Here is a 56974-nt window from a genome sequence, read left to right on the forward strand (position 1 = left end):
GTCGCAGCATCACTTCTCGCGCCGGCTTGCCGCCCGCAGCCTCTTCCCCCAACAGTTGCATCAGCATGGGGAGCCGATGCTCGCCCCGCACCACAACCAGTTCCGGCAGCAGCGAGGCCAGCAACGTGGCGTCGTCGGACTGGAAAACGCAATAGCCGACAAGCGCCCGCATATCGACCAGTCCATTGACGCTGCCGACCCGATAATCACCATCCGGCAGGATGACCGGATCGATCACCATGTCCGCTTCCGCACTCGGCGCATCGCTCAGCATCATGAAGTTTTGCGCCGAGGGAATGAGGATGAAGTCGCCTGCACCCAAGATGACCTCTTCACCATTCTGACCCCTGTAGCGCAGTCTCCCTTGGAGCACGGCCGCATAATAGGGGTTGGGCGATTGGGTCCGCCTCACGCGCCAAGGCCCTGAGCCGGTGACGCATTTGGAAAATGGCGCGCCGGGTTGGAGCAGGCCGACAATCTCAGCCAAGGGATCAGACATTTTGGACTCAGTCGAAAAAACTCTGGACGTCGCGATATAGAACGTCCAGCAGCCCGTGACCATCTTGGTCCTGTCAATCATGACAGGATCATTCCATGACTGAAGAAACACGCATCGCACTTGTTACCGGCGCCAATCAGGGCATCGGACTCCAAATCGCCAAGGACCTCGCCGCTCGCGGGCTCACCGTGCTCCTTGGCTCACGCGATCTCGGCCGTGGCAAGACTGCCGCCCAGTCGGTTACCGGCAATGTGCATGCCATCCAACTGGACGTTACCGATGATGCTTCGATCCGCGCCGCCGTTGCGCAGGTAGAGGAGACGTTCGGCCGTCTCGACATCCTGATCAACAACGCCGCGATCTCACGGGCAAATAGCTTGGAGAGCGAGTCTATGCAGGACTACACGAAGCGCTCGCGTGCCACGCTGATATCCGTGGACGAAGTGCGCACTATCTGGGAAACGAATGTGTTCGGGGTTCTGGCCGTCACCCAGGCCTTCGTCCCACTGCTGCGAAAATCACGGGCGGCCCGTATCGTCAATGTGTCGAGCGGTCTCGGCTCCCTCACCACGATGTCGACGGCCAATCCCTACCGCGCGATCTTCAACCCGGGCTATGCTGCTTCAAAGACCGCGCTCAACGCCATTACGATCGCCTTCGCAATCGATCTCGAAGACGGGGGGATCAAGGTCAACGCGGTAACACCCGGTTTCACCAGTACGGCTCTCAACAATTACGAGGGGACCGAGACCGTCGAACAGGGTGCCGCCGAAGCCGTTCGCGTCGCACTTCTCGGTAGCGAAGGTCCAACGGGCACGTTCACGGCGTCGATCAGCGAAGAGCTGCCCTGGTAACGAAACAAAGATCCGTCGGAGGTGCTCCGGCGGATCGAACCTGCCTGCGCAATGCGGGACCACCAGCCCGGTTCGCGATTAGGCGGCTACGTCATCAGTCGATTCTCCAGGCTTGTCGGATCGGGCTGTGCCAGGGCTGGCGCATTCGTTGCGATCGGCGCGAATGATAACTTCTGCTTCGCGAGATGTTGCGCGAATTTGCGCGTCGGCCTCTGTGGTTCACCCGCACTGATATGGCGATAGTGGTTTTCCCGATCTGGTCGCTAAGCGCTAGCCGCCCCGGCTCGCAGGTGCGGCAAACAGCGCAGTAAAGCTATCAGCTCGTCCTAGGAGCTGACGTTCAGCGCCTCGATCTTGGCGAAGGCATTCGTGATGAAGTCCATGAACACCACTGCTCGCCGGGGCAGAAGGCGGTTTGCGACGTAGAGCATGTGGATGGGAACGGGCGACGCTTCGTAACCGGTAAGGACGCGTTTGAGTTTGCCGGTTTCAATGCCCTTGTCGAACAACCAGGAGGGACCGAGGGCAATGCCGAGACCAGCCTGAACCGCTTCGCGCACCGCTTGCGGTGAGTTCACCCGGATACGGCCGGACACCGGCACCTCCATCTCGGCGAACTGCCAGACAGTGCCCGTCGAAAGCAGGGAATAAACGATGCAGTCGTGTCCGCTCAGATCCTCAGGCGTTTGCGGCGTGCCCCGCTCGGCGAGGTAGCCGGTTTCTGCTACGCAGATGCGCTCAAACAGGCCGACGCGCCGGGCTCGCAACGCGCTGTCGTTCAGGTGGCCTACCCGCAGGGCGAGTTCGGCGCCTTCGTCGATCAGGTTCACGAAGCGATCCGAGATTTGCAGGTCGAGTTCGAGGTCAGGATAGGCATTCAGAAAGGCTGAAACCTGAGGCATGACGAATTCATGGGCCAGCGCAGTGGGACAAGCCACTCGTAACAGGCCGGAGGGTGCGACCTCGCTTTTCAGCGCGGATTCAGCTTCCGCCAAGGCGTCAAGAATTCTCCGAGCCTCAGCATAGTATCGTTCGCCCTCTGGCGTCAGGTGAAGCTTTCGGGTCGAGCGCTGCAAAAGCCGGCGTTGGAGATGGCTCTCCAGCGCAGCCACATACCGGCTGACATTGGGTTGGCTGAGGCCCAGGTCCCGTGCTGCAGCGGAGAAGCTTCCGGTTTCAACAGTCCGCGCAAAGCATTGCATGAGCACGAAGCGATCCACGTTTTTTCCATTCATACCGAAAACGCATGAATATTATGCATTCTCCAAGGCTTAAGGCAATTGCTGCATAGGTCTATCCAGGAGGTCATGGAAGGCGGCAATCGTCGGCCTTCACACCCTCAAGGAGAATTCCATGGCCCGTCTTTCCGGCAAACGTACTCTGATCACCGGCGGCACGAGCGGTATCGGCCTTGCCACCGCCAAACTATTTCTCGAAGAAGGCGCGCGCGTCATCGTCACCGGCGTCAACCCCGACAGCTTGGCCAAAGCCCAGACCGAGCTCGGCTCTAACGTCACCGTGCTCAGCGCGGACTCCGCCAGCGTCGATGCGCAGCGCGATCTCGCTCGGAAAATCGCCGCAGAATATGGTCAACTCGATATAGCGTTTCTCAACGCGGGCGTTTCTGTCTGGCAGTCGATTGAGGAGTGGACCGAGGAGGCGTTTGATCGCTCTTTCGCAATCAACGTCAAGGGTCCCTATTTCCTTATCCAGGCTCTCCTGCCGGTGTTCGCCAACCCAGCCTCCGTGGTACTCAACACCTCGATCAACGCCCATGTCGGGGCGGCGCGCTCGTCGGTCTATGCGGCGACCAAGGCGGCGTTTCTTAACATGGCAAAGACGCTATCGACCGAGATGCTCGACCGTGGCGTTCGCTTCAATGCCGTCAGCCCGGGTCCCATCGAAACGCCGCTCTACGACAAGCTCGGTATCCCTGACGCCTACCGCGCGCAGGTGGACAGCGACATTCGCTCGACCATCCCTGCGGGCCGCTTCGGCACGCCCGAGGAAGTCGCAAATGCCGTCCTCTACCTCGCATCCGAGGAGTCTCGTTGGACGCTCGGGGCCGAGATTGTGGTCGACGGCGGCCGAACGCTGAACGGCTGAGCCGAAAAAATCGCTCGCACTTCAAGAGAAAAGCGATCGTTCCGGATATGAAGCAATCCTCACGGGAGGAAGAGACGCTGGCGAAGCGATCGGCCTCATTCGTGCAGGTCGCGGGCGATGGCCGGGCCGAGCTTGAAGTCGTGGAACGTGACCTCGAAGCCGGGGCGTTGCGGCGAGCAGCACATCATGCCGACGTCGATTGACGATGAGCGAGGCAGATAGGCGAGGCGTGCCATCTTCCAATGGCCGTCCTCGGCATCGAGGTACTGCACGCGAATGGCCTCGCCGTGGCGGGTCATGCGCAGCCGCAACCCATGTGTCGGCGGCACGATCTTGAGCATCGACCAGTCGGATTGGTCATTGGTCACGACCACGGAGAAGTGCAGGGCCCCATCGGTGAATTCGATCCCGGCCTTGATCCAATGTGTCTCGCTCAGGCGCACCATCAGCCCAGCCTGGTCGTACAGCGTGTCGTAGCGTCCGTCGATCGTGACCTTGGCCGTGAAATCGCCTTCGACCGAGCGATGGAAGAAATGGCCGTTATCATGCCAAAAGCCATAGAATGTCCCGCGCCAGAAATCCGTCCGGTCGGCGGTTCGAACAAAGAGATCGCCATCGCGAAATTCGCAGTATTGGGGCGGATTGAGCCATCGATATGCGTCTGCGTCTTGCACGTTTTCCTCCAAGGGAACGTTGGGTGGGTGGCAATTCGAGCGATCAGGCTTGTGCTGAATAGCCACCATCGACAGGGATTGCAGCGCCGGTGATGAAGTCCGAGGCGGCGCTGGCGAGAAACACCGCCGCGCCCACGAGATCCTCGGGCTTGCCCCAGCGTCCGGCCGGCGTTCTGGCGACCACCTTTTCCTGGAGTTCGGGCGTTGCCGTCCTGCCGCGGATCGTCAGATCTGTCTCAATCCAGCCGGGGAGAAGCGCATTCACCTGAATGTCGTAGCGGGCCCAGGCGGACGCGAGCGCCTTGGTCAATTGCACGACGCCCCCTTTGCTGGCGCCATAAGGGGCCGAGAAGGAAGCCCCGAAGATCGACGTCATGGAGCCGATATTGATGATCTTGCCGCCGCTTTTGCGCAGGCTCGGCAGAACGGCCATCGACGAAAGGAATACGCTGGTCAGGTTGATGTCGATCAGCGTCCGCCACTCGTCCAGCGTATAATCTTCCGGCTGTTTGCGGATGTTGGTGCCGGCATTGTTGACCAGAATATCGATCCGGCCGTAACTCGCGAGCGCATGATTTCTATAGCGAGCGCAATCGCCCTCGATGGTGACGTCGGCGCGGACGGCGGTCGCCGGGATGCCCTGGCTCACAAGGGCGTCGAGCGCGCGGGCATTCTTTTCGCCATCCCGGCCGACCACGACGACGGAGGCCCCGGCCGCGCCGAGCCCCTCCGACATCGCATAGCCGATGCCGCCATTGCCGCCGGTGACAATGGCGACCTTTCCCGTGAGATCGAACGAAGCAGCCAAGTTCCAACCTTTTGCTTACGTGAGCGCTTGAGCGGCCGTCTTGTCCGGATCAGGCTGATTCAGGCCGACGCTTACGATTAGGAGCAGCCTGGTTCTCTTCGGCGATCTTGTTCTTGATGATTTCGCGCAGAGTCTGGGCAAGGTTGGGTGTCGCGCTGGAGCAATTGACGAGGATCTTGCTGCCGCCGGGCTCCAGCGAGAGATAGCCATGCTTCATCGTACTGTCCAAATACATAGAGTCACCGGCGGAGAGATCGATTGGCTCATAATATTCGCTGAAGACGCGAATCTTGCCGTGCAGGACAACGAGAAATTCCTCGCCGACATGCGATGTGAGCTCGCCCATTTCGGCTTCCGATGTCGCCCGCACATCGATGTGGATCGGCACGATCCGCTTGTGAGCAACGTCCGAACAAAGATAGGTATAGGTATAATATTCGGTCTGCAGCGGATGGCCTTCGAATTGAAGGCTCACGCTTTTGCGAGCGAGAATGCGCTCGCGATTGTCGACCGGCTCGGGCGGCTCCAGAAGATCGGCGATTTCGACGTTCAGCCCACGGCTCAACTGCAGGATCTTGTCATAGGTCGGCGACAACAGGCCGTTCTCGATCTTCGACAGGGTCGAGACCGATATCCCAGTCATCGAGGCCACGTCGGCGAGCGTCCAGCCATGATGGGCCCTGCGCTCGCGCAGCAACAGGCCGAGAGGCGGATTTTCTTCTGTCATGGATCCCGATCCTAAGCCCGTTCTTTTGCTATGCCGCGCCGGAGCGACAAGGCTCCAAGCGTCGCCAGCACCATGGTTCCGAGCAACACGATCGTCACGAGCGCATTGATCTCGGGCGAGAAGCCGACCCGCATCATAGCCCAGAGCCGCAAGGGCAGTGTCGGATCACTCCCGGCGAGAAAGAATGTCACAAGGGTTTCGTCAAAGCTGATCGTGAAGGCCAGCAGAGCCCCAGTCACCATGGCCGAGGCGAGCTGCGGCACGACGACGAGCCGGAATGTCTGGAATTGCGTTGCGCCGAGATCCGCGGAGGCTTCGAGTTGCGATGTCTCAAGCGCTTCCAGGCGCACCATGACCATGCGGTAGATGATCGCGATCACCACGACGATATGGCCGATGGCGATGGTGGTCAGGCCTCGGTCGACGCCGACTTCCCGAAACGCCACAAGCAGCGAAATGCCTGTGATGATGGCCGGCAGGACGAAGGGCAGGAAGATGATGAATTCGACATAGGCGCGACCGCGTCGCTCACCGGTTCGCATGTAGTAGGCGAGGCCGAGCGCGAGGATCGTGGCAATTGCCACGGACGTGAACGCTACCATCAAGGTGTTGCCGAGCGCTGCGAGAATGGACTTGTTCTCAAGCAGGCTCGCATAATGGGCCAGCGAGAAGCTGCCCCATGCGATCTGGCCTCGGTCCATGTCGAAGAAGGAGAGTGTCGCGACCAGGACCGCCGGCCCATAGAGCAGGACGAAGACGAAGCTGGCGAAAACCCAAAGAACGGCAATCGTGATGCGCTCGCTCCTCGTCATGACGTCCTCCGATACCGGGTGAGAAGCCGCGCTGCGATCAGGATGATGGCGATGGCCAGAAGCAGCATGACAGCAAGCGCAGCGCCAAACGGCCAGTTGAATGCCATCCCGAACTGGCTCCATATGGCCCGGCCAAAGGTGAAGCCCTGGCTGCCGCCAACCATTTGCGGTGTGAGGAAGTCGCCGAGCGACAGCACCATCACGAACAGACCGCCGACGACCGATCCGGGCAGGCTGAGCGGGAGCACGACCCGGCGGAACGTCTGTCCGGGCGGCGCACCGAGGTCTGCTGAAGCCTCGACAAGCGAATGGGGGATCCGCTCAAGCGACAGGAAAATCGGCAGGATCGCAAATGGCAGATAGATGACGGCCATGGCGATCAGCACCGCCGTCTGATTGAACACGAACATCGTGCTGGGCTTGGCAAGAAGGCCACTCCAGACAAGCGCGGAATTGAGCACACCGTTGAAGCCCAATATACCGCGCATCGCGTAGATCTTGACGATGTAGTTCATGGCGAGCGGGATGACGCTGAAGAGCAACAGCATATAGCGGAGCGGCCCGCGTTGCCGCCAGATCAGATAGGCGACGATATAACCGCTGACCAGGCCGAATAGGGCAACGATGCCGGCAAGCTTGATCGTCTGGAGGTAGATGCCCCAATAGCTGGCATTGGCGAAGAAGGCGCGGTAGTTCGCCAGCGTCCAGCTGTGGCTCATCTTGTTGCCCGACATGGACCAAAAGCTCGAGAGCAGAAACAGCCCCATCGGACAAAGGATCAGCAAGGTCGGAATGCCATAGACAGCGAGCCGGACGAGCGACCAGCGGATCATCGCGCCCGGATGACGGCGACGCGGTCGAGCCCCCGGCATTGCCAGTCGGTCGATCTCTGTCGGAACTGATGGAAGGACTGTCATGAGCTCAGTGCAATATCGTGAGGTCGTCGGGGGCCCAGGCGGCAACGACCTGATCGCCAACGGACAGAGACGGAAAATCGTTGGTCGGTAGGCTGACTCTTATGGCGAAATTACCCTGCGGCGCGATTGTCAGCGCGATCTGCGACGTCGCGCCCAGAAAGGTCACGGAGCGAACCTCCGCCGCAACCGACTGAGAAACGGTCGATCCTGCCGGAACCAGCTTGATATGCTCGGGCCGGACCGCCATGACCACCTTGCTTCCCACGGCCAGGGAAGCATCGCGCGGAACGATAACCCGCCCGAGCGCGCTGTCGATGCAGGCCTCTCCAGCAGCGTTTTGCTCGACGATGCCGGGTATCAGGTTGTTCTCGCCGAAGAAGCGGGCGACGAACTCGCTGCCGGGCCGGCGATAGATTTCGCGTGGCGAGCCGATCTGTTCGATCTTGCCATGGTTCATCACCACTATGCGGTCCGCCATCGAAATGGCTTCCTGCTGGTCGTGCGTGATGAAGATGAAGGTCGTCTTGATGCGACGCTGCAGGTCCTTCAGGAAGTCCTGCATCGAGCGCCGCAGTTCGGCATCGAGTGCGGCAAGTGGCTCGTCCAGGAGCACGATCTTCGGCTCGCAGATGATCGCTCGGGCCAGCGCAACGCGCTGGCGCTGGCCGCCGCTCAACGCATTTGGAAAGCGATCAGCCTTGTCGCCGAGATCGACGATCTGCAGGACCTCCGCAACCTTGCGTGCGATTTCCGCCTTTGCAACGCCGCGCACGCGTAGCCCGTAGCCGACATTGTCGACGACGCGCATGTGCGGAAACAGGGCATAGTCCTGGAACACGGTGTTGAACGGCCGCTGGAACGTCGGGACATCGACAATATCCCGGCCCTGAAACAGGATTTGACCGCTTGTCGGCGCTGTGAAACCACCGATCATTCGAAGGATCGTGGTCTTGCCGGAACCCGAGGGGCCGAGAACGGTGATGAATTCACCATCCTCGATCGCCAGGTCGGTCGGCTGCAAAACCTCGACATCCCGATAGGATTTGCTCACTCCCACCAGGTTCAATATCGCGTGTTGCGGCATGCGCGGCTCCTTGTGATGCGATCAGGGGGCGGGCGTTGCTTTGACTTCGTTCCAGAGATCAATGCGCTTGCCCTGGTCTTCCGGAGCCTGCAGGAATACGAGCCGGTCGGCATAATTCAGGCCGATCTTCTCGTTTGCCGCGAGATCGGTGGTATTGCCGTAGCCTGTCTTCTCGCTGATGTAGTTGCCGATGCGCTTGTCGAGCATGAAGTCCACCCACTTATGGGCGAGGGGGACATCGCGCGCACCGGCGCTGATCGTCCAGCAGTCGATCCAACCGATCGCGCCTTCCTTCGGAATCGTCAGGGCCGCGTCAATGCCCTTCTTCTGCAGCATCTGGACCTGTGGCTCGCCCATCGACATCATCACATCGACGCCGCCCTGCGCCATGATCGAGACACCATCGTCAAAGCCGGCATAATAGGTCAGGACATATTTCTTCTGGTCGATAAGTTTGGCCTTCACCGCGGCGAAATCATCTGCGGACATGTTGAAGGGGTCTTTGATGCCGAGCAGAAGCGCGGTGGTGACAATGGCGTTGGTCGCATCATCCATGGCGATCACGCGACCGCTATAGTTCTCGTCCCAGAACACTGACCAGCTCGTAGGCGCCTCCGAAAACACCTTTCGGTCGTAGATGAGCGGAATCGACCCCCATGCGAAGGGAACTGCATAGGTCTTTCCGTCAAAGACGATCGAGCTGACATTGGCGAAGGTTGGTCCGAGATTGGCGCGATTTGGCAGCAAAGTAAGATCGAGCGCCTGCAGCAACTTCTGTTCGACGAGGCGTTTGTAGGATGACGTCTCGATTGCAATCACATCGAAGTCGTCGCCATTGGTCGCGAGCAATTTGGCAAAGATCTCGTCGACGCTGCCGGTGTAACTGATCTTGACGGTCGCGTCGTTCGCCTGCTCGAACTCCTTGACCCATTGTTCGTCGGCATAGCCTTCCCAGGTCAGGACGCGCAGCTCCTTGGTCGCGGCACGGGCGACGCTGGCTGCGATCGAAAGTCCGCCCGTGGCGGCGACAAGGGCCATGCCTGTCGAAGTCAGGAACTCACGTCTGTTCATTGCGATATCCCTCTGGTTCTGGAGTGGCTTTGCGCCAGTCGTTTTTGAAAGGCTGTTCAGGATCGTCGAAGTTCAGCGGCGTCAGATGCCGCTCCGCCTGATGCAATTTCCAATAGAGTTCGCGCAGCTGCATGGTGATCGGGCCGGGTCGATCGTTCGACAGGATGCGGCCGTTGATGCGCGATGCCGGCATGACGCCGCCGGCCGTCGTGGCACAGAACGCCTCGTCGGCTTCCAGGAAATCTTCCGCGCGCAGCGGTGCGACGCGTGCCGGGATGCCGGCAGCCGCGCAGACATCGAGAACGGACTGTCGGGTAATTCCCTCCAGCGCGCCGCGGTCCGGGGTCAGGACTTCTCCGTCGCGGATCATGAAGACGTTGAAGCCGGGTCCTTCCGTGACGAAGCCATCGGCGTCCAGCAGGATTGCCGTATCGGCGCCCGCATCATGCGCCTCGAAGAGGCCCTGGGTCAGATCGCCCCAATGGTAGTTCTTGGCCGTTGGATCGATCGATTGCGGCGGAATGCGCTGCGTGCTGGCGATCCAGATATGCGCGCCTCTCGCCTGGACATCGAGCGGGATCACGTCGATCCACGGGATGGCGTAGGCCAGGAACGTATTGTCACAGTCTGCCGGCCTGCGTGAACCGGCGATCCTCGGCCGTCCGCGGGTGCAGACCATCGCCACGTAAGCGTTGCGCAATCCGCTGAGCACCACGCATTGCGCCGCAATCCGAGCTATTTCGTCACGGCCATAGGGCGGGGCGAGGCGAAAGACCCTCAAGGAACGCTCGAACCGATCGAGATGGTCGGCCAGTCGGAAAAACGCGCCGTCTCGAACATGAACGACGTCATAGGTCACGTCGGAGCGCGTGAAACCCCAGTCCAGCACCGAGATCTTCGCGTCGGATATCGGCACAAAGTGGCCGTCGCAAAAGGCGGCGCCACGGGAAAAGTCGGGAGTTTCGGACATCACTGCTCCAGATCGGTCGAGACCCCAAGCTGGCGCATCAATTTGCCAAATGCAATAGTGATTTTCGTATACGAATATTTTCGTTGACGCGATTTTCGCGATCGGCCAAGGTCGGCGCAATCTCAGGAGTGACAGATGATCTTCGAAAAGCACCGGCTCGGCAGTTCGTCATGCGTTGTCGCGGAATTGGGAATGGGCACCGCGCCCCTGGGCGGGCTCTACACACCCGTTCCCGATGACGTCGCCCTTCAGACCCTTGAAGCGGCCTGGGCGTCCGGCGTGCGTTTTTTCGACACCGCGCCACAATATGGCAATGGACTATCCGAGCGACGGCTCGGCGCATTCCTGAAGACCAAGGCGCGCGAGGACTATGTCCTGGCGACCAAGGTCGGTCGTCTTCTGCGCGTTCCTTCCGAGCCGACCGGCGAGGACGCCTACTACAAGGGGACGCCGCCCGAGCGGCCTGTCTTTGACTTCAGCTATGACGGCGTCATGCGCGCCTTCGAGGAAAGCCTGGTCCGCCTTGATGCTGACCGCATCGACATTCTCCACATTCACGACCCCGACGATCACTACGAAGCCGCTCTGAACGGCGCCTACCGGGCGCTCGACAGCTTGCGGACGCAGGGGCTGATCCGGGCGGTCGGCGCCGGCATGAACCAGAGCGAGATGCTGGCCCGATTTGCGCGGGACGGCGTGTTCGACTGTTTCCTGCTCGCGGGCCGATACACGCTGCTGGATCAGGGCGCGCTCGCCGAATTCCTGCCGCTCTGCGAGGAGCGCGGCATCTCGGTCATCGCCGCGGGGGTCTATAACAGCGGCATCCTGGCCGATCCGCGCGCCAACGCGAAGTTCAACTATGTCGATGCCGACCCGTCGCTGGTTGAACGGGCCCTTCGCATCGAAGAGGTCTGCCAGCGACACGGCGTTCCTCTCAAGGCCGCAGCCATGCAGTTTGCGGCCGCCCATCCGGCCGTCGCCGCGACACTGACCGGCGCCCGCACGCCGGAAGAGATCCGGGAGAATGTCGCCCTCTATTCCGTCGTCATTCCGCCGGACCTCTGGGGGGATCTGCTGGCCGATGGCCTCATCGCCGCGTCCGCGCCGATCCCCGCAGCCGCGGCGCTCGGCTGAGTTCGACGCGCGCTCGACCCTTTCATTGCCAACTGGGCCGAAGACGCCCAGTCCCTTCATTCCATCCGATGGAGCTTCCCGATGTTGATCGGCCTCGATCCTGTCCTGACGCCCGAATTGCTGTCGCATCTGCGTGCCATGGGGCATGGCGATGAAATCGTCATCGCCGATGGCAGCTTCCCGGCGACCACCGTGGCCAAGCGCCTCGTTCGGCTCGATGGCGTCGGCCTCCGCCGGGTGCTGCGCGCCATCCTGGCGGTTTTGCCGATCGACGAGTCCGAGCCGGACCCGGTCCTTGGCATGGAAGTCATCGGCAACCCCGACGAACGCGTTCCCATGCATGCCGAGATCAGCGCCGCAGCAGCGCTTGCGGATGATCGCGTCAAACTACAACTGCTGGAGCGCCACGCTTTCTATCGCCGCGCCAGCGAAGCATTTGCCGTTGTGGCAACCGGCGAAACGGCATTCTATGGCAATGTCATCGTTCGCAAGGGCACGATCGATCGCCCCGTCATTCATGGCTGACGCTTCCAACTGCATGGCAAGCGATACAGGCTGCGTCGCGCCTGTTTCATTTGCACATGGCCTTCATGCGCAATCGAGGCGGCAATGCGAGTATTGATCCTTGGCGGGGGGGTGATCGGCGTAACGTCCGCCTATTATCTCGCGGAAGCCGGACACGAGGTGACCGTGCTCGACCGCCAGGCGGGCCCTGGCCTCGAAACCAGCTTCGCCAACGCCGGCGAAATCTCGCCAGGCTATTCATCGCCCTGGGCGGCACCCGGCATTCCGCAGAAGGCGGTCCGCTGGCTGCTCATGAAGCACGCTCCGCTGGTGCTGCGGCCGAAGCTTGATCCGGCGATGGCGGCCTGGCTGGTGCAGATGTTGCGCAACTGTACGGCGGGCCGCTACGCGGTGAACAAGAGCCGCATGGTCCGCCTCGCCGAATATAGCCGTGACAAGTTGATCGAGCTTCGTGCGGCGACGGGCATCCAATATGACGAGCGGATGCAGGGAACGCTGCAGCTCTTCCGCACGCAGAAGCAACTCGACGGCATCGGCAAGGATGTCGCCGTTCTGCGCGAGGATGGCGTTCCGTTCGAGGTGCTGGATGCCGATGGCTGCATCGCCGCAGAACCGGCGCTCGCCGGCGTCCGGGGCATGATCGCAGGAGGCCTGCGCCTGCCGAATGACGAGACGGGCGATTGCTACAAGTTCACGGTGGCGCTTGCCGCGCTGGCAGAACATCGCGGCGTCCGCTTTCGGTATGGCAGCGATATCCGATCCCTGCGCCAGCAGAACGGCGCCATCCTGGGCGTCGAGACTGACCAAGGGCTAGAGAGCGCAGACGTCTATGTCGCGGCGCTCGGCAGCTATTCATCGCCGCTGCTGAAGCCGCTCGGCCTGTCGGTCCCGGTCTATCCAGTCAAGGGCTACTCGATCACCATTCCGATCATCGATGCCGGCCGGGCGCCGATCTCGACCGTGATGGACGAGACCTACAAGGTCGCAATCACGAGGCTCGGCAACCGGATCCGGGTCGGCGGCATGGCCGAGATATCAGGCTTCAGCAAGGACCTGCCACCAGCCCGGCGCACGACGCTGGAGAAGTCGGTGAGCGACCTCTTCCCCGGCAGCGGCGACCTGCAGGCCGCGACGTTCTGGACGGGCCTTCGCCCGATGACCCCGGACGGCACGCCGGTCATCGGCGCGACCCGCTACCCCAATCTCTATCTGAACACCGGCCACGGTACGCTCGGCTGGACGATGGCCTGCGGATCCGGTCAGGTCCTGGCAGACCTCGTCAGCGGCAAGCCAGCGGCCATCGACACAAGCGATCTGAGCCTCGACCGCTACGCTTGACGAACCAGACAGGTGAGGAACTCGGAGCGGTCCCCCGGCCATTCCGCATTGCCAAAGTCGGCCACGTGGAATACCAAGGAAGTACCATAGGCATTCCGCGGGATATTCCCTTGCCGCCCATTCGTTCCCACATCCGTTTCTACCTCAACGATCGCCTCGTCACGCTGTCCGAAGTTGCACCGGATCGGACCTTGCTCGACTTCCTGCGCCTCGACAGGGTCATGCGGGGAACGAAGGAAGGGTGCGCAGAGGGTGATTGCGGCGCCTGCACCGTGCTGGTCGGGCGGCTCGATGCGTCCGGATTGATCTATGAGAGCATCAATGCGTGCATCCGTCTGGTCGGCTCGCTGGATGGCTGTCATGTCGTGACCGTCGAGCATCTGGGGCGCACCGACGGGACGCTGCATCCGGTGCAGCAGGCCATGGTCGACTATCATGGGAGCCAGTGCGGCTTTTGCACGCCCGGGTTCGTGATGTCGCTCTATGGGCTCTGGCTGACCAATCCAGAACCTTCATTGCCGGAAATCGAAAAGGCGCTGCAAGGCAATCTCTGCCGCTGCACGGGCTATGCGCCCATCGTGCGGGCAGCTGGCGCGATTTCCAACTATGGCGAAGCCGCTGCCGATGCGCTCGAGGTCGAACGCAAGACCATGCGCGACAGGCTGCAGGCCCTGCGGGACGGGCATCGGGTCACCGTGTCTTCCCCGAGGGGGCCGTTCATCATTCCGGCCGATGTCGATGATCTCGCGACTATCCGGCAGGAAATGCCGGATGCCACGCTCATCGCCGGATCGACGGATGTCGGCTTGTGGGTGACCAAGTTCATGCGCGACATCGCGCCGGTCATTTTCATACAAGGGCTGATGGACGAAATCACGGTCGATGACGGCGTCATCCGCATTGGCGCCGGCGTCAGCTACAGCCGCTCGTTCGCCACGATCGCGGAGCACATCCCGCAACTCGTTCCACTCTGGGATCGCATTGGCGGCGGGCAAGTGCGCAATATGGGCACGATCGGCGGCAATATAGCCAATGGCTCGCCGATCGGCGACACGCCGCCGCCTCTCATCGCGCTCGGCGCAGAACTCACGCTGCGTAGGGGCAGTACGCGGCGAACGATAAGGCTCGAGGACTTCTTCATCGCCTATGGCCGGCAAGATCTGGTGAAAGGCGAGTTCATCGAGAGCATCGCCGTTCCCATTCCGCCGCCCGACGTTTTCTTCGCGGCCTACAAGATCAGCAAACGGCGTGACGAGGACATCACAGCCGTGCTCGGCGCCTTCCAGGTGCATGTCGAGGGCGGTATCGTCCGCGATGCTGTCATCGCTTATGGCGGCATGGCAGCAACGCCCAAACGGGCTCGGGCCGTCGAAGCCGCGCTGATCGGTGCGCCCTGGACAATCACGGCGATCGAGGCTGCCTTGCCTGCCTTTGAAGAGGACTTCCAGCCTCTGTCGGATTGGCGCGCATCGGCTGAATACCGAATGCTGGTCGCGAAGAACCTCCTGTCGCGCTTCTTTCTCGAAATGCACGGTGAGCCCGAAGTCAGCATCCAGCGCCACGAGGTCGCCTGATGGACACGCTCGTCGAACGCAAGTCGATCGTCGGTGGCATGAGCGCGCCTCACCGGCATGATTCCGGCCACAAGCACGTCGCCGGAAGTGCCGACTACATCGACGACATGGTCGAGCCTGCCGGCACGCTGCACGCCTATCTCGGGCTCTCGACCATTGCCCATGGCGATATCGTCGCAATGGATCTCGATGCCGTCCGTAGCGCGCCTGACGTCGTGGGCGTGCTGACCTCCGATGATATTCCGGGCGAGGGGGACATCAGCCCATCGCACAAGGATGACGAGCCGGTCTTTGCCGCGCACAAGGTCACCTTCTCGGGTCAGCCTCTCTTTGTCGTCATCGGTGAGACCCGTGATGCCGCCCGTCGCGCTGCCCGGCTCGCCAAGGTCACCTATCGCGAATTGCCTCCAGCGCTCGACGTCGCTGCGGCCCGCAATGCTGGCGGTAAACTGGTCACGCCCGGCCTGACGCTGGAGCGAGGCGATGTCGCCTCATCCTTGGCCGATTCGCCGCGCCGCGTCTCCGGTTCGATCACGATCGGCGGACAGGAGCATTTCTACCTCGAAGGCCAGATCGCGCTCGCCATTCCCGGCGAGGACCACGACATGATCGTGCATTCGAGCGCGCAGCATCCCGATGAAGTTCAGCGCATGGTGGCGCGCGTGCTCGGCGTGCCGGCCCATGCTGTCACTGTCATGGTGCGGCGCATGGGCGGCGGCTTTGGCGGCAAGGAATCGCAGAGCAATCTCTTCGCCTGCGTCGTCGCCATCGCGGCACGGACGTTCAAGCGCGCGGTGAAGCTGCGTCCCGATCGCGATGACGACATCAAGATGACGGGCAAGCGACATGATTTCGTCGTCGATTATGATGTCGGCTTCGACGAAGCGGGCCGGATCGAAGCTGTCGACGCCGTCTTTGCGGCGCGCTGCGGCCACTCGGCCGATCTCTCGCGCGGCGTCACCGATCGTGCGCTCACGCATTCCGACAACGCCTATTTCTATCCGGCCGTGCGCGTCCGCTCGCTGCCGCTTCGCACCAACACTGTCTCGAATACAGCGTTTCGTGGCTATGGCGGACCGCAGGGCATGCTGGCCTGCGAACGCTGGATCGAGGACATCGCCTACACGCTTGGCAAGGATCCGCTCGAAATCCGCAAGGCGAATTTCTACGGCGAGACCGAGCGCAACGTCACGCCCTATCACCAGACGATCTCCGACAATATCCTTGGGCGGCTGGTGGGCGAACTCGAGGCGAGCGCGGACTATGCGCGCCGCCGCGCCGAAATCCTCGCCTTTAACGAGAAATCACCGATCCTGAAGCGCGGCATTGCGCTGATACCGCTCAAGTTCGGCATCAGCTTCACCATGCTGGCGCTCAACCAGGCCGGAGCGCTTGTCCATGTCTATCGCGACGGTTCGGTCTATCTGAACCATGGCGGGACGGAGATGGGGCAGGGGCTTCACACTAAGATTGCGCAGGTCGTGGCCGACGTCTTCCAGATCGACCTCGATCATGTGAAGGTTTCGGCGACGTCGACGGACAAGGTCCCGAATGCCTCCTCGACAGCCGCATCCAGCGGCTCTGACCTCAACGGCATGGCGGCCGAAAACGCGGCGCAGCAGATCCGCGACCGGCTCATCGCATTCGCCGCGGAGAAATACGGCGTTGCTCCCGGAACCGTCCTGTTCGAGCCGAATGCAGTGGTCGTTGGCGACAAGCGCTTTTCATGGGCCCAGTTTGCAGAGCAGGCCTATCTCGGCCGTGTCCAGCTCTCGGCCGCCGGCTTCTACAAGACGCCCGGCATCTCCTGGAACCGCGACGCCGGCAAGGGCCATCCGTTCCTCTATTTCGCCTATGGCGCATCGTGCTCGGAAGTCACCGTCGATACGCTGACCGGCGAATACATGGTCGACCGCGTCGATATCCTCCACGACGTCGGCCGCTCGCTCAATCCCGCGATCGATATCGGTCAGATCGAGGGCGGCTTCATCCAGGGCATGGGCTGGCTCACGACCGAGGAACTGTGGTGGGACGCCAAGGGCCAACTGCGCACCCATGCACCGTCGACCTACAAGATCCCCGTCGTTTCCGATGTGCCGAAGGTTTTCAATGTCAGCCTCGCGGAGTGGTCGGAGAACCACGCGCCAACGATCGGGCGCTCGAAGGCCGTCGGCGAACCGCCCTTCATGCTGGCGCTCTCGGTGTTCGAGGCGCTGGGCATGGCAGCCGCGAGCGTCGCCGGCTATCGGATTGCGCCGCGCATGGACGCCCCGGCGACGCCCGAGCGTGTCCTGATGACAATCGAACGCCTGAAGCGGGCTGATCTCGGCGCCTGAAGGCGATTACCAGCCGAGCGGCCGGCCGGCCTCGTCCTGGAGCACGCAGCCCGCCGGCGGCACGTTGGTGTCGCTGATTGTCGCGAGCAGTGCGTTATCAACTGCCGTGGCGTCGTCGATGGCCACGACGAGGCAGTCGATGCCGAGCGGCTGCCATTCGACCGACATCGACTTCCAAAGCGCATGGGCGGCCGCGCGGAACGGCCGCTCCAGATAGCTGCCCGCCGGATCGGGAGCCGTCATCGTTGCGGCGCTGCGGGTCATGAGAACCAGCTTGCCGCGCCCGTCGGAGCCGGCGAGGGCGGATTTGTGCCGATTGGCAAGCCAGAACGGCTTGAAAGCCAGCATGGACAATCCGGCCTCGAACGCGCTCCGCTTGAGCTTAGCCGCGCTGCCGCCAGGAGCGGTGAACGCATCGGCGAAAATCAGGATATCGATGGGTTCCTTGGCAAGGCGTGTGGCCTCCACCTCAAGCTCGCTGTCGATGTTCGAACCGGTCACCCTTGCGCCGGCGTTCCGATAGAGGCCGGCCAGCGCCGCGCCGATCGGCGTCGCGATACCGACGATCACGACATGCAGCGGCGCTCTCACCACGGTACGTCCTTCCCGTCAAAGCCGATGCAACGGCCGGTATCAGCCAGGGCAAGCTGTTCGATGACGCGAACCATGCCGGCGACGCTGACATCGACATCCAGGCCGCGATCATTGTGATCGGTCATGTCAGTCTTCACGAAGCCCGGACGCAGCAGCGCGCAGGTGATCGCGTCGACACGCCATTCATCGGCCAGCGAACGCCACATGGCATTGAGGGCGGTCTTTGAGGCGCGATAGCAATATTGCGTGCCCCAATTGTTGGATGAGATCGAACTCATCAGGCTGGACATGCCGAGTGCGAGCCGCCGCTCGCCCGCGAGGAGGTTAGGCTTCAGCGCCGCGACCAGCAGCACGGCGCCCAGCGTATTGGTGTCCATCACGCGAACCATCTCGGCCCATGTCACGGCCTCCATTGGCATGGACTGATCGCCGGAAATTCCGGCGTTGGCGAGCACCGCATCGAGCGGGGTGCTTCCAAGCTTCGCTGCCAGCGCCGCGATGGAGCGGTCGTCCGTGATGTCGAGGATGAAGGGCTCGGCGCCAAGCTCGGCGAGGGCCGCGCAGCCCGCCTGATCCCTCGCTGTCGCCAGCACGCGCCAGCCTTTTTCAAGCAGTTGCCGAACGAATTCGCGACCAATGCCGCGGCTGGCGCCGGCGATGAGAATGGAACTCAATACGGATTGCCTTTCGCCGTGTTCCAGGGCCGGCCGGTCACGACCGCCGTCTTCCCAGAATGAAATCGATGATCGCATCGCGCACATTGTCGAGATGCTGCCCCATCAATTGGCGCGACACTTCAGGATCATTGCCGGTGACGGCGTGCAGCAGGTCCAGATGCTCCGAGGCGCCTGGAAGGAGGCGATGGGGAATGCGCGAGGTGTTGAAGATGTGGGTTCGTCGCCGCAGATCGCGGATTGCGGAGACGACCATAGGGTTGCCGGTGGCCTCGGCAATGGTTCCATGAACCATCTCGTCGACAGCCCAGTGATGGGCGGGCGTGATGACCGTCACGCGGCGCAATTCGTCTATGGCGACCTCGATGGCCTTGCACTGTTCGACAGTAATTCGTCCGGTCGCACGAGCGGCTGCCTCTACTTCGATGATGCGCCTTAAGTCAAGCAAGCTCACATAGCTTTCGACGCTCACATCCGACACGACGAGAACGCGTCCGTGACGCCGCGAGACGAGCGATTCAGCTTCCAGGCGGCCAAGCGCTTCACGGATGGGGGTGCGTGAGATCGCCAGCATTTCGGCCAGCCGTCGCTCCTGAAGGACGGCGCCTGCCTGGAGTTTGCCGGAGAGCATCAATTCAAGGATCTGCGTATAGGCGAACTCGCTGAGGCTGACCTCTGCGCTGCCCGCAGTCGAACGCTCGCGCGCCTCCTGAACGGGTATGACCAGATCCATCGCATGCCCCTCGCTTTCTTGCGTGGTAGACCATTGATATACCAACTGTCAATGATCCCGCTCTGGGGCATCTAACCGGAAATCGTTCGCCCGCATCGGCGTCGCGCTTGACGGCGCGAGTGTGCCATTGGTATTCCAATGGAACACCTAAAACAAACCCGTGAACGGGCACTGGCGGAGAACAGAATGGCCATTCAACCTTGGCGGGCGACCTGCATTCAGATGGGGAGCGTCGTCGCGAGCAATGCGACCAGCCGTCGGGAGGCGTGGGCCATCATCGATGGCAACCTCGCCAACGCGATCGCCATGATCGAAGCCGCCTGTGCTGGTCCGACTCCGCCACGCCTCGTTGTGCTGCCGGAATTCGCATTCCAGGGGCCGCCGCGCGCGACGCCAGTGCGTGACTGGATCGAACGGGCCTGCGCCACGATCCCGGGTCCGATCACGGATCGTTTAGCCGACGTCGCCCGACGGTTGGACATCTACATCGCCGGCAATCATTTCGAAGTCGATCCGCTGTGGCCCGACCGCTATTTCAATTCTTCGTTTCTGCTCGACCCGAAGGGCGAGGTGATCCTGCGCTACCGGCGCATCAACACGGCGAGCTGGACGTCGCCGCATGACATCCTCGATCAGTATCGCGCGGCCTATGGCGAGGACGGCATTTTTCCGGTGGCCGATACGGAACTCGGACGCCTCGCGATCTTCCCTTGTGGCGAGATCAGCGTCCCCGAGCTTTCGCGCGTGCTGATGCTGCGCGGCGCCGAAGTGCTGCTGCATCCGTCGAACGAGCCGATCGGGCCCAAGGCCGAGGCGGCCAAGATCTGCCGGGCGGCCGAGAACATGTGCTACCTCATCAGCACCAACGTCGCGGGCGGCATCGGCTTCTCGCTCTCCGGTGACGAAAAAGGTGGTCACTCACAGATCATCGATTTCAACGGCAACTATCTGGCCTTCGATGGCGAGGCGGCCGAGAGCGTCTCGGTCACGGCGATGATCGATATCGAAGCGCTTCAGACCGCGCGCCGCGATACTGGCATGGGCAACGGACTGCTCCGCCAGCGTCTCGAAATATACAAGTCGCATTATGCGTCGGCCGAACTCTATCCCGCCAACGCGCTGGCCGAAGCGCCGATCGAGACGGTCGCAGACCTCGTGCCGGTGCATGAACGCGCGATCGCCAATGCCGTAGCCGCCGGCGTCCTGCGCGCCGACTGACATTTTCTCGATGTCGGCCGGATGGGAGCCCGCCACATGATCAAGGACAAGGGCGCGAGCGTCCATCTTGCCGGGACATCGATCGTCCGCGGTCGGCATATCCTGACGCGGACAATCGACGACGACACAGTCGAGACGTTGAATGATGCCGCGATACTCCAGGTGGCCGGCCGGATCGCGGCCATCGGGTCGTTCGCCGACATCTCCGCAGCGCATTCCGGCGTCGAAATCATCGGCAATGCCGACAGCCTCGTCATTCCGGGGCTCGTCGACAGTCATCACCATGTCGGGATGACGCCTGTGCAACTCGGCAGTCCCGATCTGCCGCTCGAACTCTGGCTCACGCACCAGATCCGGCATCGCGGCCCCGATCCCTATCTCGACACGCTCTATTCGGCCTTTGAACTGATCGCCTCCGGCGTGACCGCGGTGCAGCATCTCGGCCGCATGATGCCGGCGCCCGTCGCGGGCTGGCCGGATCCTGCGAGCGCCGTGATCTCGGCCTATCGCGATATCGGCATGCGCGTCAGCTACGCCTGCTGCAATCGGGACCAGCATCGCCTGGTCTATGCAGACGACGATGTCTTCATCGCTTCGCTACCCACCGATCTCCGCGAGGACGCATCCGCATTTCTGAAGCGCACGCATTTTCGGCTTGAGGACTTCGAGACTGATTATCTTCAGCCGATGATCGAGCGTTTCGGTGCGCGGGACGATCCCTTGGTCCGTCTCTGGCTGGCGCCGATCAATCTCGAGCGCGCTTCCGATCGCCTGCTGACCCTGACGTCCGAATGGGCGCGGAAATACGGGATCGGCATCCATCTGCATCTTTCCGAAACGCCGTATCAGAAAGAGTTCTCGCGCCGCCGGTTCGGGAAGTCCTCCGTAGCGCATCTGGCCGATATCGGCTTTCTCGGCCCACATCTGACACTCGGGCATGGCACATGGATCGACGAGAACGACCTCGACCTGATCCACGGCCATGGCGTCTGCATCTGCCACAATGCCAGTTCCAACCTGCGACTGCGCAGTGGCATCGCGCCGGTCAAGGAGTTCCTGAAGCGTGGCATCCCGGTCGCGCTGGGCATAGACGAGGCGGGGCTGAACGATGATCGCGACATGCTGCAGGAAATGCGGCTGGTCAAGCACCTGCATTGCGTTCCAGGCCTCTATGAAACACCGCTGACGCCGGCCCAGATTTTCCAGATGGCGACCGAGAACGGCGCCAACGCCACGGGCTTCGGGGCCGAGATCGGATCGATCGAAATTGGCAAGCGCGCCGATCTGGTCGTTCTCGACTATGCCCGGATGACGCGCCCCTTCACGTCCGATTCGGTGAGCCCGGTCATGGCGCTGATCCACCGCGCAAAGACCGAGCACGTCACTGCCACGATGATCGAGGGCCGCGTCGTCTATCGCGATGGCCGCTTCACGTTTATCGACCGGGAGGCTGTCTTCGCGGCGCTAGCGGCGGATCTTGATCGCCCCGATCGCCCGGACGAGCTGGCGCGTGCCAGCTTCTCGCGGCGGATCTTGCCCTATATCGAAGACTTCTACCGCGATTGGACCTTGCCCGAACCGAGGCCGTGGTACCGGCTCAATGGGCGCTGACGCGACGCGTGACCTGCTGCGTTTGGTAGTTCGCCCCTGATCCGAACGCACCGCGACGGTGGCCACCGCTCAATATGAAGGCGGACCAGCTCGTAATCCGGGCCCATTGCCGTGGCCGAAAATCAAAATGTATCAATCACTTGCCGGCATGTATTCAGGTCTTGGCATCTGCCAACGATCCGAGCGTTATGATCAAAAAATAGTCACATAATGTTCTTGCTCAATATAGCGACAAAGCAGATTGACTCAAGATATTCCCGTGGCATACCATCTGAATGCCAACACTGAGCGGTAGGACGGGAATGCAGATGATGAACAAATTCATGCGGGCGGCCGCGCCGTTCGCGGCGCTGGCGATGATGGGCGCTGTGACCCTGTCGCCGGCCATGGCGCAGGATCTCAAGAAGGTCCACCTGCGCCTGGCCTATATCACCGGTGGCGTCGATGCCCCGACATTCGTGGCGGCTGCCAAGGGCTATTTCAAAGAGCAGGGGCTGGACGTCGAGATCGTCGACGGCAATGGCAGCACCGGGACGATCCAGGCGGTCGGCAGCGGCGACTTCGATATCGGCATCGCCGGTCTCGGCGCGACGGCGCAGGCCCAGCAGGCCTCGGGCGCCAATGACATCATCGCCGTGGCCGGTCTTCTGCAGAAGGACCCGTCATCGATCGTCTCCCTGAAAGGTTCGGGCATCGTCAAGCCGAAGGACATCGAGGGCAAGCGTTTCGGTACTGACGCCGGTAACCTCCAGGACGGCATGATCACGGCTTTCGCGGAAGCGAACGGCATCGACATGTCGAAGGTCGAGACGATCATCATCAATAGCGGCGAGCAGGTCGCGCTGCTCAAGGGCGATATCGATTTCGTCAACGTCTGGGCGAACCCCGATGGTGACAAGATCGCCAAGGTCAAGCCGATCGAAAAGCCGATCCTCTTCGCTGACTACGGCGTCAACATCCTCGGAAGCAGCGTGATCGTCCGCAAGGATTACCTCGCCAAGAATCCCGAAATCGTCCGCGGCTTCCTCGCCGGGCTGGCCAAGGGCAAAGCCGATGTCGACAAGGATCCCGAAGGTGCCGCGGACATCATCATGGCCGCGCGTCCTGACTCCGATCGCGACATCATCCTCGGCGAAATCAAGGTGATGCCGAATTACCGCCAGACCGCAGCCAGCAAGGGCAAGCCCTTCGGCTGGATCGCCCCCGAGGACATCAAGCAGACCATCAGCCTGCTGGAAAAATACAGTGGCATGAAGCCGGGCCTCACGCCCGAGCTGATCTATGACGGCAGCTACCTTCCTCAGTAATGGCTGAAATTTGGGCACCGCCGGCTCCTCTGGTGGTGCCCAAATTGCTTTTCTATCGCCCTTGCGGCGACGATCAGGAATTCGACGACATGGATTTGGGATTGAGGACCAGGCACGCGATCGTGCTCGGGGCCAGCCAGGGCCTCGGCCTCGGCGTAGCCCGCTCCCTGCTTGGGGAGGGTGCCAGTGTAACGCTTGTTGCCCGATCCATGGAGCGGCTGGCGACCGCGCGAGCCAGCCTTGCCGAGGATGAGCAGGCGCGCTGCGACCTCGTCGCGGCTGACCTTGGCGAGCCCGATGCGGTTGAGGACATCCTTCGGGCAGCGCAGCGCGAAGGCCGCGTGGTCGATATCCTGGTCAATAATTCCGGCGGCCCGCCGACCGGATTGCCGAGCGGCGTTTCGATCGACGAAATGCGCGGACAGTTTGACAAGATGGTTCAGCCGATCATGACGCTGACCCTCGCGCTCCTGCCGGGCATGCGCGCGCGCAGATGGGGGCGCATCATCACGATCACGTCCAGTGGCGTGATCCAGCCCATCCCGCACCTGCCCATCTCGAATGCACTGCGCTCCTCGCTCGTCGCCTTCATGAAGACCCTGGCCGGTGAGGTTGCGGCCGACGGCGTCACCGTCAACGTCATGGCGCCCGGCCGCATCGGCACCGCCCGAACCCAATCGATCGACAGCGCCCAGGCGAAGCGGACCGGACGCAGCGAAGATGAGATCGCCAGGGAATCCGCGTCATCCATTCCGGCCGGCCGCTACGGCACGATCGAGGAATTCGGCGCCGTCGCCGCGTTCCTCGCCAGCGTGCCTGCGAGCTACGTGACCGGAAGTGTCATCCGCGTCGATGGCGGCGCCATCCGCTCGATCTAGGCCGCATCACGGACGGAAGAGATCAGGCCCTCGGGGCAACAGAGGAGACCGGCCGAAAAGGTCGTCCGCACCACATGAACGTCATGCCAGCACCACGCACCATGATCAGTGCCGCCGAGTCCTACATCTCCATTTCGGGCGTCTCCAAGACGTTCAATGGCCGCCAGGGCGAAGTCCATGCGCTGAAGGACATCAACCTCAATATCAAGCCGGGCGAATTTGTCTCCGTGCTGGGCCCGAGTGGCTGCGGCAAGAGCACGCTCATGATGCTCGTCTCCGGCTTGCTGTCCGTCAGCGCCGGCCGCATCACGGTCGGCAAGAAGCATATCGACAGTCCGAACGCCGATGCGGGGATCGTGTTTCAACAGGATGTCCTGCTTGAATGGCGCAGCGCGCTTCAAAACGTAATGATCCAGGCCGAGATCAGGAAGGGCGATCTGAAGCAGGCGAAAGAACGCGCGCTGCAACTGCTCAAGATGGTCTCGCTGAACGGGTTCGAGAACTCCTATCCGAAGGAGCTCTCGGGCGGCATGCGCCAGCGCGTCTCGATATGCCGCGCCTTGCTGCATCGTCCGCCCCTGATGCTGATGGACGAGCCCTTCGGCGCGCTGGACGCGATGACGCGCGACCAGTTGCAGATCGATCTGCTGCGCCTCTGCGCCGACAACGACATGACCGTTCTTTTCATCACGCACTCGATCTCGGAGGCGATCTTCCTCAGTGACCGCGTGGTGGTGATGTCGCCCCGTCCCGGTCGCATCGAAAGCATCATCGATATCGACCTGCCGCGCCCGCGCCGTCTCGCCATGCGCGAGGACACGAGGTTCATCGAATACACACGCGAGCTCACCCAGATCTTCAAGGGTCTCGGCGTCTTCAGGGAGGAGTATTGAGCCATGTCGATCGCCGCCGAAACGCCAGTTGTGCCTAAGGTCAACGTGCTCAATCGCCTGCTCGCCATGGTGCCGCCGGCGTTGTGGTCCGTGATCGTCTTGATCATCGTATGGGAGCTGTCGGTCAAGATCGGCGAGATTCCCAACTATATCCTTCCAGCACCCTCCGCCATTCTGGCGGAATTCGGCGCCTATTGGCATCGGCTGTTGCCCAACGCGATGGTGACGGGTGGAGAGGTCGTGTTCGGCTTCCTCTGCGCGGTCCTGATCGGCGTGCCGCTTTCGGTCTTCATCGCCTATTCGCGCTTCATGGAGCGATCCGTCTATCCGCTGATCGTGGCCTCGCAGACCGTGCCGAAAGTGGCGATTGCGCCTCTGTTGCTCACCTGGTTCGGCTACGGTCTCGCGCCGAAGATCGTGATCGTCGTGCTGCTCTCGTTTTTTCCGATCGTCATCAATTCCGTGATGGGGCTGAAGTCCGCACCGCGCGAAATGGTCTATCTCGCGCGCTCCATGGGCGCCTCGGGCTGGCAGCAGTTCTGGAAGTTCCGCCTGCCGCAGGCACTCCCGAGCATGTTTGCCGGCTTCAAGCTCGCGACCGTGTTGTCGGTGATCGGCGCAATCGTCGCCGAGTTCATCGGCGCCGATAAAGGCCTCGGCTATCTGATCCTGGTCGCGGGCTCGAGCTTCAACATCACGCGCCAGTTCGCCGCCATCATCCTCATCACCATCATCGGCGTCGTCTTCTTCATGGTGATCGAGCGCCTCGAGCGCGTCGTCATTCCGTGGCGCCACCGCGGCCTGTCCGAAACGGACGCCTGATCAGGGCATCGCTTCGTCCGCATATCGAAATTCTGGGAGAACACAGTGAATAACAAGCTCGACGAGAGCGCGAGCGGCGTCTTCGTCATCGCGGTTACGCCCTTCACCGACAATGGTCGGATCGACGAGGCGAGCATCGACCGCGTGGTGGAGTTCTATCTCGAAAAAGGCGTCGCGGGCATCACGGTCCTCGGCATGATGGGGGAAGCGCACAAGCTGACCTCCGACGAAAGCCGCCTGGTCCTCGACCGTTACATGAAGCGCGTGAATGGCAGGGTGCCGGTGGTGGTCGGTGTTTCGGCCGCTGGCACCGATCCGCTGGTGCAGTTCGCGGATGAGGCGATGGGGCAGGGCGCGGCCGGCGTCATGCTCGCTCCAGTGCCGACGGTTCGCACCGAAGAGCAGATCTACGGTTATTTCAGCGACGTGCTCGATCGCCTCGGCGATGCGCCGGTCGTGTTGCAGGATTTTCCGCTCGTCACCAATGTCAACATCTCGGTTGGGACGATCCGGCGCATCGTCGATCGCTATCCCAATGTCGTGATGTTCAAGCACGAGGATTGGCCGGGCCATAACAAGCTCAGCCGTCTCATCGGCGCCGAGGGGCGGAAGATCAGCATTCTCGTTGGCAATGGCGGTCTCTACCTGCCGCAGGAGCTGCGGCGCGGCGCGCACGGCGCCATGACGGGCTTCGCCTATCCGGAGATGCTGGTTGATGTCTGCGCCCATTTCGCGCGTGGCGAGGTTGAGCAGGGCGAGGATCTCTACGACATCTATCTGCCGCTGCTGCGGCACGAGGCCATGCCGGTCATCGGCATCGCGCTGCGCAAGGAAATGCTGCGCCGGCGCGGCGCCATCGCCTCGGCCCATGTGCGTTCGCCCGGCCCCCGCCTGAACGCGGAAGACCATCGCGAACTCGACTGGCTGAACGGACGCCTGCTGCGGCGGCTGGCCCAGAGCGGCGCATCGCTGGCGCTGGCGGCTCCGTAACGGCGAATGCCATGCGACGTCATTGCCGGGACTTGTCTCGGCAATGACACGTTCGCCAGGAGGCTTCCGCCTGTCAGGTATCCGGGGGCTAGAGGTCGAGGATCAAACGATCCGACTTGGCGCCCGAACAGCAGATCATGATCAGCTTGTTCGAGGCGCGCTCGCGCGCCGACAACACGTTATCCTTGTGGTCGGGGACGCCTTCGATCACACGGGTCTCGCAGGTGCCGCAGACGCCTTCGCGGCAGGAATGCGCGACCCGCACGCCGGCTTCCATCAGGACATCCATGATCGTCTTGCCGGCCGGAACGGTGAATTCCTTCTGGCTGCGTTTGAGCACGATCTTGAATTCGCCCGTCGGCTTGGCGGCCGTGCCGACGAAATGCTCGATATGAACCTGATCATCCGGACGCCCGGCCGCGGCGGCCTTGAACGCGGCAATCATCGGGGTCGGGCCGCAGCAATAGAGATGCGCATCGGCCGGTAGCTCGGCGACGCGGGCCACCACATCCATGACGCTGCCGGCCTCGGTGTCGGCATGCAGATGCACGCGACCGGGTTCGATTGTCTCGAGGGCTGCCAGTTGCGCCAGGAAGGCCGCATTGGCGCGATCGCGCACGGCGTAGAAGAGACGCCAGCGTCTGCCGATGGCTTCAAGACGACGGATCATGGCGAGGATCGGCGTGATGCCGATGCCGCCGGCGAAGAACACGCTCTCTTGCGCTGTCTCGACCAGAGGGAAGCTGTTGCGTGGTGGCATGACCGGGAGAATCTCGCCAACCCGGAGTGTCTCGCAGAGATAGGCGGAGCCGCCTCGGCTTGCCGCGTCGCGGTTGACGGCCACGACGTAGCGGTCGCCGTCTTCGTCCGCATTGATCAGCGAATAGCTGCGCGAGAGCTCGCCCGGCAAGGCGAGATCGATATGCGCGCCGGCGCTGAAGGGCGGCAGGGTGGAGCCGTCAGGCGCGCGCAGTTCGATAGAGCGGATCGTCTCGGCTTCGAAGCGGATCGCTTCGACGCGGAGGCGGAGCGGGCCAGGCTCCGCCGCGCTCGACGGCCTTTGAACGGGATCCGACGCGAGTCCCGCGTCGGATCGATCTCGAAGAACGGTCGTCATTCGGCGGCAAAGAGCTTCGGCCGGTGGCCCTTGATGGCGGCCATCTTCTCTTCATAGCCATCAAGCCAATCCGTACCATAAGGCACGACGATGTCACCGCCGCGGGCGTCACGGCAGAGTTCTGGCCGATCAACGACGTCAGGCAGCTTGCCGGTCTCGGCATATTCCTTGGCGGCGTCGAGCATGACGCGACGCGTCAGGATGACCATGCGGTCGCTGGCGGCCAGATGCTCCATGGTGCGATCGACGATCGGACCCATGCTTTCCTGGATCGCCTGGTCCTGCAGAGGAACTCCGACGATGCCGGTGTAGCTATCGCCATTGCGCTGCCATTCCCGATCGATGCCGTAGTCGTTGGAGGCATCCTTGACGGGACGCCAGCGGCCCTTCCAGTCGGTGGTCGTCGGCAGGTATTCGAGCGGGCGGGCAAGGCCGCCGACCAGTGTGCCGTCCTTGTATTTGAGGTTCTTCCTGCGTCCATTGATGCGGCCGAGATCGATGTTGAAGATCATCGTGCTCTCGTCGTCGATCGGGACCCAGGCGTTGACGGTGACGTTGTCGTCCATGAGCCCCGACGGATAGGTCACCCAGATCGGGAAGATATAGCTCGCGAAACGATGATGCTCCGTGCCCTCATAGGCATTGCGCTGGGCGGAATACATCGTGCCGAACGGCATGACGGAAACGTTGATCTTCGGCGCCTTTTCCGTGACCGTGAAGGCTTCCGGATCGCTCAGGTCGAGCTTTTCGCCATCGATGCCGCCGACATGCAGGAAGCCGAGATGCGAGGTGTCGACGTCGCCCTCGAGCGCCTGCATGTAGTTGCAGTCGCGATGCGTGAGGGCGATGTTTGCGTCATGACCCTCGCCCATGATCGCCTCGATCTCGGGCAGCGGCGGCGGGTTCTCCTGGCGCTCGCCCATATAGGCGAAGACGAGCCCGCCCGATTCCTGCACGCGGTAGGCAATGGCCGGCGTGCCGGCTGGATATTTGGACTTGTCCTCGAGATTGGGCTGGTCGAGGCACTTGCCCGTCACGTCGAATTTCCAGCCATGATAGGCGCAGCGTATGCCGCCCAGTTCGTTGCGGCCAAAAAAGAGCGATGCGCAGCGATGCGGGCAGCGGTGATCGAACACGCCGACACGTCCCTCGCTATCGCGGAAGGCAACAAGCTTTTCGCCGAGGATCATCAGGCGAACCGGGTCGCCATCGGCCTTGAGTTCGGACGAGAGACAGACGGGCATCCAGAACTGACGGAAGAAGTTGCCCATCAGAGTGCCTTTGCCGACGCGGCAAAGCTGTTCGTTTTCTTCGGCTGTGATCATCGTGGTGGGCTCCTGGGATCAGTTCGTCAGCGGCTGCAGCACGCGCAGCTTTTCGAGATTGGCGCGGGCGATCTCGACGCTTTCGCGCGTCTGTACGGTGTCGGTCATCGGTGACGCCAGAAAATGGTTGGCCGGGTAGAATTCGGCGCTGGCGTAGTAGGGGCGGTACATCTCGAACCGCGCCCGCAGCAGGGGGTTGTGCATGCCGGTATCGGCGCGACGGTCGGTGCGCAGCGCTTCGATATCAATCATGCCGGTGACGCCCACACCCTCGGACGCATCTTCCTGGAATGCGATCGTATTGCCGTGATGGTCGAGAATGTGCGAGCGGCCGCCCATGATCGTGTTGTCGGGCGAGAAGCCGATCGGGCCGGCGACGTTGGCGCTGACCAGGTAGCACATGTTCTCGGCTGTGCGCGCGACCTTGGCGGCCTCCTGGCCGACCGTATATTTCGAGTTGGTCGGATGCAGGATCACCTCGGCGCCCTGCATCATGAAAACGCGCGAGACCTCCGGAATATTGATCTCGCCGCAGGGGATGACGGCGAGCCGGCCGAGCTCGGTTTCCACGACGGGGAATACTTGTTCCTGCTGCGTCGCGGCCATGTAGTCCGACATGAAATCATGCGGCGAGGGGAAGGCGGCCGTATTGATCCGGCGATAGTTGAGGATCACCTCGCCGTTGCGGTCAATTAGGAAAGACGAGTTGAAATAGCGTCCCGGCCATTCGGCCGGCGCCTCGAACATGTTGCCGGCAATGTAGATCTTCTCGCGCCGCGCCAGTTCCTGCAGCGGCTCGGTCAGCGGTCCGGGAATGGTCGAGCAGGCGCGATCAATCCATTCGCGCACATGCATCTGCAGCGGAGGCCCCTGCAGGGCAAACTCGGGAAATACAACGAGATCGGGCTTCAACGACGAGGCGCAGGCCTCTGTGATCAGGCTGATCAGGCGATCGAGGTTCCGGAGGATGAGCGCCTTCGCGGCAGCGTCATCGGGGGCCTGCGTGGCGCGCTCGCTGCGCATCTGAATGCTGGTTGCGCGCCAGGGTTTTATCGGCATGGGACGGCCTCTATGCAAGTGGCGGATTGGTTGCACGCCAGTGGTATACCACTAGGTATCGACCAAGCCGTTTCGAATTGCAAGCCCCGCTGCATGAGGTTTCGCTGAAATCGCGGGCAGGGGTGTGCTGTGCCCGAATTGTCGGCATGATGGCTCAACTCGGCTCTAAATCCGAGGCAGTCGCTGGAATACCAAAGCAATTCCCAGTGTCTTCCATTGGCAGACAGTGGGATATATGACTGCCTCGCAAAGCTGGGAGTTGGGCGCTTGAGTGAAATCGATGTACTGGATCTGGACGTGGGGTCCGCGGACCGGCCCAACCTCACGGAACAGGTGTATGAGCAACTGATCGATCTTTTGATCCGTGGCGACTTAAGGCCAGGCGACGTGATTACAGAGCGGCGCATGGCCGAAAAGCTCAACGCCTCGCGCACGCCGATCCGTGAAGCGTTGGGCCGACTCGAGGCGGAAGGGCTGGTCTACAAGCAGCCCAATCGCGGCGTCACCGTCAGCCCGTTCTCGACCGAAGTCTTTGTCGAGATCCTGAACGTGCGGCAGTTGCTCGAGGCGGAAGCGGCGAGGCTCGCCGCTGGTCGCATCCCGCCGGAACGTATGGCGATCATGCGCGCCGCGCTCGAAAAGATCGCCGGGAATCCCAAGCCGACCCTGAGCGACATCTGGGAGGTCGACGACCTGCTGCATGGCGAGATCGCCGATACGGCCGGCAATGTGCTGATGGCCTCGATGATACGCGACCTTCGCCGCCGGACTCACGTCTTCAATGCCTCGCGCAAATCCGTGACACCGAGCTTCGGCGTCGAGGACAATACGCTGCTGCTCGATGCGATCGAGAGCGGCGATGGCGAGCGCGCACGGGCCGCCATGGCCAGGCACATCGAAACCGTGAAGCTGGCGCTGATCGACCGTTTGTCCGGCGCTATTCGCTGAAGCGTCAGCGCTCCGGACGGGCCACGAACCGGCCATGTCCGGCCGGCGCCGTGATGGCGGCGCCATCCCAGACCTGCCGGCCGCGCACGAAGGTCGCGGCTGGCGTCGCCGCGAACTCCACGCCGTCATAGGCGCTCCAGCCGGGGCCGTCGGCGTTGCGCTTTGAATCGTAGACGCCAGGCGTCGGATCGAGCACGGCGATGTCGGCATCGAAGCCCGGCGCGAGCTTGCCCTTGCGGGGCAGGCCGAAGAACGTCGCCACCTTGTCGCTGAGGAGATCCGCCGTCATCCGCGCCGCTGCGTCGCCGCCGCTGCGGGCTGATGCGCCGGTGAAGAAGGCCGGCAGTAGCGTTTCGAGCCCCGGCATGCCGGCCGCGACGTCGAAGATCGAGGCATTCTGCTTGCGATCGAGCGGCCAGGCGCTGTGGTCTGACGACACGAACGTACAACCGCCTGCTTCCAACACCTGCCAGAGCGCGTCCTTCTGGCCCGAGCGAATGGGTGGATTGACCTTGAGCAGCCCGCCGAGGCGCGGCGTGTCATGCGCCGCGTCGAAGAGCAGATAGTGCACGCACATCTCGGCGGACGCGTTCACGCCGCGATCGCGATAGGCGCGCACGAGGTCGAAGCCCTCGGCGATCGAGATGTGCACGATGTGGAGATGCGAGCCAGTCGCGGCGCCGAGTTCGAGGAAATTCGCAGTCGCGGTCAGTTCAGCGACTTCGGGCCGGCTTGGGCTGTGGTCAGACGGGCTCGTCCGACCTTCGGCGCGGAACGTCGCGGCGAGGCTTCGAACGATCTCCTGGTCTTCATTATGCAATCCCACTGGCAGGCCGGTGCCTCCGAGCGTCTCCAGAAGCCAATGCGTTGCGGCATTGCCGATGCGAGGAAAGCGGTGGGGGTGCGCTTCGAAGGAGGAGATCTTGAACGCGCAGACCCCGCCTGCGATCAGCTCGGCGATGTGCTCCCGATTGGGGCTCGTCGGTACCGTGCCGTAAAGAGCGACGTCGCAGACGGCGAGCCGTTCGACCGCATCGATCTTTTCGGACAGAAGCGCGCCGGTCGTGACGGGATCGGGATCGTCATACGGCATATCGACAATGGTCGTGACGCCGCCCATTGCCGCCGCCCGGCTGGTCGGCCCCATTCCGGCGAACCCGATCTGGCTGCCGGCATGGGTCTGCCCGTCGATGACGCCGGGGAGCAGATAGGCCGAGCCATAGTCCCGGCTTGTTGACGCCGTCGGCGCGGCACCCGTCCCGATCGCGGCGATCAGACCGTCGGAAACGGCGATCCAGCCGCCCTCGACGATGCCGGCGGGAGCCACCACACGCCCCTTCACTACGAGATCGTACATCCTGTCTGCCCTCCGCATGCGTGGCGCCAGATGCAGAACGAAATTCGGCGTGCACTTGGCATTCCCATGGTGTACCAATGCTGGACGAGTTTGGAAAGCCTTGCCATGAATGGCTCAATTCCGGGACGATCGAATGCTGTATGACCTGACAATCCTGTCGCTGCTGCCCAACACGCTGGGTGCGGTGCTGCCGCTTCTGCCGCAGACCTACAAGGAATTCTCGAGCACGGGCCGGCCGCTCGGCTGCTTTTCCTGCGAATTTGGCGTGCTCAACCGCTTCGCTTTCCTGACAGCCTACGAGAATGCTGAGGCGCTGACCGCCGAGCGGGCGCGCTTGATGCAGGCGGAGAATCCCTACGGGATCGCGCCTTATCTCGGCGGCATCAGCAGCACCGCCTTCGAGCCCCTGTCCTTCATGGGCCCGATCGAGCCGGGCGAATACGGACCCTTCTACGAAATCCGCACCTACACGCTGCAGCCGGGCGGCCTGCCCGAGACGTCGGAGGCCTGGAGCAAGGTCGTCGACCGGCGCAATTCGATGTCGAAGCTGCTGATGGTCATGGGTTCGGTCGAAAGTGCGCCGCAGAAAATGGTGCATATCTGGCCCTACAAGACGATCGAGGACCGCGTGAAGGCGCGCGCTCAGGCGAGCAAGGAAGGCATCTGGCCGCCGCCCGGCAGCTCGGCCAGGCTCACATCGCTGCAGTCGGAACTCTTCGTCGCGACCGGGTTCTCGGATCTCAAATAGCGATCGCCAAGCCCCCGCCGTGGCCTGCCTGGCCGCGGCGCCATTCTCCGCCAGGTCCAGAAATGTCGATATCCGAGCGGCTCGCCAGCCTAGCCATCGTCCTGCCACGGCCGCCGTCACCGGTGGGCAATTTCACACCGGCCGTCCGGACGGGCAATCTGCTGTTCATCTCGGGGCTGGCCCCGGCTGATGCCGAGGGCCGGCCGATCGTAGGAAAGGTCGGGGCCGATTTCACAGCCGAGGAGGCGCAGGGCTTTGCCCGTCTCGTCGGGATCAACCTGCTCTCCGTCATCGACGCCGAGCTCGGTGGCCTTGATCGCGTGAGTCGGGTGGTCAAGCTACTCGGAATGGTCAACGCGACGCCGGATTTCACGCGCCATCCCTTTGTCATCGATGGATGCTCGAACCTCTTTGGCGAGGTCTTTCCCCACCTTGGCCGCCATGCGCGATCGGCGGTGGGTGTTGCTTCCCTGCCTTTCGGAATTCCCGTTGAGATCGAAGCCGTGATCGAATTTCGCGACTGATCGGGGCGACGTCCAGCATCAAAGAGAATGAGCGATGTCGCGGATGAAGCCTCGGCCGGTCCTGTTGAAGGGGCCATATTCGGCGCCGCGCTCGTCCGGGACGCGGCGAACTGGCGCGGTCCTGCGTCTCTCTGCCGTCGCCCGCGCGGCGGTCTGATCGCTCACGAAACCCTGCCGTTCTCGGCAAGGAAATCGAGCAGCGCCCGTACGCGCGATGGCAGCGGACCGCCCTGGCCGACATAGACGGCGTGAAAGGCTTCCATCTCGCCCGTATCCAGATCGTCGAGCACCGAGATGAGCCGCCCGGCCGCGATGTCCGCACGCACGGTGAAACCGGCGAGCCGAGCAATGCCAACACCGGAAAGCGCCAGCTGGCGCAGACCTTCGCCGTCGCTCGCCTGCACGCGGCCCGTGGCGGGCACGGTGACGACTTCCCCGTTTTCCCGCAGCGGCCAGCCGTCGACGGCTCGCGTGTAGCCGAAACCGAGGCGATTGTGCCGTTCGAGATCGGCGATGGAACGCGGCTCGCCGTATCGTTCGAGATAGGACGGAGCGGCGACGATCATCAGCGCGGTCTCGCCAAGCTTGCGCGCGACGAGGCTGGAACTTTTCAGCGGCCCCGCCCGGATCGCGAGATCGGTGCGCTCCGCGAGCAGATCAACCACGGCGTCGGTCTGTACGACGTCGAGTGTCACGCCCGGATGCAGCGCCAGAAACGCCGGCAGCGCGGGGGCGAGGATGTGGCTGAAATAGGAAGCGCTGGTGTTGACCCGCACGCGGCCGATCGCTTGCTCGCCGACGCCCGCCACGCGCTCGGCATCCTCCAGATCAGCGAGGATGCGCGTAGCCCGCTCGTAGAAGGTGCAGCCCTCCGAGGTGAGTTGAAGCTGCCGTGTCGAACGGTTGAGCAGCCTTGCGCCAAGCCGCGCCTCCAGCCGCGCTATCAGCTTGCTGACCGCCGAAGGAGTCATGCGCGCGGCGCGAGCGGCGGGGGAAAAGCCTCCGAGTTCGACGACGCGAACGAAGACCTCCATCTCGCCCGATCGGTTTACCTCAAGTCGCGCCATGATGAGTTGATCTCACAAGTGATGTTCCGCTCCGCATTCTATTTCATCCAGCATCGAGCGTCTATCTGTCGGCCACCGTTCAGAATGTGGATCGAGATTGGATCATGCCGCTCGCGCTCTATGCCCTGACAGCCGGAGCTTTCGGCATCGGCGTCACCGAATTTGTCATCATGGGCCTCTTGCTGGAGGTCAGTCGTGCCCTCAACGTCACCATCGCCGCTGCCGGGCTGCTGATTTCCGGTTACGCGCTCGGCGTCACCATCGGCGCGCCCGTCCTGACCGTGCTGACTGCCCGTTGGCCGCGCAAGCATGTGCTCGTCGGGCTGATGGTCATCTTCGTCATCGGCAATGCCGCCTGCGCGCTTGCGCCGACCTATGGATGGCTGATGGCGGCGCGCGTTCTGACCGCTTTGACGCATGGTACCTTCTTCGGCGTCGGAGCGGTGGTCGCGACCAGCCTTGTGCCTGAAGACAAGCGCGCCTCGGCCATTTCCATCATGTTCACCGGCCTGACCGTCGCGACCGTGCTTGGCGTGCCCTTCGGGACCTGGCTCGGCCAGCATTATGGCTGGCGCGCCACCTTCTGGGCGGTAACGCTGGTGGGGCTGGTCGCACTTGGCGTTCTCGCCGCGCTGGTGCCTCAGGATAGGACGCCGCCCGAAGCCTCCGATTGGCGGACCGATCTGCACGCCATCGCCCGCCGTCCCGTGCTGCTCGGGCTGCTGACCACAGTGCTCGGATATGCCGGGGTCTTCGCCGTCTTCACCTATATCGCGCCGCTGCTGACCGAGATCAGCGGCTTTGGGGTCAGTGCGGTCTCGCCGATCCTGCTGGTCTTCGGCGGCGGTCTGGTCGCGGGAAACCTGCTGGGCGGAAAGCTCGGCGACCGTAATCTGATCCGCGCCATCCTCGGCACTCTGGCGGCGCTTGCCGTCATCCTCGGCCTGATGACCTTCGCGTTCCACAGCGCGATTGCGGCTGTCATCTTCACCGGCCTGCTTGGCGCGGCGGGCTTCGCCACCGTGGCCCCCCTGCAAATGTGGGTTCTCTCGAAAGCTGAAGGTGCAGGCCAGAGCCTCGCCTCCAGCGTCAACATCGGCGCTTTCAACCTTGGCAACGCCATCGGCGCATGGGCGGGCGGCATGGTCATCGACCACGGGCCGGGCCTCGCCGTGCTTCCGCTGGCGGCTGCGCTGTTCCCGGCCGCAGCTATCGCCGTCGCGCTTCTCGCGGCCGATGCGGGCAGCCGACGCCGCGATGCTCGGCAATCGCGGCCGATCCCTCGAAGCTGAGCTATGCAACACCAGGCGATGCCCGGCGCGCCATCGTGGACCTCCACGCGCGCCTCGGCCGCCGACTTCCTTCCTGCGGAATGAAAGGACGATCCCATGGACTATAGATCCCTCGGCCGATCCGGCCTCAAGGTGCCGGTTCTCAGCTTCGGCGCTGGCACATTCGGTGGCTCCGGCCCGCTTTTCAGCAATTGGGGCCAATCCGACGCCACGGAAGCCCGCCGCCTCGTGGACATCTGCCTGGAGGCGGGCGTCAATCTGTTCGACACGGCCGATGTCTATTCCGGCGGTGCGTCGGAGGAAGTGCTCGGCGAGGCCGTCAAAGGCCGGCGCGACGCGGTGCTGATCTCGACCAAGACCAGCCTGCCCATGGGCGATGGTCCCAACGATGCCGGTTCCTCGCGCTTCCGGCTGATCCGGGCGGTCGAGGACGCGCTGCGCCGGCTCCAGACTGACTATATCGACCTGCTGCAACTGCATGCCTTCGATGCCGGCACGCCGGTCGAGGAAGTGCTTTCGACGCTTGATGCGCTCGTGCGCGCCGGCAAGGTCCGTTATATCGGCGTCTCCAATTTCGCGAGTTGGGAGATCATGAAGTCGCTGGCGGTCGCCGAGCGCCATGGCTGGCCGCGCTATGTCGCCAACCAGGTCTACTACTCACTGGTCGGGCGCGACTATGAGTGGGATCTGATGCCGTTCGATGCGGACCAAGGCCTTGGCGCATTGGTGTGGAGTCCGCTCGGCTGGGGCCGGCTCACCGGCAAGATCAGGCGCGGCGCGCCGCTGCCCGAAGGCAGCCGCTTGCACGAGACTGCGAGCTTTGGCCCGCCGGTGGATGACGAACATCTCTATCGCGTCGTCGATGCGCTGGACGCGGTAGCGGCGGAAACCGGTAAGACGGTGCCGCAGATCGCGCTCAACTGGCTGCTGCAACGCCCGACCGTCTCCTCGGTCATCATAGGCGCGCGCAACGAGGAGCAGCTTCGCCAAAACCTTGGCGCGATCGGCTGGAACCTCACCTCCGAACAGGTGGCGAAGCTGGACGAGGCGAGCGCCGCCACCGCGCCCTATCCCCATTTCCCCTATCGGCGTCAGGAAGGCTTCGCGCGCCTTAATCCGCCGATGGCGGGGTGAAGCCCCACGCCACGCCACGCCGGTCCCGGTGCCGCCATGGCTCTATCGGTCCGGCTCATCGCGCCGGTGTTGTGAAGCCTGGGATCAGCGGCATGATGCGCTGGAGCTCGCGGTCGTCGGAGATGCCCTGGAAGTCGTGTCGCGGCGTGTAGGGCGCTGCTGCTCATGAGTTTCCTCTGGCTTATTCCCGTCGGCGCCAATGCGGAGGCGCAGGCTCACCGCATGATGGATCTCGCTCTGGATGGCCTCGCCCGCCCGCAGGCGCCGGTGCTGGAGTTCGACGAGGACCGAACGAAATAACGACGCCCGCTCGCTGCGGGCGTCGAGGTTGGAGCAGTCGCGGAAAGCGATAGCCGTTCGATGCCGGTGGATGACGAAGGGCCTGCTTCAGGAGCGGTTCAGCCGGTTCCGCCAACTCAGCCCCGCAACCGTATCTGCCAGCGGACGGTATTCGCAGCCGATATGGCCGGCATAGCCGAGTTCATCAAGCGCGGCGAAGATACGGAAATCGTCCAGCTCGCCGGTGCCAGGCTCGTTGCGTCCCGGCACCGAGGCAGTCTGGATATGGCCGGTGATCGATAGCAGGCTTTCAAGGCCCTTCAGCATGTCGCCGTGCAGGATCTGGCGGTGGTAGATATCGAATTGCAGCTTGAGGTTCGGCCGGTCGAGTTCGGCGATCACGTCGGCCGCCTGGTTGAAATCATTCAGGAAATATCCCGGCATGTCGCGTCGATTGAGAGGCTCGATGAGAAGGTCGAGCCCGTTCTCACCGGCTGCGTCGGCTGCGTGGGCGAGCGCGTCGCGGTAGCGCGCGGCGGCCATCACGTCCGACCGGTCGGCGATGCCGGCCATCATGTGAAGCCGCGGCACGCCGAGGACCTTCGCATAGGCGAGGGCGGTCTCGACGCTCGCGCGAAATTCCGCCTGCCGGCCGTCGAGGGCTGCGAGACCACGCTCGCCCTTCGACCAATCGCCCGGTGGAAGGTTGAAGAGTACGACCGAGAGGGCGTGCGCAGAAAGCCGTTCGCCGATGGCTTCGGCGGGAAACTCATAGGGGAAGAGGAACTCGACGGCTTCAAAACCCGCCTTTGCCGCCGCCTCGAACCGATCGAGAAAGGCGTACTCGTTGAACATCATCGTCAGGTTGGCGGCGAAGCGCGGCATCAGGCGGTCTCCTTCCTCGGCATAGGCAATTCCAGACCGGCGATCTGGGCGTAGAGGCGCGCGACGGAGGCGTCGTCGTCACGGGCCATGCCGGCAGCGGCCGTGGCGAGGAAGATCTGCAGCGCGGCGCTGGCGATCGGCAGCGGGAAGTTTTCGCCTCGGCCGATATCCGAGACGATGCCGAGATCCTTGGTGAAGATCGCGACCGCGCTGCGCGGGCTGTAATCTCCCTCCAGGATATGCGGCACGCGGTTCTCGAACATCCAGCTTGTGCCGGCCGATTGTGTGATCACCTCGAAGACGCGCGCGAGATCGAGATCGAGGCTCTTCGCAAACGTCATGGCCTCGCACGCCGCCGCGATATGAACGCCGGCAAGGAGCTGGTTGACGATCTTGAAGGAGGAGCCGATCCCGACATCCGGGCCAAGTTCGTGGACACGCGCAGCGATGGCATCGAGCAACGGCCTCGCGGCGCTGAAGGCCTCCGGCGCACCAGAGGCCATCACGGTCAGCTCGCCGCTTGCAGCCTTGCCGGACCCGCCGCTGATCGGCGCATCGAGATAAAGGAGGCCCGCCGCCTGGGCCCGGGCGGCAAAGCGCTTTGCCTCGCCGGGGGCCATGGTGGCGGATGAGATGATCACGGCTCCGGGTGCAAGCGAGGCCGCGACCCCGTCCTCGCCGAAAAGCACAGCTTCGGTCTGGGCCGCATTGACCACGACGATCAGGGCGGCAGCTACGCCCCTTGCGGCCAGCCGAGGCGTTGCCTCAGGGCGTCCACCGGCATCTGCCAGCGCGGATCGCGCGGATTCCGAAAGGTCGCATCCGGAGACATCGAAGCCGGCGCGGAGAAGAGAACGGGCCATGCCGAGGCCCATCGAGCCGAGGCCGACCACGGCGACATTGAGCGGCTTTTCCGACATGAAGGTCTCCGTTATCGACAAATGACAGCGCTGTCATTAGTGAATGCCATAGCCTCTAGCATCGTGCAATCATTTTGTGTTAGCGCTGTCATTCTCAGATTGGAGATGCGCCCATGTCAGTTGGAAGGAGTGCTCCGCCGCAGCGCACGCTGCCTGTCCTCGCCGACGTGGCGCGTCTGTCCGGCGTGAGCGAGATCACCGTCTCGCGCGTCATCCGCAACAAGGGCCCGATCTCGGCCAAGACGCGCGAGCGCGTGCTTCATGCCGTGGCCGAAACCGGCTATGTGCCGAACCGACTTGCCGGCGCGCTCGCTTCGGCCGACTCGATGCTGGTCGGCGTCGTGCTGCCGTCGGTGACCAATATCGTCTTCGCCGACGTTCTGCGCGGCATCCACGAAGCGCTGGCGCCGTCCGGTTACCAGCCGGTGGTTGGGGTCACCGGATATGACGCCGACGAAGAGGAGCGGGTCGTCCGCTCGCTCCTCGCCTGGCAGCCGGCGGCGATCATCCTCGCGGGCTTTGAACATACCGATGGGACGCGGCGCATGCTGGCGGCGAGCCGCATTCGCGTGGCCGAGATCATGGATATCGACGCGACGCCGATCGATGTCGCGGTCGGCTTGTCGCATCGGAGCGCGGGCCGCGATATCGCGCGCTATCTGCTTTCGCGCGGCTATCGGCGCTTCGGCTATGTCGGTCACGATTGGGACAGTGATCATCGCGCTCGGCTGCGCTTTGAGGGACTGGTGGATGAACTCTCCGCCCAAGGGCTTGGTGTCGTCGCCGAGCGGCGCATTGCCGGCCCGAGCTCGACCCTCGCCGGTCGCGAAACGCTGGCCGGTTTGCTGGCCACCGGCGAGCGGCCGGATGTGGTGGTGTTCTCCAATGACGACATGGCTGTCGGTGGCTATTTCCACTGCCTCGCGGCGGGGCTGGAGCCGCGGCGCGATGTCGGTCTTTTCGGTTTCAACGGGCTGGAGATCGGCGCTGCCCTGCCGCTTCGTCTCTCCACGGTCCGCTCGAACCGCTTCCTGATCGGCAAGCTGGCGGCGGAGGCGCTGGTCGCTCGCCCGGATCGACCCGATGACACCGCGATCATCAATACCGGTTACGAAATCGAGGCCGGCGAGACGGCCTGAGGCGAGGAGAGACGAGATGCTGCTTGGCGCGATCGCCGACGATCTGACCGGTGCGACCGATCTCGCGCTGATGCTGGCCCGCGAGGGCATGAAAACCGTGCAGGTGGTCGGTACGCCGCCGGCAGGCTTCGATACAGGCGATGCCGAAGCGGTTGTCGTCGCGCTGAAGTCCCGCACGATTCCTGCATCCGAGGCGGTGTCGCTTTCGCTGGAGGCGGGGCGCTGGCTGCTCGCCAGCGGCGCAAGGCAACTGATCTTCAAATATTGCTCGACATTCGATTCAACGTCCAAGGGCAATATCGGCCCGGTGGCCGAGGCGCTGATGGACCTGCTCGGGGTGGGCGTCACGATCGCCTGTCCCGCTTTTCCCGCCAACAAGCGGACGGTCTATCGCGGCCATCTCTTCGTTGGCGACCTCCTGCTCTCCGACAGTCCGATGAAGGATCACCCGCTGACGCCGATGCGTGACGCCAATCTGGTTCGCGTGCTGCAGGCGCAGACGAATGTTCCGGTCGGCCTTGTCGCTCGCGAAGTGGTGGCGGAAGGCCCTCAGGCGATCCGGTCGAGCTTCGCCGCTGCTGCATCCGACGGTCCGCGAATGCTGATCGTCGATGCGATCGAGGATGATGACTTGCGGGCGATCGGCGAGGCCGCATCGGACATGAAACTGATCACAGGCGGGTCGGGCATCGCCCTTGGCCTGCCGGAGAATTTCCGCCGGGCCGGGTTGATCGAAGGCCGCGGCGCACCGGAAAGCCTGGCCGCGCCTGCAGGACGCTCCGTGATCCTCGCCGGCTCCTGCTCAGCCGCGACGCGGCGGCAGGTTGCTGCCGCCATCGCCGCCGGGCTGCCGGCCCGCCAGATCGACCCGCTTGCCATTGCCGATGGGACGGAGACGCCCGCCGAGGTTTTGGCGTTCATCGAGGCGGCAGGCGAGGGCCCGGCGCTGGTCTATGCGAGCGCCGATCCGGCTGCCGTGACGGACGCGCAGATCAAGCTCGGCCGTGATCGCGCCGGCACGATCATTGAACATCTCTTCGCCGACGTCGCAGTTGAATTGCGCAACCGGGGGTATCGGCGATTCCTCGTTGCGGGCGGCGAGACGTCCGGTGCGGTCGTGCAGGCGCTCGGTGTCAGCGCGCTGACGATCGGCCCCGAGATCGATCCCGGCGTGCCTTGGACGCTGAGCCTCGGCGACGAGGCCCCGGTCGCGCTCGCCCTGAAGTCGGGTAATTTCGGTACCGACGACTTCTTCCTCAAGGCCTGGAAGCTCCTCGCATGACCATCGCAACGATCTCCGACGAGACACGCCTGCGCGACGAGATCTGCCGGGTCGGCGCCTCGATCTTCAATCGCGGACTGACCTTCGGGTCGACCGGAAATATCAGCGCGCGCCTGCCGGACGGCGAGATGCTGATGACGCCGACCAATGCTTCGCTCGGTGATCTCGATCCGGCGCGGTTGTCGCGGTTCACGGCAGAAGGCGTCCATGTCGACGGCGACAAACCGACCAAGGAGGCCTTCCTGCATCGCTGCATGTATTGCGAGCGGCCGAAGGCAGGCGCCGTCGTGCATCTGCACTCGACCTATTCCGTCGCGGTCAGCATTCTCGCCGATGTCGATCCGCGCGACGTCCTGCCGCCGCTGACGGCCTATTACATCATGCGCGTCGGATCGCTGCCGCTCGTGCCCTATTACCCGCCGGGCGATGAAAGCCTCGCTGTTGCGGTCGGCGAGCAGGCCAAGGCGCATAGTGCGGTGCTGCTCGCCAATCACGGGCCGGTCGTTTCGGGCGCGACGCTGCGCGAGGCGCAGTACGCGACCGAGGAACTCGAGGAGACGGCGAAGCTCTATCTCCTCCTCGACGGCCACAAGACCCGTCCGCTCACACCGGAGCAGGTCGCGGCGCTACGGCAGCGCTAAGCCGTCAGCCCCGGCCAACCAGCGGCATCTTCGTCGCCATGATGGTCATTTCCAGGATGTTGGTGTCGAGCGGCAGGCCGGCCATATGGACGACGGCGTTCGCGACATGCTCGACATCGAAGGTCGGCTCGACCTGGGTGGAGAGATCCGGCTGCAGGACGCCGCTCTTCATCTTGGCGGCCATGGGCGTCTCGGTATTGCCGATGTCGATCTGGCCGCAGGCGATGTCGTATTTGCGGCCGTCCAGAGCCGTCGAGCGGGTCAGTCCAAGCACGGCGTGCTTCGAGGCGGTATAGGGAGCGGAGTTCGGGCGCGGCTTGGACGAGGAAATCGAGCCGTTGTTGATGATCCGTCCGCCGCGCGGGCTCTGGTCCTTCATGATGCGGAAGGCGGCCTGCGTGCAGAGGAAGACGCCCGTGACATTGGTGTCGATGACGGCCTTCCACTGCTCGAAGGGCAGGTCCTCGATATTGACGGGCGGAGCATTGACGCCGGCATTGTTGAAGAGCACGTCGAGCCGGCCGTAATGGTGCTTGACGGCGTCGAAGAGAGCGGCGACCGAGGCGGGATCGGTGAGGTCGGCCGGCGCGACCAGCACCTCGCTGGCGGCCTCCTTGGCAAGCTGCTGCAATGGCTCCTCGCGCCTGCCGGTAACGGCCAGACGATAGCCGGCGGCGGACAGAGCAAGGGCGACGGCCCGTCCGATGCCCGTGCCCGCCCCCGTGACGAGCGCGATCTTTCCCGTTTCAGACATGGCGTTTCTCTCTGAAATACGCGTCATTGTGCAAGGAAGCCGCCGTCGACCGGCAGCGTATGTCCCGTGATCATCGATGCGCCGGGGCTTGCCATGAAGAGGATCGCCGCGGCGACCTCTTCCGGCTCTGCCAGGCGCCCCATCGGCGTCATCGCCTCGATCCTGCCGACGAGGACCGGATCGGAGGTCAGCGGCGCGATGAACGGCGTGCGGACATAGGTCGGCGCCACCGCGTTGACGCGAATGCCAAGGCCTGCCCACTCGATGGCGAGCGCCCGCGTCATGTTGACGATGGCGCCCTTCGTCGTCTGGTAGGAGATGTTGGGATAAAGGCCGCCGCCCGAAAAGCCCATGATCGACGAGACATTGACGATCGCGCCGCCGCGGCCGCCGGCGATCATGTGGCGCGCGGCGACCCGGCAGGCGAGGAAGGTGCCGGTCATGTTGACGGCAACGACCTTGTCCCAATCGGCGACCGAAAGTTCCAGCGCCGGTTTGCGGATGGCGAGACCGGCGCTGTTGACGAGGATGTCGATCCGGCCCGCCTCAGCCATCACCGTATCGAAGGCAGCCTCCAGCGCCGCTTCATCAGCAACATCGGCCGTCACGCCGAAAGCAGCGTTCCCGCATGCCGCGAGCGCGTCGGTCTTGTCAGGCGCCCGATCGAGCAGGGCGACGCGGGCGCCGGCTTGCGCCATGGCGACGGCACTTGCGAGTCCGATGCCGCTGCCGCCGCCGGTGACAACGGCGACGCGACCGGCGAGCGAGAAGGGATGATCGGTCATGGTTGGTCCTGCCCCTATCGGCTAGACGGCGATCTTGCCGCCGAGTTCATCGTCGATATGGGCCTTGATGATCGCGTCGAATGAGGCATCGGCCTGGAAACCGAGCGAAACAGCGCGTTTCGGCTCGAAATCGGGTGCCCAGCCATCGACGATGCGGACGATGGCTGGGTCGGTCTCACGACGGATGAGCGCGACGGCACGGTCTCCCGCTACGCGGCGCAGCGCTTCGATCTCTTCGCCGACCGTGGCGGAGAGGCCAGGCATCGACAGGTTGCGGCGAGGACCGATCGCCGCGCTGTCGATCGTCGCGGCATGCAGCAGGAAGCCGACGGCGGCGCGCGGCGAGGCAAACCAGTGGCGCACGGTCTCGGCCACGGGCAGCACGGCTTCGAGGCCCACCAGCGGCTCGCGCAGGATGTTGGAGAAGAAGCCCGACGCCGCCTTGTTGGGCTTGCCGGGCCGGATGCAGATGGTCGGCAGACGGATGCCGACGCCATCGAAGAAGCCGCGCCGCGTATAGTCGGAGAGCAGCAATTCGCCGATCGCCTTCTGCGTGCCGTAGCTGGTCAGCGGCGTGGTGAAGAATTCGTCCGGTATCGTGGCCGGGAAGGGCGCGCCGAAGACGGCAATCGACGAGGTGAAGACGAGGCGCGGCTTGTAGAGCCCCTTGGCGCTCTCAAGGCGGACCGCGTCGAAGAGAAAGCGGGTGCCGTCGAGATTGATCCGGTAGCCCTTGTCGAAATCTAGTTCTGCTTCGCCGGAGACGATCGCGGCGAGGTGGAAGATGACATCAGGTCGATCTCCTATCAGGCCTTCGGCCGTGCCGGGCGTCGAGAGATCGGCGACCCGTGTCGAGACGGCACCGGCAAAGCCGGCAGGCGAGGCCGGCTCGATCACATCGGCCAGAGTCAGGCGGTCGACCGGCTGGCCGCCAAGGCCGCCATCGGCCACGAGGCGCTCGGTGAGCTTGCGGCCGACCATGCCGGCGGCTCCGATGATCAGGATATGCATGGGAAAGCCCCTTGGAAAATGATGACTCAGGAGAAGCGAAAGCGGGCGACCGCATAGGGCGCGAGCGTGGTCTCGCTTTCAGTGAAGGACCGCGTGAGATGGTCGAGCGCTGCGGGATTGGCGCTGGCGGCAACGAAGCTCTCCGCGTCGAGCACGAAGACATCGCGCGGTGCGCCGGGCAGCGTCACGTCCTGCGGCGTGCCCGTCCGGTTGGCGAGCCAGAGCTCGGTGCCGTTCTCCGTCTCGGCGGCGATCGCCTCGATAAAGGGCGATGCTTCCACTGCGAGCATGGGCCGGCCCGAAAGCTGCGCGAGGCCAGAGAGGACATGGAACATCGGGAAGACGCCACCGGCCTCGTCGAACCAGGGCTTCGGCCAGTCGCTCGCCGCGGAAACGAGGCCGAAGGCGCCCGTCGTCCCGCCGAGCGTCACGGTCTCGGCGCCGCCCGCCGCGAAGCGGGCGAAGAAGCCGAGCGCCCATGCTGCGCCAAGCAGACCGCGATGGCGCGGGTCGTTGAAGTTCATCGCCTGGCGGATGTTGTTCGGATTGGCAAACGGCGCGTCGCCATAGGGATTCATACGCATGCCGATGGCGCTCGGTCCGACCGCGAAGGGCCGGTCGCCGGCGATCGTGGCGGCCGAAAGCGCGATGGCTGGCAGCGACTCCAAGCCCTCGACGATCGAGACGTCGTCACCTGCATGCAGCATTGCCGTGGTGGTGAACGAGACGAGGTCCAGAAGATCGACCGGCGGCCGCTTGCGGTTCATCTCGGTGAAAAGGCTGAACATCCCGCCGCCGAGACGAGCGCCCGGAAAGGCGGTCCTTGCCGCCTCGAACAGAGCGCGCGGCTCTGGCGCTGGCGGCCAGACGCTGCCGGGCAGGGTGCATTTCAGGTCGGGCGCCGGCGAGACCAGCACGGTCGAGAAGGGTGAGCCAAGCGCCGCAACGGTACGGCCGAGCGCCGCCACTTCCTCCGCAAAGCCATCGACCGAGACGATGACGGCCTCAAGCCATGCTTCGGCGCCAAGGGCGCGGGCAGCGGCGGCGATGCCTTCCAGCGTGCTGCGGTCGTGGCCCTTTTGCGGGTCGTAGTAGCCGATAAGGACCGAGGCACCGACCGAACTGAGCAGGCTGGCATTGGCCAATGTGTCGGCGATCTCGCTCGGGTCGAGACCGAGGCCGAGCCTCGGAACGGAGCGGCCGGGCGGGCCAAGGACGATACGGGTCGAGGCCTTGCCCGAAACACGCATGGGCGCATCACTGGCGACCCTCAGTCGTACCGCCTGCTCTAGCCGCTCATCCTTGGCGACCGTATAGGGCCAGGGCAAAGCGAGCGGACGGACATAGGTCTTGTACGAGGCGTCGGTCCAGTTGCGCTGGTCCTCCATCTCATAAGTGTCGCCTTCCATCCGGCAGGTGACGACAAGACCCGGCGCGGCCTCGTGGGTGAGCGCGCGGAGCGCCATCATCGGCTGGACGGGATCGATAACGTCCGGGAAATGGCTGTGCTCGATGGTGCCGTCGACATGCTCGATCGTGACGGGACGGCCGGAGACGCCGACGATCGGGTGCAGCACGACGAAGCCGGTGCGATTGGTCAGGAAGTCCGTCTCGGCGAGGCCGGTTGCCGAGAAATCGAGACGGCCGTCCGCATCGGCCTCGATCCGGGCGCTGTAGCGGAAGGCCTGGCGATCGTCGCCGGCGCGCGCTTCATAGCTAACCGTGAAGCCATCCGCCCGTTCGTCGACTTGGAGGTTCTCGATGACCGGATTGTAGGTACCCCAGTTGCGGTCCCGGACGATGAAGGAGATGGCGCGGATGATCTCGACGCCGCCAAAGCGGATATGGCGGAGATTGCCGGTGTCGAGTTCAGCGGAGAGCGCCCCTGCAACGAGGATACGCGGCGCGACGACCGGCTCCTCGGTGCCGAACAGGCGGACGGCGAGAGAGGGCGCGCTGGTCATCGGTTCACTCGCGAACTGACCAGCCGCTCGGCAAGCAGCGCCACGATGATGATCGTGCCGATGGCGGTGCCCTGCCAGAACGGCGAGACGCCCATCAGATTGAGACCATTGCGGATCATGACCATGATGAACACGCCGATCAGCGTCCCGATCATCGAGCCGCGGCCGCCATAAAGGCTCGCGCCTCCGATCACCACTGCAGCGATGGCGTCGAGTTCCAGCGCATTGCCCATCAGCGGATCGGCCGAGAGAAGCTGGGCGATCGAGAACGTCACCGCGACGGCGGAAAGCGCGCTCGCGAGCACATAGGGAAGCACGGAATAGAACAGTGTGTTGAGGCCCGCGGCCCGCGCGGCCTCCTTGTTGGAGCCGACCGCATAGATGGTCCGCCCGCCCTTGGTGTAAGTGAGGTAGGCCCAGGCAAGCGCATAAAGAACCAGCAGGAACAGGACGTTGGACGGTATTCCGAACACGCTGGTGTAGACGATGTTCTGCATCGAATCCGGGATGTTCGAAATCGCCGTCTGGCCGGAAAAGATGTAGGCGAGGCTGCGCGCGATCGCCATCACGCCAAGCGTCACCACGAAGGCTGCGAGTCCGAAGACATTGATCAGCAGGCCGGACAGCAGGCCAATAAAGGCACCGGCTGCAACTGCGACGGCAATGGCCGGGACGATCGGCATCTGCTGCACCGCGAGGCCGAGAATGATGCCGGTCAATCCGGCGACGGACCCGACGGAGAGATCGATGCCGCCTGTCAGGATGACGAAGGTCATGCCGACCGCGATGATGCCGATCACGACCGATTGGTCGAGCATGTTGAAGATGTTGGAATGCGTCAGGAAATAGGGTGAGAGGATCGAGAGGCAGGCGGCAATCGCGATTGCCAGCAGGATCATGCGGACCTCGAGCCGCCGGGCCAGCTTCTTGATGAAGGGCGGCCGGCTCGATGGTTCGGCGGCGAGGGTGGTGGCCATGGAGGATCGTTCCTTGGTCATAGCGTTGCCGCCATGGTGTCGATGCGGGATTTGATGGTTTCTGGCGCGGGCAGCGTATCGCCTTCCTTGAGGGTGAGGCCAACCCAGCCGAGATCGTGGCCACGCGGGCTGGTCATCGGCACGACCAGCGTCGTCCGTCCACCGCCAGCTTCCGCGACGAAGGCGCCGTGGCGCTGGGCCAGCGCGGCTGGCAGGCGGGTCTCGGACAGGCGCCGCGCCTCGCCGGCGCGAAAGCCCGGATCGAGTGCCGGGTCGCTCACCACGGCGTTGAGGCAGATCAGGCTGTCATCCTCGATCAGCGCCCAGAAACCCGCGCCGCCATGCTCGCGCGTGAGCTCGTTCAGGAGCGCGGTGTTGCGCGCCATCGATGTGCGCGGCGCGGCGAGGAGCGTCAGCTTCTCCTCGTCCAGCATCGCGCTCGGCAGGTCGGCGATCGAGCGACCGTCGCTCACCACCACAACCCGGTCTGAAAGACCGAGCAGCTCCTCGAAATCTGATGATATGACGACCACCGCGACGTCTTCGGCCGCGATGTCGCGCAGCATGGCGTAGATGCTGGCGCGCGTGCCGATATCGACCCCCTTGGTCGGCTCGTCGAGGATGAGCACGCTCGGCTCCAGCAGCAGCCAGCGGGCGATGATGATCTTCTGCTGCATGCCGCCGGAGAAATTCAGCATCGAGGCATCAAGCAGGCGATCGCCGGGAAGGCCAAGTTTCGCCAGCAATTCGTCGACGCGTTTCGCCCGAGCGCCATAGCCGCAGAAGAAGCCGCGATGCGCGCCGAGATGGGCGATGAGGAGGTTCTCCTTCACCGACAGGTCGGGAACGATGTTCTGCGTCCGCCGATCCTCGGCGACGAAACCGAGACCGGCACGGATCGCGGTCTTCGGACTGTTGCCCCTGAGCGGCTGGCCGCCGAGCAGCACCTCGCCGCCGCTCCGGGGGCGGAGACCGAAGATCGCCTCGGCCGTTTCAGAGCGGCCTGCGCCGACCAGCCCGCCGAGGCCGAGGATCTCGCCTTTGCGCACCGAGAACGACACGTCGCGGACGATGGGAAAGGCGCTGATATGCTTGACTTCGAGCGCTATTGCGCCGCCGATGTCCGGCGCTTCTTCATTGCGGGCATAGATCGCTCCAAGCTCGCTGCCGACCATGGCGCGGATGAGTTCCGCTTGCGAGAGATCGGCCGTCGGCTGCGCATTCATCACCGTGCGGCCCTCGCGCAGCACCGTGACGCGATCGGTGATGGCGAACACTTCTTCGAGGCGGTGCGAGACGAACACGAGGCCGTGGCCGGAATCGCGGAGCCGCGCCATCACGTCGAACAGCCGCTCGACCTCGCCGGGGCTGAGCGAGGCCGTCGGTTCGTCGAAGATCATCAGCTTCGCCTGCACGCCGAGCGCCTTGGCGATCTCGACCAGTTGCTTCTGCGCCGACGAAAGGCGGCGGACATCCCAGTCGAAGGGAAGGCTGTCCTGCTGGCCGAGCGATTCCAGAATTTCTTCGCCGCGTTGGCGGAGCGCGCCATAGTTGAGACGACCGGGCCGGCCGAGCTCGGGCAGGAAGATGTTTTCAAGGACGGTCAGGTCAGGGACGAGGCTCGTCTCCTGCATGACGATGGCGATGCCAATATTGAGCGCGTCGCGCGTGCCGCGCAGCCGGATCTCACGGCCGCGATAGACCATCTCGCCTTCGTCAAAGGCGTGGTGGCCGGAAATGACCTTGGAAAGGGTCGACTTACCCGCGCCATTGGCGCCGAGCAGGCCGTGGATCTCGCCTTCGCGCAGTTCGAAGTCGGCGCCCTGCAGGGCCCGCGTACGGTCGAATGTCTTGGTGATGCCGCGCATCGTGAGCAGCGGCGCGGTCACCAGTTCGGGTGAACGGTCGAAATCGGCGATGGACAAGGAGCATTCCCCAAAGTCGGCCTGAACGAAACAAGGATCGGCGCCGCAGCCCAGGACTGCGACGCCGGCCGGCTCAGACTTCGTTGGCGAAGACCGTTTCCTTCACGATCGGCAGTTCCTTCTCGATGTTCTCGCTGGTGATGGCGAGGATCGGGACGGTGATCTCCTTGGCGGGCGTCTTTCCAGCCAGAGCGTCGACCATGGCCTCGCCGGAGCGGACGCCCATGAGGAAGGGCTGCTGCATGCCGGAGACGACGAGCTCGCCGGACTTCAAGAGGTCGACGAATTCCGGAATGCCGTCGAAGGCGGCGACGAGGACTTCGCCATTGCGCCGCGCGGCCTTGATGGCGCGGAGCGCGCCGATCGCCGGCTGGTGGGTCTGCACGAACAGGCCGCGCATGTCCGGATTGGCAGTGAGCAGATCCTGCGTGAACTTGAAGGTCTCGTCGGCGGTGTAGCTCTGCATCTGCTGCATGCCGGCGTCCTTGCCGGTGAAGCCGCCTTCCTTCAGGCCGTCCAGGAAGCCCTTGGTGCGGGCCTGGCCGTTCTTGCGGGCCTGCGAAATGGCGACGATGCCGACCGAGCCGCCCTCCCAGCCCTTCTTCTTCAGGGCGTCTGCCAGCGCGACACCGACATCATGCGCACCGCGGTAATTGTCGGACGAGATGAACGAGACGAAGTCGCCCGAATTGGTGCCGATATCTGCAATCACGACCGGAATATTGGCGCGCTTGGCAAGCTGGAGCACGCTCGGCGCCGTCGATGAATCGGTCGGCGAGATCACGATGCCGGCGACGCCACGGGCGATCGAATCCTGCGCGTTCTGCAGCTGCGTCTGCGCACTGTTATGAGAGTCGAGTGCCTGGAAGCCGAAGCCGCCCTTCTTGGCCGCAGACTCGACGCCCTTCGACAGATAGCGCCAGAAGGGCAGGTCGAGGCCAGGCGTCAGATAGACGATATCCTTGCCGGCTGCTGCCGCTGTGCGAAGTCCGGCAAAACCGGTGCCCAGGGCGAGCGAGGTGCCGCCGGCAAGCTTCAGAAATGTCCTGCGTTCCATTTGATTCCTCCCGATGTTCAGCCAATGCCGGCTGAGAGTTGTTCGTGCGTAGACGGCCCGGCGCTTCCTCAAGCGTCCGATCCGGATTCTCCCTGTATGAGGAGTTGGGTCGTCGCGTAGATCCGTCCGGTATGGACGGCAAAGGCCTCGGCAGCAGCGACCGGGTCATGCGCCCTGAGAGCCTCGACGATGGCGACGTGATCGGCGTAGCTGGTGGCGATGGCGCCGGGCCGGCCAACGGCCTCGCGGCGATATTCCATCATGTAGGCGTAGAGATCGGTGCTGAAGTCGGCGAGCAGCCGGTTCGGCGAAGCCTGGTAGATCGCGACGTGAAACTCACGGTCGCTGATTAGAAACCGGACCGGATCGTCGAGCGCGCTCTTTTGCGAGGCCAGCAATGCCTCCAACTGGACGATCCTGCGGGCGTCGATGCCGATCGCTGCGTCGGTAACGACCTGCCGCTCGACCAGCAAACGCGCTGCATGGACGGAATCGAGATTATAGGCGTCGACGGCACGCGCCGTGGCGAAGCCGACCGTTACGGGTCCGACATCGCTGCGGCGAACCCGCGTTCGCGCGCCCTGCGAGATCTCGAGAATGCCCTTGGCCGCCAGCATCTGAATGCCGCCGCGTACAGCATCGCGGCTGACGTTGAGCGCGACCGACAATTCTCGCTCGCTCGGCAGCGGGTCGCCGACCTGCAGGATCCCCGAGGCGATCAGCCCGGCAATCTTGTCGGCGATGACATTGGTAATAGGACGCTTGACGATCGCTTCCCGAAGGGTCGGGAGCTCCGTCAGATGCGCGGTATCACCAGATTTTCGTTGCAGCGGCATGCCAACACTTTGACTGGTCGGACCAGAAGTCCAGTTGAGCTAAGCGATCTTCTGACGGTCTGTCAAGCGCACCGCAGATTGCACAGAGCTATGGCTCATCTTAGCCGCCGCTCAGTCAGCGAGCGCCATCTGGCACGATCTGTGGCGATGTTCCTCCACGAGGGTCGAGCCGGCAAACCGCCATTTCCGTCGCCGCTAGCCGCCCAAGCCTGAGGCAGGCCCCCTCGTCCTCGCAGCTTATTCTGCACCTTCCATAGGCAGTCAGGAGCGCTGGGTGTTTTCTGTGCGAAGCCTATGGACGATACGATACGCTCATGCGATAGTTCAATTCATCGTATTGCATTTCAATACTATGTAGTGACAATCCAATGAGGCGGGCGTCGGTTGACCCGCTCAATCGACGGAAAGGCCTCATGGATCAATCACCGCTCTTCATTCGTTCGTTCGACAAGGTCATGCGCGTGCTGGAAGTTTTCGGACAGAGCGAGAGGTACCTGGCGCTCAGCGAGATCGTCGTCCTGTCGGGCCTCGACAAGCCGCAGGCGCAGCGGTGCACGCACACGCTTGTTGCGACCGGCTATCTCGAGAAGGACCCGAAGAGCGGCCGCTTCTGCCTCGGCAAGAAGTGCCTAGATCTAAGCTTCCATTTCCTCCGGACGCACCCGCTCGTGATGGCGGCGACGCCCATCCTGTTGCAGCTCCGGCGTGATTGTGCGGAGCGCACCAATCTCAGCCTTTTCGATCGCACGACGCTCGTCTACGCCATCCGCCTGCACGGAAAGCGCGAATATCCGCAGTTCTCGACGCTGATCGGCCGCCGCATGGCGACGTTCTGCTCGGCGGGCGGTCGCGCCATGCTCTCGGCGCTGCCGGATGAGGAAGTCGCCGAGATCATCGCCGAATCCGATCTGACGCCGCGCACGCCCGATACGATCACCGATCCGGCCCGGATCCTCGACGAGGTCCGCAAGTCGCGCGAGCGCGGTTACGGTTTCGTGGTCAACGAGAGCGCGCCGAGCGAAGTGACGGTTGCAGCCCCCGTGCTTGATGCCGCCGGGCGGCCCGTGGCGGCCGTGCATGTCGCCGGCACTCTGACCAAATGGGACTCGGAGGAATATGAGCGTCGCTTCTCGCCCTTTGTGGTCGAGGCGGCGCGCTCGCTCAGCCATTGGGACGTCAGCGGCCTCAAGGCCGGCGGACGGGGCGTCTGATGTCGGATATCGCGCCCTCGGCGGTGGTGGAATGGCTGGCGTCTCGCCGTGAAGCGATGCTGTCGCTTCTCGGAGAGCTCGTCGCGATCGACAGCGGCACGGCCAATCACCGCGGCATCGCGCAGGTTGCGGCGCGCCTCGCGGCATTCTTCGCCGAGGCGGGCATCGAGACGGAACCGGTCGTCGTCAAGGGCAGCGGGGCGGGCCTCAGGGTCACTGTTCCCGGTGCGAAGTCCGCTCGTCCCATCCTCCTGATGGGTCATCTCGATACGGTCTTCCCGGACGGAGAAGCGGCGCGCCGTCCGTTCTCGATCGTCGGCGACCGGGCTTACGGCCCTGGGGTCGCCGACATGAAGGGTGGCCTCGTCCTCATCGCCTTCGTGCTGGCAGCGCTTAAAGCTACGGGCGGCGACTTGCCGCCGCTTGTCGGCTTCTTCACCGCTGACGAAGAGATCGGATCTCCGGCCTATCGCCCGCTGATCGAAGCGGAAGCCCGACACACCGACTATGCATTCAATGCCGAGCCGGGGCGGGCATCGGGCAATGTCGTCACCGCCCGCCGCGGCGGTGTTTTCATGCGCGTCACGATCGAGGGCAAGGCCGCGCATGCCGGTGTCGATTCACGTGCCGGCATCAGCGCAATCGATGAACTCGCCCACAAGATCGTCGCGCTGCACGCGCTGACGGATACGGAGCGAGGCATCAACCTCAATGTCGGCGTGGTCCATGGCGGCCAGTCAGTCAACACCACGGCTGCAAGCGCCACTGCGCTTGTTGATCTCCGTTTCCGCGAACCCGAAGATCGCGCGCGTATGATGGCGGCGATCGAGGCCATCGTCGCGAAATCCTGGACGGCGGGGACGCGGTCGCGGCTCGAGGTCACCGGCGGCTTCCTGCCGATCGTGCCGACCGCCGCCTCGACCGCGTTGTTCGACCTCTATCGGTCGTCCGCGGAGGCAATCGGCTTTTCAGTCGGCGGCGAGGCGACCGGCGGCTGCGCCGATTCCGGTTTCGCCGCGGCGATGGGCGCTGCCGCGCTTTGCGGTGTCGGGCCTGTCGGCGGCGGGGCGCATTCGCCGGCCGAGTATGTCGAGATCGACAGCCTCGTGCCGCGGGCGCAGGCGCTCGCCCTCACCATCCAGCGGCTTGCAGAGGCCGTGAACAATCAGAATTCGCACCCGCGCGGACAAGACGCGGGCGATCCTTCGCCGCGAAGGCAATCGGCGGCTCCTCAGAGGGAAACATCATGATCGAGAACAGGCCAGTGCACTCTCGCAATACCCGCCGGCTATCCATGCTGGCGGCAGGCGCTGCAACCGTCATGGCTTGCGTGGCCACGGGTGCGGTCCCGCAAGCCTTCGCCGCCGACAAGCCGGAAGCGGCGCCAACGGTGGCCTCGCTCACCACTTGCGACACCAAGGACGTGAAGACCATCAAGGTGGGCATTCTCGCGCCGTTCAGCGGTGGCGGCATGGCGGCCGATGCCAATGATATCGGCAACGCGGCGATGATGGCTGCGGATGAACTCAACGCCGCCGGCGGCATCTGTGGCAAGGACGCGCGCTACAAGGTAACGTTCGAGAAGGGCGATACCGAGGGCCAGCGCTCCGACGCCGTGATCACGGCCGTCCGCCGCCTGACCGCCGATCCCGACCTCCACATGATCTTCGCGCCTTACGCCTCGACGACCAATTTCGAGATCACGTTGATGGCGAAGGCCGGGATGCCCTACATCATCTCCGGCGGCGCCGAAGCGACGAAGGGTATCATCTCGAAGAATCCGGACGGCTTCCCGACCGTCTGGTCGCGCGTGCCCGATTACGGCGGCTACAGCACAGACCTGCCGCCTCTGATCAACAAGAACATCGAGGCTGGCAATCTCGCCGTGCCCGCCAAGACGGTCTACATCATCGGCTCGGACGATCCCTACGGCACGACCATCGCCGACGGGCTGAAGGACAGCTTCACCAAGGCCGGCTGGTCGGTCGTCGGCACCGAGACCGTGCCGTTCCAGTCGGTTACGGACTGGCGCACCCAGCTCGCCAAGATCCGCGAGTTGAAGCCCGGCATGATCGTGCTGACCGAATGGTCGCCTGCATCCGACGCGACCTTCTTCAACCAGTTCATCGAACAGCCGACGGATTCGCTGCTCTTCGAGCAATACGCGCCGGTCATCCCCGAATTCAACGAGATGACGCATAACAAGGCGAACGGCGTCATCTTCAACATGCTGGGCGGGGCGATCGACTCCCGTGCCGACACCAAGGACATCTCGAAGCGCTTCGCCGAGAAATTCGGCGCCGGCGGTTATTTCTCCGTCGCCGGCTACACGAACATGATGGTCTATGCCCTGTGCATCAATAAGGGTGTCGATCCGGCCGACCACCTCGCAATGGGCAAGTGCATCGGCAGCCTCGACGTCGATACGCCGTCGGGTCGTCTCGCCTTCGATCCGAAGACGCATCTCGCCATGCAGGGCGACGATTATATGCCGACGGTCTTCTACCAGGTGGTCGACAATGGCGGGAAGGCGATCGTCAGCCCGCCGGCCTATGCCGAGCAGACCTTCAAGCAGCCCTACTGGATGACGACCAAGCCGGCCGCCAAGTAGCTCGCGGCAGTTTCCGACAACGGGCGGCCGCCTCGCGGCCGCCCGCATCCAGAGGATCGGGAATGTCCATGCAGGGATCGCGCATGCAGACCACGGGATCGCCGCCCTTGCTGGAGGTCGCCAGCGTCGGCAAGTCGTTCGGCGCGCTGGCGGCCGTCGCGGACGTCTCCTTCGCGCTCCGCGAGCGGGATATCCTCGGCATCGCCGGTCCGAACGGGGCCGGCAAGACGACGCTGTTCAATCTCATCACCGGCACGCCCTTCTTTCCAGACAGCGGGCGCGTCACCTTTCGCGGCACCCGCATCGACCGTATGGCGCCGCACCGCATCTTCCGTCTCGGCCTCGCGCGGACCTTCCAGAAAGAGGCGTCCTTCGCAAACCTCACTGTCGAACAGAATGTCTCGCTCGGCGCGACCTACGGCGCCGGCCTGTCCGGCCGGGCCCGCGAGCGGGCGGTCGACGCGGCGCTCGAGCGGCTCGACCTGTCGGCGATGCGCCGGCAGCCGGCTTCGTCACTGACCGTCTATGGAACGAAGCGGCTGATGCTGGCATCGGCCATCGTCGTCGGTCCCAAGCTGCTGATGCTCGACGAGCCGGCCTCCGGCCTCACGGCATCCGAGGTCGCCGATCTGCAGTCGCTGATCCTCGGTTTTCGCGACGACGGCATGGCGATCCTTCTCATCGAGCACATCCTGCCTCTGCTCTTCGGCATCTCGGAGCGCGTCATGGTGATGGATTTCGGCCGAAAACTGATCGAGGGACCGCCCTCGGAGGTCGCCCGCGACCAGCGCGTGATCGATGCCTATCTTGGCGGACAGAGCGAGGCAGCTCATGCGCTTGCAGGTTGAAGCGATTTCGGCCGGCTATGGCCGGGTGCGGGTGCTGCACGAGATCTCGATCGCGGTCGACAACCAGCGTGTCGGGCTGTTCGGTCCGAACGGGCACGGCAAGACGACGCTGCTGCGGACGATCTCCGG

General features: G+C 63.6%; 56 protein-coding genes (2 of these 56 running past the window's edge). 28 read left to right on the top strand and 28 right to left on the bottom strand.

Annotated elements, in window-relative coordinates; translation table 11 throughout:
* Window positions 1-580, bottom strand: partial view of an AraC family transcriptional regulator gene (locus tag LB518_RS04590; RefSeq protein ID WP_353619930.1) — the 5' portion only. 446 nt of this gene lie to the left of the window's left edge; only the first 580 of its 1026 coding nucleotides appear in the window; its start codon is at window positions 578-580; its stop codon lies beyond the left edge, outside the window.
* A 14-nt stretch (window positions 581-594) separates the two neighbouring features.
* Here LB518_RS04590 and LB518_RS04595 point away from each other — a divergent pair, with 14 nt between their 5' ends.
* Entirely contained in the window at window positions 595-1353 is a 759-nt protein-coding gene (locus LB518_RS04595; protein ID WP_224573551.1) for an SDR family NAD(P)-dependent oxidoreductase, read from the top strand.
* Between the two features lie 326 nt (window positions 1354-1679).
* Here LB518_RS04595 and LB518_RS04600 read toward each other — a convergent pair whose 3' ends face one another.
* A complete protein-coding gene (locus LB518_RS04600; protein WP_224573553.1) occupies window positions 1680-2573 on the bottom strand; it encodes a LysR family transcriptional regulator in 894 nt (297 codons plus the stop codon).
* Window positions 2574-2706: 133 nt separating this feature from the next.
* On the opposite strand from LB518_RS04600, the gene LB518_RS04605 reads away from it, so the two are divergent.
* On the top strand, window positions 2707-3459 hold the full coding sequence (locus tag LB518_RS04605; RefSeq protein WP_224573555.1) for an SDR family oxidoreductase: 753 nt from the start codon (window positions 2707-2709) through the stop codon (window positions 3457-3459).
* A gap of 95 nt (window positions 3460-3554) precedes the next feature.
* Here LB518_RS04605 and LB518_RS04610 read toward each other — a convergent pair whose 3' ends face one another.
* From LB518_RS04610 to LB518_RS04645, 8 genes are read right to left on the bottom strand one after another with little or no spacing between them, the layout of a single operon-like run.
* Complete coding sequence (locus tag LB518_RS04610; protein WP_224573558.1) at window positions 3555-4133, bottom strand: DUF1349 domain-containing protein; 579 nt, start codon at window positions 4131-4133, stop codon at window positions 3555-3557.
* Between the two features lie 43 nt (window positions 4134-4176).
* Window positions 4177-4941, bottom strand: a complete 765-nt coding sequence (locus LB518_RS04615) for an SDR family NAD(P)-dependent oxidoreductase (RefSeq protein ID WP_224573560.1) — start codon at window positions 4939-4941, stop codon at window positions 4177-4179.
* 49 nt (window positions 4942-4990) lie between these two features.
* On the bottom strand, window positions 4991-5668 hold the full coding sequence (locus tag LB518_RS04620; protein WP_224573562.1) for a helix-turn-helix domain-containing protein: 678 nt from the start codon (window positions 5666-5668) through the stop codon (window positions 4991-4993).
* 11 nt (window positions 5669-5679) lie between these two features.
* Complete coding sequence (locus LB518_RS04625; RefSeq protein WP_224573564.1) at window positions 5680-6480, bottom strand: ABC transporter permease; 801 nt, start codon at window positions 6478-6480, stop codon at window positions 5680-5682.
* Window positions 6477-7352 carry an ABC transporter permease gene (locus LB518_RS04630; RefSeq protein WP_224573566.1) on the bottom strand — a complete coding sequence of 292 codons (876 nt, stop codon included), beginning with the start codon at window positions 7350-7352 and terminating at the stop codon, window positions 6477-6479. Before LB518_RS04630 ends, LB518_RS04625 begins: the two co-directional genes overlap by 4 nt.
* A gap of 49 nt (window positions 7353-7401) precedes the next feature.
* Window positions 7402-8481, bottom strand: a complete 1080-nt coding sequence (locus LB518_RS04635) for an ABC transporter ATP-binding protein (RefSeq protein WP_224573568.1) — start codon at window positions 8479-8481, stop codon at window positions 7402-7404.
* 21 nt (window positions 8482-8502) lie between these two features.
* A complete protein-coding gene (locus LB518_RS04640) occupies window positions 8503-9552 on the bottom strand; it encodes an extracellular solute-binding protein (protein ID WP_224573570.1) in 1050 nt (349 codons plus the stop codon).
* Window positions 9539-10675 carry an aminotransferase class IV gene (locus tag LB518_RS04645; RefSeq protein WP_224573572.1) on the bottom strand — a complete coding sequence of 379 codons (1137 nt, stop codon included), beginning with the start codon at window positions 10673-10675 and terminating at the stop codon, window positions 9539-9541. The genes LB518_RS04640 and LB518_RS04645 overlap by 14 nt, the downstream gene beginning before the upstream one ends.
* Window positions 10676-10714: 39 nt before the next feature.
* Between LB518_RS04645 and LB518_RS04650 the strand changes: the two genes are divergently transcribed.
* From LB518_RS04650 to xdhB, 5 genes are all read left to right on the top strand, one after another.
* A complete protein-coding gene (locus LB518_RS04650; RefSeq protein WP_286198545.1) occupies window positions 10715-11656 on the top strand; it encodes an aldo/keto reductase in 942 nt (313 codons plus the stop codon).
* Window positions 11657-11737: 81 nt separating this feature from the next.
* Window positions 11738-12181, top strand: coding sequence for an RbsD/FucU family protein (locus LB518_RS04655; protein WP_224573576.1), 444 nt, complete (start codon window positions 11738-11740; stop codon window positions 12179-12181).
* An 84-nt stretch (window positions 12182-12265) separates the two neighbouring features.
* Window positions 12266-13519, top strand: a complete 1254-nt coding sequence (locus LB518_RS04660; RefSeq protein WP_224573578.1) for a D-amino acid dehydrogenase — start codon at window positions 12266-12268, stop codon at window positions 13517-13519.
* A 110-nt stretch (window positions 13520-13629) separates the two neighbouring features.
* A complete protein-coding gene (gene xdhA / locus LB518_RS04665; RefSeq protein ID WP_224573581.1) occupies window positions 13630-15093 on the top strand; it encodes a xanthine dehydrogenase small subunit in 1464 nt (487 codons plus the stop codon).
* Entirely contained in the window at window positions 15093-17429 is a 2337-nt protein-coding gene (gene xdhB / locus LB518_RS04670; RefSeq protein WP_224573583.1) for a xanthine dehydrogenase molybdopterin binding subunit, read from the top strand. Before xdhA ends, xdhB begins: the two co-directional genes overlap by 1 nt.
* A 6-nt stretch (window positions 17430-17435) precedes the next feature.
* Here the strand turns inward: xdhB and LB518_RS04675 are convergent, their stop codons facing one another.
* From LB518_RS04675 to LB518_RS04685, 3 genes are read right to left on the bottom strand one after another with little or no spacing between them, the layout of a single operon-like run.
* Window positions 17436-18020 carry a Rossmann-fold NAD(P)-binding domain-containing protein gene (locus LB518_RS04675; protein ID WP_224573585.1) on the bottom strand — a complete coding sequence of 195 codons (585 nt, stop codon included), beginning with the start codon at window positions 18018-18020 and terminating at the stop codon, window positions 17436-17438.
* Window positions 18017-18697 carry an SDR family oxidoreductase gene (locus LB518_RS04680; RefSeq protein ID WP_224573597.1) on the bottom strand — a complete coding sequence of 227 codons (681 nt, stop codon included), beginning with the start codon at window positions 18695-18697 and terminating at the stop codon, window positions 18017-18019. Before LB518_RS04680 ends, LB518_RS04675 begins: the two co-directional genes overlap by 4 nt.
* 37 nt (window positions 18698-18734) lie before the next feature.
* Window positions 18735-19475, bottom strand: a complete 741-nt coding sequence (locus LB518_RS04685; protein WP_224573599.1) for a GntR family transcriptional regulator — start codon at window positions 19473-19475, stop codon at window positions 18735-18737.
* 141 nt (window positions 19476-19616) lie between these two features.
* On the opposite strand from LB518_RS04685, the gene LB518_RS04690 reads away from it, so the two are divergent.
* The 7 genes from LB518_RS04690 to LB518_RS04720 all read left to right on the top strand — a co-directional run bounded on the left by LB518_RS04690 (window position 19617) and on the right by LB518_RS04720 (window position 27149).
* On the top strand, window positions 19617-20648 hold the full coding sequence (locus LB518_RS04690; RefSeq protein ID WP_224573601.1) for a nitrilase-related carbon-nitrogen hydrolase: 1032 nt from the start codon (window positions 19617-19619) through the stop codon (window positions 20646-20648).
* A gap of 36 nt (window positions 20649-20684) precedes the next feature.
* Window positions 20685-22259 carry an amidohydrolase family protein gene (locus LB518_RS04695; RefSeq protein WP_224573602.1) on the top strand — a complete coding sequence of 525 codons (1575 nt, stop codon included), beginning with the start codon at window positions 20685-20687 and terminating at the stop codon, window positions 22257-22259.
* A gap of 308 nt (window positions 22260-22567) precedes the next feature.
* On the top strand, window positions 22568-23566 hold the full coding sequence (locus tag LB518_RS04700) for an ABC transporter substrate-binding protein (RefSeq protein ID WP_224573605.1): 999 nt from the start codon (window positions 22568-22570) through the stop codon (window positions 23564-23566).
* Between the two features lie 101 nt (window positions 23567-23667).
* A complete protein-coding gene (locus LB518_RS04705) occupies window positions 23668-24444 on the top strand; it encodes an SDR family oxidoreductase (RefSeq protein ID WP_353619931.1) in 777 nt (258 codons plus the stop codon).
* Between the two features lie 74 nt (window positions 24445-24518).
* Entirely contained in the window at window positions 24519-25337 is an 819-nt protein-coding gene (locus LB518_RS04710; protein WP_224573618.1) for an ABC transporter ATP-binding protein, read from the top strand.
* Between the two features lie 3 nt (window positions 25338-25340).
* Window positions 25341-26159, top strand: a complete 819-nt coding sequence (locus tag LB518_RS04715; RefSeq protein ID WP_224573629.1) for an ABC transporter permease — start codon at window positions 25341-25343, stop codon at window positions 26157-26159.
* 45 nt (window positions 26160-26204) lie between these two features.
* Window positions 26205-27149: a dihydrodipicolinate synthase family protein gene (locus tag LB518_RS04720; protein ID WP_224573631.1), complete on the top strand. Its 945-nt coding sequence runs from the start codon at window positions 26205-26207 to the stop codon at window positions 27147-27149.
* 88 nt (window positions 27150-27237) lie between these two features.
* On the opposite strand, the gene LB518_RS04725 is transcribed toward LB518_RS04720, so the two are convergent.
* The 3 genes from LB518_RS04725 to LB518_RS04735 are packed head-to-tail and all read right to left on the bottom strand — an operon-like array spanning window position 27238 to window position 30650.
* Complete coding sequence (locus tag LB518_RS04725; RefSeq protein WP_224573633.1) at window positions 27238-28266, bottom strand: PDR/VanB family oxidoreductase; 1029 nt, start codon at window positions 28264-28266, stop codon at window positions 27238-27240.
* Window positions 28263-29591, bottom strand: a complete 1329-nt coding sequence (locus LB518_RS04730) for a Rieske 2Fe-2S domain-containing protein (RefSeq protein ID WP_224573635.1) — start codon at window positions 29589-29591, stop codon at window positions 28263-28265. The genes LB518_RS04725 and LB518_RS04730 overlap by 4 nt, the downstream gene beginning before the upstream one ends.
* Before the next feature lie 18 nt (window positions 29592-29609).
* Window positions 29610-30650 carry a nitrilase-related carbon-nitrogen hydrolase gene (locus LB518_RS04735; RefSeq protein ID WP_224573637.1) on the bottom strand — a complete coding sequence of 347 codons (1041 nt, stop codon included), beginning with the start codon at window positions 30648-30650 and terminating at the stop codon, window positions 29610-29612.
* Between the two features lie 267 nt (window positions 30651-30917).
* On the opposite strand from LB518_RS04735, the gene LB518_RS04740 reads away from it, so the two are divergent.
* Entirely contained in the window at window positions 30918-31598 is a 681-nt protein-coding gene (locus LB518_RS04740) for a GntR family transcriptional regulator (RefSeq protein WP_224573639.1), read from the top strand.
* Window positions 31599-31602: 4 nt separating this feature from the next.
* Here the strand turns inward: LB518_RS04740 and LB518_RS04745 are convergent, their stop codons facing one another.
* On the bottom strand, window positions 31603-32955 hold the full coding sequence (locus tag LB518_RS04745; protein ID WP_224573641.1) for a dihydroorotase: 1353 nt from the start codon (window positions 32953-32955) through the stop codon (window positions 31603-31605).
* A gap of 133 nt (window positions 32956-33088) precedes the next feature.
* Between LB518_RS04745 and LB518_RS04750 the strand changes: the two genes are divergently transcribed.
* Complete coding sequence (locus LB518_RS04750) at window positions 33089-33703, top strand: NIPSNAP family protein (RefSeq protein ID WP_224573643.1); 615 nt, start codon at window positions 33089-33091, stop codon at window positions 33701-33703.
* Between the two features lie 62 nt (window positions 33704-33765).
* Window positions 33766-34227, top strand: a complete 462-nt coding sequence (locus LB518_RS04755) for a RidA family protein (RefSeq protein WP_224573645.1) — start codon at window positions 33766-33768, stop codon at window positions 34225-34227.
* A 161-nt stretch (window positions 34228-34388) separates the two neighbouring features.
* Here LB518_RS04755 and LB518_RS04760 read toward each other — a convergent pair whose 3' ends face one another.
* Window positions 34389-35294, bottom strand: a complete 906-nt coding sequence (locus tag LB518_RS04760; protein WP_224573647.1) for a LysR family transcriptional regulator — start codon at window positions 35292-35294, stop codon at window positions 34389-34391.
* A 104-nt stretch (window positions 35295-35398) separates the two neighbouring features.
* Between LB518_RS04760 and LB518_RS04765 the strand changes: the two genes are divergently transcribed.
* From LB518_RS04765 to LB518_RS24630, 3 genes are all read left to right on the top strand, one after another.
* Window positions 35399-36586, top strand: coding sequence for an MFS transporter (locus LB518_RS04765; protein ID WP_224573648.1), 1188 nt, complete (start codon window positions 35399-35401; stop codon window positions 36584-36586).
* 96 nt (window positions 36587-36682) lie between these two features.
* Complete coding sequence (locus LB518_RS04770; RefSeq protein WP_224573650.1) at window positions 36683-37720, top strand: aldo/keto reductase; 1038 nt, start codon at window positions 36683-36685, stop codon at window positions 37718-37720.
* Window positions 37721-37885: 165 nt separating this feature from the next.
* Window positions 37886-38020 carry a hypothetical protein gene (locus tag LB518_RS24630; RefSeq protein ID WP_286198546.1) on the top strand — a complete coding sequence of 45 codons (135 nt, stop codon included), beginning with the start codon at window positions 37886-37888 and terminating at the stop codon, window positions 38018-38020.
* Between the two features lie 87 nt (window positions 38021-38107).
* Here LB518_RS24630 and otnI read toward each other — a convergent pair whose 3' ends face one another.
* Window positions 38108-38884, bottom strand: a complete 777-nt coding sequence (gene otnI / locus LB518_RS04775) for a 2-oxo-tetronate isomerase (protein WP_224573652.1) — start codon at window positions 38882-38884, stop codon at window positions 38108-38110.
* Window positions 38884-39804: an L-threonate dehydrogenase gene (gene ltnD / locus LB518_RS04780; RefSeq protein WP_224573654.1), complete on the bottom strand. Its 921-nt coding sequence runs from the start codon at window positions 39802-39804 to the stop codon at window positions 38884-38886. Before ltnD ends, otnI begins: the two co-directional genes overlap by 1 nt.
* Window positions 39805-39917: 113 nt before the next feature.
* Here ltnD and LB518_RS04785 point away from each other — a divergent pair, with 113 nt between their 5' ends.
* The 3 genes from LB518_RS04785 to otnC are packed head-to-tail and all read left to right on the top strand — an operon-like array spanning window position 39918 to window position 42866.
* A complete protein-coding gene (locus LB518_RS04785; RefSeq protein WP_224573657.1) occupies window positions 39918-40943 on the top strand; it encodes a LacI family DNA-binding transcriptional regulator in 1026 nt (341 codons plus the stop codon).
* A 16-nt stretch (window positions 40944-40959) separates the two neighbouring features.
* Entirely contained in the window at window positions 40960-42225 is a 1266-nt protein-coding gene (otnK, locus tag LB518_RS04790) for a 3-oxo-tetronate kinase (RefSeq protein ID WP_224573658.1), read from the top strand.
* Window positions 42222-42866, top strand: a complete 645-nt coding sequence (otnC, locus tag LB518_RS04795) for a 3-oxo-tetronate 4-phosphate decarboxylase (RefSeq protein WP_224573660.1) — start codon at window positions 42222-42224, stop codon at window positions 42864-42866. The genes otnK and otnC overlap by 4 nt, the downstream gene beginning before the upstream one ends.
* 4 nt (window positions 42867-42870) lie before the next feature.
* Here otnC and LB518_RS04800 read toward each other — a convergent pair whose 3' ends face one another.
* From LB518_RS04800 to LB518_RS04835, 8 genes are all read right to left on the bottom strand, one after another.
* Entirely contained in the window at window positions 42871-43620 is a 750-nt protein-coding gene (locus LB518_RS04800; RefSeq protein WP_224573662.1) for an SDR family oxidoreductase, read from the bottom strand.
* A 23-nt stretch (window positions 43621-43643) separates the two neighbouring features.
* A complete protein-coding gene (locus LB518_RS04805; RefSeq protein ID WP_224573664.1) occupies window positions 43644-44405 on the bottom strand; it encodes an SDR family NAD(P)-dependent oxidoreductase in 762 nt (253 codons plus the stop codon).
* A gap of 21 nt (window positions 44406-44426) precedes the next feature.
* Window positions 44427-45416, bottom strand: a complete 990-nt coding sequence (denD, locus tag LB518_RS04810; RefSeq protein WP_224573665.1) for a D-erythronate dehydrogenase — start codon at window positions 45414-45416, stop codon at window positions 44427-44429.
* A 26-nt stretch (window positions 45417-45442) separates the two neighbouring features.
* Window positions 45443-47380 carry a D-apionate lactonase family protein gene (locus LB518_RS04815; RefSeq protein WP_224573666.1) on the bottom strand — a complete coding sequence of 646 codons (1938 nt, stop codon included), beginning with the start codon at window positions 47378-47380 and terminating at the stop codon, window positions 45443-45445.
* Window positions 47377-48357: an ABC transporter permease gene (locus tag LB518_RS04820; RefSeq protein ID WP_224573668.1), complete on the bottom strand. Its 981-nt coding sequence runs from the start codon at window positions 48355-48357 to the stop codon at window positions 47377-47379. The genes LB518_RS04815 and LB518_RS04820 overlap by 4 nt, the downstream gene beginning before the upstream one ends.
* A 17-nt stretch (window positions 48358-48374) precedes the next feature.
* Window positions 48375-50282 carry a sugar ABC transporter ATP-binding protein gene (locus LB518_RS04825; protein WP_224573670.1) on the bottom strand — a complete coding sequence of 636 codons (1908 nt, stop codon included), beginning with the start codon at window positions 50280-50282 and terminating at the stop codon, window positions 48375-48377.
* A gap of 73 nt (window positions 50283-50355) precedes the next feature.
* Window positions 50356-51339: a substrate-binding domain-containing protein gene (locus LB518_RS04830; protein ID WP_224573672.1), complete on the bottom strand. Its 984-nt coding sequence runs from the start codon at window positions 51337-51339 to the stop codon at window positions 50356-50358.
* A 68-nt stretch (window positions 51340-51407) separates the two neighbouring features.
* On the bottom strand, window positions 51408-52175 hold the full coding sequence (locus LB518_RS04835; protein WP_224573675.1) for a FadR/GntR family transcriptional regulator: 768 nt from the start codon (window positions 52173-52175) through the stop codon (window positions 51408-51410).
* Window positions 52176-52588: 413 nt separating this feature from the next.
* Here LB518_RS04835 and LB518_RS04840 point away from each other — a divergent pair, with 413 nt between their 5' ends.
* The 5 genes from LB518_RS04840 to LB518_RS04860 all read left to right on the top strand — a co-directional run.
* Entirely contained in the window at window positions 52589-53386 is a 798-nt protein-coding gene (locus LB518_RS04840) for an IclR family transcriptional regulator (RefSeq protein ID WP_224573676.1), read from the top strand.
* Window positions 53387-53394: 8 nt separating this feature from the next.
* A complete protein-coding gene (locus LB518_RS04845) occupies window positions 53395-54636 on the top strand; it encodes a M20 family metallopeptidase (RefSeq protein WP_224574331.1) in 1242 nt (413 codons plus the stop codon).
* Complete coding sequence (locus LB518_RS04850; protein WP_224573679.1) at window positions 54633-55997, top strand: ABC transporter substrate-binding protein; 1365 nt, start codon at window positions 54633-54635, stop codon at window positions 55995-55997. The genes LB518_RS04845 and LB518_RS04850 overlap by 4 nt, the downstream gene beginning before the upstream one ends.
* Before the next feature lie 83 nt (window positions 55998-56080).
* Complete coding sequence (locus tag LB518_RS04855) at window positions 56081-56845, top strand: ABC transporter ATP-binding protein (protein ID WP_224573681.1); 765 nt, start codon at window positions 56081-56083, stop codon at window positions 56843-56845.
* A protein-coding gene (locus LB518_RS04860) for an ABC transporter ATP-binding protein (protein ID WP_224573691.1) crosses the window boundary here: on the top strand, window positions 56829-56974 show its start. It continues 565 nt past the right edge of the window; the window shows 146 of its 711 coding nt (coding positions 1-146); the start codon lies at window positions 56829-56831; its stop codon lies beyond the right edge, outside the window. The genes LB518_RS04855 and LB518_RS04860 overlap by 17 nt, the downstream gene beginning before the upstream one ends.

Source organism: Mesorhizobium sp. BR1-1-16, from assembly GCF_020165495.1.
In the GTDB taxonomy this organism is placed as follows: Bacteria; Pseudomonadota; Alphaproteobacteria; order Rhizobiales; family Kaistiaceae; genus Kaistia.

Bases quoted from the DNA above. Each gene is read 5' to 3' on its own strand.
- LB518_RS04595 (WP_224573551.1), top strand. From the start codon at position 595: ATGACTGAAGAAACACGCATCGCACTTGTTACCGGCGCCAATCAGGGC.
- LB518_RS04605 (WP_224573555.1), top strand. From the start codon at position 2,707: ATGGCCCGTCTTTCCGGCAAACGTACTCTGATCACCGGCGGCACGAGC.
- LB518_RS04620 (WP_224573562.1), bottom strand. From the start codon at position 5,668: ATGACAGAAGAAAATCCGCCTCTCGGCCTGTTGCTGCGCGAGCGCAGG.
- LB518_RS04625 (WP_224573564.1), bottom strand. From the start codon at position 6,480: ATGACGAGGAGCGAGCGCATCACGATTGCCGTTCTTTGGGTTTTCGCC.
- LB518_RS04630 (WP_224573566.1), bottom strand. From the start codon at position 7,352: ATGCCGGGGGCTCGACCGCGTCGCCGTCATCCGGGCGCGATGATCCGC.
- LB518_RS04635 (WP_224573568.1), bottom strand. From the start codon at position 8,481: ATGCCGCAACACGCGATATTGAACCTGGTGGGAGTGAGCAAATCCTAT.
- LB518_RS04640 (WP_224573570.1), bottom strand. From the start codon at position 9,552: ATGAACAGACGTGAGTTCCTGACTTCGACAGGCATGGCCCTTGTCGCC.
- LB518_RS04650 (WP_286198545.1), top strand. From the start codon at position 10,715: ATGGGCACCGCGCCCCTGGGCGGGCTCTACACACCCGTTCCCGATGAC.
- LB518_RS04655 (WP_224573576.1), top strand. From the start codon at position 11,738: ATGTTGATCGGCCTCGATCCTGTCCTGACGCCCGAATTGCTGTCGCAT.
- LB518_RS04660 (WP_224573578.1), top strand. From the start codon at position 12,266: ATGCGAGTATTGATCCTTGGCGGGGGGGTGATCGGCGTAACGTCCGCC.
- xdhB (WP_224573583.1), top strand. From the start codon at position 15,093: ATGGACACGCTCGTCGAACGCAAGTCGATCGTCGGTGGCATGAGCGCG.
- LB518_RS04690 (WP_224573601.1), top strand. From the start codon at position 19,617: ATGGCCATTCAACCTTGGCGGGCGACCTGCATTCAGATGGGGAGCGTC.
- LB518_RS04695 (WP_224573602.1), top strand. From the start codon at position 20,685: ATGATCAAGGACAAGGGCGCGAGCGTCCATCTTGCCGGGACATCGATC.
- LB518_RS04700 (WP_224573605.1), top strand. From the start codon at position 22,568: ATGATGAACAAATTCATGCGGGCGGCCGCGCCGTTCGCGGCGCTGGCG.
- LB518_RS04710 (WP_224573618.1), top strand. From the start codon at position 24,519: ATGAACGTCATGCCAGCACCACGCACCATGATCAGTGCCGCCGAGTCC.
- LB518_RS04715 (WP_224573629.1), top strand. From the start codon at position 25,341: ATGTCGATCGCCGCCGAAACGCCAGTTGTGCCTAAGGTCAACGTGCTC.
- LB518_RS04725 (WP_224573633.1), bottom strand. From the start codon at position 28,266: ATGACGACCGTTCTTCGAGATCGATCCGACGCGGGACTCGCGTCGGAT.
- LB518_RS04730 (WP_224573635.1), bottom strand. From the start codon at position 29,591: ATGATCACAGCCGAAGAAAACGAACAGCTTTGCCGCGTCGGCAAAGGC.
- LB518_RS04735 (WP_224573637.1), bottom strand. From the start codon at position 30,650: ATGCCGATAAAACCCTGGCGCGCAACCAGCATTCAGATGCGCAGCGAG.
- LB518_RS04745 (WP_224573641.1), bottom strand. From the start codon at position 32,955: ATGTACGATCTCGTAGTGAAGGGGCGTGTGGTGGCTCCCGCCGGCATC.
- LB518_RS04750 (WP_224573643.1), top strand. From the start codon at position 33,089: ATGCTGTATGACCTGACAATCCTGTCGCTGCTGCCCAACACGCTGGGT.
- LB518_RS04755 (WP_224573645.1), top strand. From the start codon at position 33,766: ATGTCGATATCCGAGCGGCTCGCCAGCCTAGCCATCGTCCTGCCACGG.
- LB518_RS04760 (WP_224573647.1), bottom strand. From the start codon at position 35,294: ATGGCGCGACTTGAGGTAAACCGATCGGGCGAGATGGAGGTCTTCGTT.
- LB518_RS04765 (WP_224573648.1), top strand. From the start codon at position 35,399: ATGCCGCTCGCGCTCTATGCCCTGACAGCCGGAGCTTTCGGCATCGGC.
- LB518_RS04770 (WP_224573650.1), top strand. From the start codon at position 36,683: ATGGACTATAGATCCCTCGGCCGATCCGGCCTCAAGGTGCCGGTTCTC.
- LB518_RS24630 (WP_286198546.1), top strand. From the start codon at position 37,886: ATGAGTTTCCTCTGGCTTATTCCCGTCGGCGCCAATGCGGAGGCGCAG.
- otnI (WP_224573652.1), bottom strand. From the start codon at position 38,884: ATGCCGCGCTTCGCCGCCAACCTGACGATGATGTTCAACGAGTACGCC.
- ltnD (WP_224573654.1), bottom strand. From the start codon at position 39,804: ATGTCGGAAAAGCCGCTCAATGTCGCCGTGGTCGGCCTCGGCTCGATG.
- LB518_RS04785 (WP_224573657.1), top strand. From the start codon at position 39,918: ATGTCAGTTGGAAGGAGTGCTCCGCCGCAGCGCACGCTGCCTGTCCTC.
- otnK (WP_224573658.1), top strand. From the start codon at position 40,960: ATGCTGCTTGGCGCGATCGCCGACGATCTGACCGGTGCGACCGATCTC.
- otnC (WP_224573660.1), top strand. From the start codon at position 42,222: ATGACCATCGCAACGATCTCCGACGAGACACGCCTGCGCGACGAGATC.
- LB518_RS04800 (WP_224573662.1), bottom strand. From the start codon at position 43,620: ATGTCTGAAACGGGAAAGATCGCGCTCGTCACGGGGGCGGGCACGGGC.
- LB518_RS04805 (WP_224573664.1), bottom strand. From the start codon at position 44,405: ATGACCGATCATCCCTTCTCGCTCGCCGGTCGCGTCGCCGTTGTCACC.
- denD (WP_224573665.1), bottom strand. From the start codon at position 45,416: ATGCATATCCTGATCATCGGAGCCGCCGGCATGGTCGGCCGCAAGCTC.
- LB518_RS04815 (WP_224573666.1), bottom strand. From the start codon at position 47,380: ATGACCAGCGCGCCCTCTCTCGCCGTCCGCCTGTTCGGCACCGAGGAG.
- LB518_RS04820 (WP_224573668.1), bottom strand. From the start codon at position 48,357: ATGGCCACCACCCTCGCCGCCGAACCATCGAGCCGGCCGCCCTTCATC.
- LB518_RS04830 (WP_224573672.1), bottom strand. From the start codon at position 51,339: ATGGAACGCAGGACATTTCTGAAGCTTGCCGGCGGCACCTCGCTCGCC.
- LB518_RS04835 (WP_224573675.1), bottom strand. From the start codon at position 52,175: ATGCCGCTGCAACGAAAATCTGGTGATACCGCGCATCTGACGGAGCTC.
- LB518_RS04840 (WP_224573676.1), top strand. From the start codon at position 52,589: ATGGATCAATCACCGCTCTTCATTCGTTCGTTCGACAAGGTCATGCGC.
- LB518_RS04850 (WP_224573679.1), top strand. From the start codon at position 54,633: ATGATCGAGAACAGGCCAGTGCACTCTCGCAATACCCGCCGGCTATCC.
- LB518_RS04855 (WP_224573681.1), top strand. From the start codon at position 56,081: ATGCAGACCACGGGATCGCCGCCCTTGCTGGAGGTCGCCAGCGTCGGC.